General features: G+C 36.1%; 60 protein-coding genes (1 of these 60 running past the window's edge). 24 read left to right on the top strand and 36 right to left on the bottom strand.

Annotation, left to right across the window (positions count from 1 at the left end; translation table 11 throughout):
- The 11 genes from QZ657_RS10505 to QZ657_RS10455 all read right to left on the bottom strand — a co-directional run.
- Nucleotides 1-759: the 5' portion of a DUF3078 domain-containing protein gene (locus QZ657_RS10505; RefSeq protein ID WP_291966755.1), read on the bottom strand. It extends 162 nt beyond the left edge of the window; only the first 759 of its 921 coding nucleotides appear in the window; it begins with the start codon at nucleotides 757-759; its stop codon lies beyond the left edge, outside the window.
- A gap of 72 nt (nucleotides 760-831) precedes the next feature.
- Entirely contained in the window at nucleotides 832-1,338 is a 507-nt protein-coding gene (locus tag QZ657_RS10500; RefSeq protein WP_291963641.1) for a DUF2480 family protein, read from the bottom strand.
- A gap of 29 nt (nucleotides 1,339-1,367) precedes the next feature.
- Nucleotides 1,368-1,700: an SUF system Fe-S cluster assembly protein gene (locus QZ657_RS10495; protein ID WP_036151130.1), complete on the bottom strand. Its 333-nt coding sequence runs from the start codon at nucleotides 1,698-1,700 to the stop codon at nucleotides 1,368-1,370.
- Between the two features lie 5 nt (nucleotides 1,701-1,705).
- Nucleotides 1,706-2,131, bottom strand: coding sequence for a SufE family protein (locus tag QZ657_RS10490; protein ID WP_291963640.1), 426 nt, complete (start codon nucleotides 2,129-2,131; stop codon nucleotides 1,706-1,708).
- A gap of 243 nt (nucleotides 2,132-2,374) precedes the next feature.
- Nucleotides 2,375-3,442, bottom strand: coding sequence for a zinc metalloprotease (locus tag QZ657_RS10485; RefSeq protein ID WP_291963639.1), 1,068 nt, complete (start codon nucleotides 3,440-3,442; stop codon nucleotides 2,375-2,377).
- Between the two features lie 106 nt (nucleotides 3,443-3,548).
- The gene (locus QZ657_RS10480; RefSeq protein WP_291963638.1) at nucleotides 3,549-4,763 is read right to left on the bottom strand and encodes an aminotransferase class V-fold PLP-dependent enzyme; all 1,215 of its coding nucleotides are present in this window, start codon (nucleotides 4,761-4,763) and stop codon (nucleotides 3,549-3,551) included.
- 142 nt (nucleotides 4,764-4,905) lie between these two features.
- Complete coding sequence (gene sufD, locus QZ657_RS10475) at nucleotides 4,906-6,222, bottom strand: Fe-S cluster assembly protein SufD (RefSeq protein WP_276470454.1); 1,317 nt, start codon at nucleotides 6,220-6,222, stop codon at nucleotides 4,906-4,908.
- 78 nt (nucleotides 6,223-6,300) lie between these two features.
- Nucleotides 6,301-7,053 (bottom strand): Fe-S cluster assembly ATPase SufC, encoded by a 753-nt coding sequence (sufC, locus tag QZ657_RS10470; protein ID WP_276470455.1) that lies wholly within the window; start codon nucleotides 7,051-7,053, stop codon nucleotides 6,301-6,303.
- 60 nt (nucleotides 7,054-7,113) lie between these two features.
- Nucleotides 7,114-8,559 carry a Fe-S cluster assembly protein SufB gene (sufB, locus tag QZ657_RS10465; protein ID WP_291966751.1) on the bottom strand — a complete coding sequence of 482 codons (1,446 nt, stop codon included), beginning with the start codon at nucleotides 8,557-8,559 and terminating at the stop codon, nucleotides 7,114-7,116.
- Nucleotides 8,560-8,599: 40 nt separating this feature from the next.
- The gene (locus QZ657_RS10460) at nucleotides 8,600-8,965 is read right to left on the bottom strand and encodes a four helix bundle protein (RefSeq protein WP_291966749.1); all 366 of its coding nucleotides are present in this window, start codon (nucleotides 8,963-8,965) and stop codon (nucleotides 8,600-8,602) included.
- 42 nt (nucleotides 8,966-9,007) lie between these two features.
- Nucleotides 9,008-9,337: a HesB/IscA family protein gene (locus QZ657_RS10455; protein WP_058104477.1), complete on the bottom strand. Its 330-nt coding sequence runs from the start codon at nucleotides 9,335-9,337 to the stop codon at nucleotides 9,008-9,010.
- Between the two features lie 450 nt (nucleotides 9,338-9,787).
- Here QZ657_RS10455 and QZ657_RS10450 point away from each other — a divergent pair, with 450 nt between their 5' ends.
- Together QZ657_RS10450 and thiL are read left to right on the top strand one after the other, a co-directional pair.
- Nucleotides 9,788-11,245, top strand: a complete 1,458-nt coding sequence (locus tag QZ657_RS10450) for a Gfo/Idh/MocA family protein (protein ID WP_291966747.1) — start codon at nucleotides 9,788-9,790, stop codon at nucleotides 11,243-11,245.
- A 97-nt stretch (nucleotides 11,246-11,342) separates the two neighbouring features.
- Nucleotides 11,343-12,386, top strand: a complete 1,044-nt coding sequence (gene thiL, locus QZ657_RS10445; RefSeq protein ID WP_291966745.1) for a thiamine-phosphate kinase — start codon at nucleotides 11,343-11,345, stop codon at nucleotides 12,384-12,386.
- A gap of 10 nt (nucleotides 12,387-12,396) precedes the next feature.
- Here thiL and QZ657_RS10440 read toward each other — a convergent pair whose 3' ends face one another.
- On the bottom strand, nucleotides 12,397-12,621 hold the full coding sequence (locus QZ657_RS10440; protein WP_276470460.1) for a hypothetical protein: 225 nt from the start codon (nucleotides 12,619-12,621) through the stop codon (nucleotides 12,397-12,399).
- A gap of 252 nt (nucleotides 12,622-12,873) precedes the next feature.
- Between QZ657_RS10440 and QZ657_RS10435 the strand changes: the two genes are divergently transcribed.
- Entirely contained in the window at nucleotides 12,874-14,151 is a 1,278-nt protein-coding gene (locus QZ657_RS10435) for a branched-chain amino acid transport system II carrier protein (RefSeq protein ID WP_291966743.1), read from the top strand.
- A 9-nt stretch (nucleotides 14,152-14,160) separates the two neighbouring features.
- Here QZ657_RS10435 and QZ657_RS10430 read toward each other — a convergent pair whose 3' ends face one another.
- Together QZ657_RS10430 and QZ657_RS10425 are read right to left on the bottom strand one after the other, a co-directional pair.
- Nucleotides 14,161-14,931, bottom strand: a complete 771-nt coding sequence (locus QZ657_RS10430; RefSeq protein WP_291966741.1) for an exodeoxyribonuclease III — start codon at nucleotides 14,929-14,931, stop codon at nucleotides 14,161-14,163.
- Between the two features lie 9 nt (nucleotides 14,932-14,940).
- A complete protein-coding gene (locus QZ657_RS10425; protein WP_291966739.1) occupies nucleotides 14,941-16,233 on the bottom strand; it encodes an aminopeptidase P family protein in 1,293 nt (430 codons plus the stop codon).
- Nucleotides 16,234-16,380: 147 nt separating this feature from the next.
- On the opposite strand from QZ657_RS10425, the gene QZ657_RS10420 reads away from it, so the two are divergent.
- From QZ657_RS10420 to QZ657_RS10365, 12 genes are all read left to right on the top strand, one after another.
- Entirely contained in the window at nucleotides 16,381-17,832 is a 1,452-nt protein-coding gene (locus QZ657_RS10420; protein ID WP_291966738.1) for a M20/M25/M40 family metallo-hydrolase, read from the top strand.
- Nucleotides 17,820-19,580 carry a M28 family peptidase gene (locus QZ657_RS10415; RefSeq protein WP_291966736.1) on the top strand — a complete coding sequence of 587 codons (1,761 nt, stop codon included), beginning with the start codon at nucleotides 17,820-17,822 and terminating at the stop codon, nucleotides 19,578-19,580. The genes QZ657_RS10420 and QZ657_RS10415 overlap by 13 nt, the downstream gene beginning before the upstream one ends.
- A 37-nt stretch (nucleotides 19,581-19,617) precedes the next feature.
- Nucleotides 19,618-22,464 (top strand): WD40/YVTN/BNR-like repeat-containing protein, encoded by a 2,847-nt coding sequence (locus QZ657_RS10410; protein WP_291966734.1) that lies wholly within the window; start codon nucleotides 19,618-19,620, stop codon nucleotides 22,462-22,464.
- Nucleotides 22,465-22,468: 4 nt separating this feature from the next.
- Complete coding sequence (locus tag QZ657_RS10405; RefSeq protein WP_291966733.1) at nucleotides 22,469-22,807, top strand: cupin domain-containing protein; 339 nt, start codon at nucleotides 22,469-22,471, stop codon at nucleotides 22,805-22,807.
- Between the two features lie 12 nt (nucleotides 22,808-22,819).
- Nucleotides 22,820-23,209 (top strand): DUF2721 domain-containing protein, encoded by a 390-nt coding sequence (locus QZ657_RS10400; protein ID WP_276470468.1) that lies wholly within the window; start codon nucleotides 22,820-22,822, stop codon nucleotides 23,207-23,209.
- Between the two features lie 109 nt (nucleotides 23,210-23,318).
- A complete protein-coding gene (locus QZ657_RS10395; protein ID WP_291963620.1) occupies nucleotides 23,319-23,738 on the top strand; it encodes a hypothetical protein in 420 nt (139 codons plus the stop codon).
- A gap of 179 nt (nucleotides 23,739-23,917) precedes the next feature.
- Nucleotides 23,918-24,598 (top strand): succinate dehydrogenase cytochrome b subunit, encoded by a 681-nt coding sequence (locus QZ657_RS10390; protein WP_291966731.1) that lies wholly within the window; start codon nucleotides 23,918-23,920, stop codon nucleotides 24,596-24,598.
- A 12-nt stretch (nucleotides 24,599-24,610) separates the two neighbouring features.
- Nucleotides 24,611-26,611, top strand: a complete 2,001-nt coding sequence (locus QZ657_RS10385; protein ID WP_291966729.1) for a fumarate reductase/succinate dehydrogenase flavoprotein subunit — start codon at nucleotides 24,611-24,613, stop codon at nucleotides 26,609-26,611.
- Between the two features lie 10 nt (nucleotides 26,612-26,621).
- Nucleotides 26,622-27,368, top strand: coding sequence for a succinate dehydrogenase/fumarate reductase iron-sulfur subunit (locus QZ657_RS10380; protein ID WP_276470472.1), 747 nt, complete (start codon nucleotides 26,622-26,624; stop codon nucleotides 27,366-27,368).
- Between the two features lie 65 nt (nucleotides 27,369-27,433).
- A complete protein-coding gene (locus QZ657_RS10375; protein ID WP_291966727.1) occupies nucleotides 27,434-27,916 on the top strand; it encodes a very short patch repair endonuclease in 483 nt (160 codons plus the stop codon).
- A gap of 131 nt (nucleotides 27,917-28,047) precedes the next feature.
- Nucleotides 28,048-28,593: a type 1 glutamine amidotransferase domain-containing protein gene (locus QZ657_RS10370; RefSeq protein ID WP_291966726.1), complete on the top strand. Its 546-nt coding sequence runs from the start codon at nucleotides 28,048-28,050 to the stop codon at nucleotides 28,591-28,593.
- A gap of 51 nt (nucleotides 28,594-28,644) precedes the next feature.
- Nucleotides 28,645-29,835 carry a methionine aminotransferase gene (locus tag QZ657_RS10365; RefSeq protein ID WP_291966724.1) on the top strand — a complete coding sequence of 397 codons (1,191 nt, stop codon included), beginning with the start codon at nucleotides 28,645-28,647 and terminating at the stop codon, nucleotides 29,833-29,835.
- Between the two features lie 9 nt (nucleotides 29,836-29,844).
- On the opposite strand, the gene QZ657_RS10360 is transcribed toward QZ657_RS10365, so the two are convergent.
- From QZ657_RS10360 to QZ657_RS10320, 9 genes are all read right to left on the bottom strand, one after another.
- A complete protein-coding gene (locus QZ657_RS10360; RefSeq protein ID WP_291966722.1) occupies nucleotides 29,845-30,993 on the bottom strand; it encodes a serine hydrolase domain-containing protein in 1,149 nt (382 codons plus the stop codon).
- Between the two features lie 16 nt (nucleotides 30,994-31,009).
- Nucleotides 31,010-31,534 carry a GNAT family N-acetyltransferase gene (locus QZ657_RS10355; RefSeq protein ID WP_291966720.1) on the bottom strand — a complete coding sequence of 175 codons (525 nt, stop codon included), beginning with the start codon at nucleotides 31,532-31,534 and terminating at the stop codon, nucleotides 31,010-31,012.
- A 144-nt stretch (nucleotides 31,535-31,678) separates the two neighbouring features.
- Nucleotides 31,679-32,047, bottom strand: a complete 369-nt coding sequence (locus tag QZ657_RS10350; RefSeq protein ID WP_291960992.1) for a hypothetical protein — start codon at nucleotides 32,045-32,047, stop codon at nucleotides 31,679-31,681.
- A 493-nt stretch (nucleotides 32,048-32,540) separates the two neighbouring features.
- Nucleotides 32,541-33,194, bottom strand: coding sequence for a CoA transferase subunit B (locus QZ657_RS10345; protein ID WP_291960994.1), 654 nt, complete (start codon nucleotides 33,192-33,194; stop codon nucleotides 32,541-32,543).
- A gap of 4 nt (nucleotides 33,195-33,198) precedes the next feature.
- Complete coding sequence (locus QZ657_RS10340) at nucleotides 33,199-33,897, bottom strand: CoA transferase subunit A (RefSeq protein ID WP_291966718.1); 699 nt, start codon at nucleotides 33,895-33,897, stop codon at nucleotides 33,199-33,201.
- Between the two features lie 105 nt (nucleotides 33,898-34,002).
- Nucleotides 34,003-36,348, bottom strand: a complete 2,346-nt coding sequence (locus tag QZ657_RS10335) for a transglycosylase domain-containing protein (protein WP_291966716.1) — start codon at nucleotides 36,346-36,348, stop codon at nucleotides 34,003-34,005.
- A gap of 3 nt (nucleotides 36,349-36,351) precedes the next feature.
- Nucleotides 36,352-36,837: a gliding motility lipoprotein GldH gene (locus QZ657_RS10330; RefSeq protein ID WP_291966714.1), complete on the bottom strand. Its 486-nt coding sequence runs from the start codon at nucleotides 36,835-36,837 to the stop codon at nucleotides 36,352-36,354.
- Nucleotides 36,830-38,026: a stage 0 sporulation family protein gene (locus QZ657_RS10325; RefSeq protein ID WP_276470482.1), complete on the bottom strand. Its 1,197-nt coding sequence runs from the start codon at nucleotides 38,024-38,026 to the stop codon at nucleotides 36,830-36,832. The genes QZ657_RS10330 and QZ657_RS10325 overlap by 8 nt, the downstream gene beginning before the upstream one ends.
- 244 nt (nucleotides 38,027-38,270) lie before the next feature.
- Nucleotides 38,271-39,302, bottom strand: coding sequence for a rhodanese-related sulfurtransferase (locus QZ657_RS10320; protein ID WP_291966712.1), 1,032 nt, complete (start codon nucleotides 39,300-39,302; stop codon nucleotides 38,271-38,273).
- A gap of 373 nt (nucleotides 39,303-39,675) precedes the next feature.
- Here QZ657_RS10320 and recA point away from each other — a divergent pair, with 373 nt between their 5' ends.
- The 5 genes from recA to QZ657_RS10295 all read left to right on the top strand — a co-directional run bounded on the left by recA (nucleotide 39,676) and on the right by QZ657_RS10295 (nucleotide 43,886).
- Nucleotides 39,676-40,683 (top strand): recombinase RecA, encoded by a 1,008-nt coding sequence (gene recA / locus QZ657_RS10315; protein WP_036151063.1) that lies wholly within the window; start codon nucleotides 39,676-39,678, stop codon nucleotides 40,681-40,683.
- A gap of 78 nt (nucleotides 40,684-40,761) precedes the next feature.
- On the top strand, nucleotides 40,762-41,187 hold the full coding sequence (locus tag QZ657_RS10310) for a hypothetical protein (protein WP_291966710.1): 426 nt from the start codon (nucleotides 40,762-40,764) through the stop codon (nucleotides 41,185-41,187).
- A 15-nt stretch (nucleotides 41,188-41,202) separates the two neighbouring features.
- Nucleotides 41,203-41,769, top strand: coding sequence for an RNA polymerase sigma factor (locus QZ657_RS10305; protein ID WP_276470485.1), 567 nt, complete (start codon nucleotides 41,203-41,205; stop codon nucleotides 41,767-41,769).
- A gap of 32 nt (nucleotides 41,770-41,801) precedes the next feature.
- The gene (locus QZ657_RS10300) at nucleotides 41,802-43,322 is read left to right on the top strand and encodes a hypothetical protein (RefSeq protein ID WP_291966707.1); all 1,521 of its coding nucleotides are present in this window, start codon (nucleotides 41,802-41,804) and stop codon (nucleotides 43,320-43,322) included.
- Nucleotides 43,323-43,331: 9 nt separating this feature from the next.
- Nucleotides 43,332-43,886, top strand: a complete 555-nt coding sequence (locus QZ657_RS10295) for a DUF3575 domain-containing protein (protein WP_291961005.1) — start codon at nucleotides 43,332-43,334, stop codon at nucleotides 43,884-43,886.
- Here the strand turns inward: QZ657_RS10295 and QZ657_RS10290 are convergent.
- On the bottom strand, nucleotides 43,883-44,623 hold the full coding sequence (locus tag QZ657_RS10290; RefSeq protein ID WP_276470488.1) for a lysophospholipid acyltransferase family protein: 741 nt from the start codon (nucleotides 44,621-44,623) through the stop codon (nucleotides 43,883-43,885). The two genes, QZ657_RS10295 and QZ657_RS10290, sit on opposite strands and share 4 nt — an antisense overlap.
- A gap of 71 nt (nucleotides 44,624-44,694) precedes the next feature.
- On the opposite strand from QZ657_RS10290, the gene trpS reads away from it, so the two are divergent.
- Nucleotides 44,695-45,663, top strand: a complete 969-nt coding sequence (gene trpS / locus QZ657_RS10285) for a tryptophan--tRNA ligase (protein ID WP_291966705.1) — start codon at nucleotides 44,695-44,697, stop codon at nucleotides 45,661-45,663.
- A gap of 181 nt (nucleotides 45,664-45,844) precedes the next feature.
- Here trpS and dprA read toward each other — a convergent pair whose 3' ends face one another.
- Complete coding sequence (gene dprA / locus QZ657_RS10280; protein ID WP_291961007.1) at nucleotides 45,845-46,969, bottom strand: DNA-processing protein DprA; 1,125 nt, start codon at nucleotides 46,967-46,969, stop codon at nucleotides 45,845-45,847.
- A 92-nt stretch (nucleotides 46,970-47,061) separates the two neighbouring features.
- Between dprA and QZ657_RS10275 the strand changes: the two genes are divergently transcribed.
- The 3 genes from QZ657_RS10275 (at nucleotide 47,062) to QZ657_RS10265 (ending at nucleotide 48,917) form a co-directional block, all read left to right on the top strand.
- Nucleotides 47,062-48,033, top strand: a complete 972-nt coding sequence (locus QZ657_RS10275; RefSeq protein WP_291961009.1) for an SPOR domain-containing protein — start codon at nucleotides 47,062-47,064, stop codon at nucleotides 48,031-48,033.
- A 60-nt stretch (nucleotides 48,034-48,093) separates the two neighbouring features.
- Nucleotides 48,094-48,606, top strand: coding sequence for an acyl-CoA thioesterase (locus tag QZ657_RS10270; RefSeq protein WP_291961010.1), 513 nt, complete (start codon nucleotides 48,094-48,096; stop codon nucleotides 48,604-48,606).
- 122 nt (nucleotides 48,607-48,728) lie between these two features.
- A complete protein-coding gene (locus QZ657_RS10265; RefSeq protein WP_291961012.1) occupies nucleotides 48,729-48,917 on the top strand; it encodes a hypothetical protein in 189 nt (62 codons plus the stop codon).
- Between the two features lie 63 nt (nucleotides 48,918-48,980).
- Here QZ657_RS10265 and QZ657_RS10260 read toward each other — a convergent pair whose 3' ends face one another.
- From QZ657_RS10260 to QZ657_RS10210, 11 genes are all read right to left on the bottom strand, one after another.
- Nucleotides 48,981-49,292: a hypothetical protein gene (locus QZ657_RS10260; RefSeq protein WP_276470495.1), complete on the bottom strand. Its 312-nt coding sequence runs from the start codon at nucleotides 49,290-49,292 to the stop codon at nucleotides 48,981-48,983.
- 151 nt (nucleotides 49,293-49,443) lie between these two features.
- Nucleotides 49,444-50,289, bottom strand: a complete 846-nt coding sequence (locus tag QZ657_RS10255) for an aldo/keto reductase (RefSeq protein WP_291966703.1) — start codon at nucleotides 50,287-50,289, stop codon at nucleotides 49,444-49,446.
- An 11-nt stretch (nucleotides 50,290-50,300) separates the two neighbouring features.
- Nucleotides 50,301-51,524, bottom strand: coding sequence for a murein hydrolase activator EnvC family protein (locus tag QZ657_RS10250; protein WP_291966701.1), 1,224 nt, complete (start codon nucleotides 51,522-51,524; stop codon nucleotides 50,301-50,303).
- Nucleotides 51,525-51,528: 4 nt separating this feature from the next.
- Entirely contained in the window at nucleotides 51,529-52,293 is a 765-nt protein-coding gene (locus tag QZ657_RS10245) for a DUF4292 domain-containing protein (RefSeq protein ID WP_291966699.1), read from the bottom strand.
- A 30-nt stretch (nucleotides 52,294-52,323) separates the two neighbouring features.
- Nucleotides 52,324-53,256 carry a tetratricopeptide repeat protein gene (locus QZ657_RS10240; RefSeq protein ID WP_291966697.1) on the bottom strand — a complete coding sequence of 311 codons (933 nt, stop codon included), beginning with the start codon at nucleotides 53,254-53,256 and terminating at the stop codon, nucleotides 52,324-52,326.
- A gap of 15 nt (nucleotides 53,257-53,271) precedes the next feature.
- A complete protein-coding gene (dut, locus tag QZ657_RS10235) occupies nucleotides 53,272-53,706 on the bottom strand; it encodes a dUTP diphosphatase (protein ID WP_276470500.1) in 435 nt (144 codons plus the stop codon).
- Nucleotides 53,703-55,160, bottom strand: a complete 1,458-nt coding sequence (locus QZ657_RS10230) for a lipopolysaccharide biosynthesis protein (RefSeq protein ID WP_291966694.1) — start codon at nucleotides 55,158-55,160, stop codon at nucleotides 53,703-53,705. The genes dut and QZ657_RS10230 overlap by 4 nt, the downstream gene beginning before the upstream one ends.
- A 51-nt stretch (nucleotides 55,161-55,211) precedes the next feature.
- On the bottom strand, nucleotides 55,212-55,652 hold the full coding sequence (locus QZ657_RS10225; RefSeq protein ID WP_291966692.1) for a hypothetical protein: 441 nt from the start codon (nucleotides 55,650-55,652) through the stop codon (nucleotides 55,212-55,214).
- Between the two features lie 79 nt (nucleotides 55,653-55,731).
- Nucleotides 55,732-56,292 carry a hypothetical protein gene (locus QZ657_RS10220; protein WP_291966691.1) on the bottom strand — a complete coding sequence of 187 codons (561 nt, stop codon included), beginning with the start codon at nucleotides 56,290-56,292 and terminating at the stop codon, nucleotides 55,732-55,734.
- Entirely contained in the window at nucleotides 56,285-56,779 is a 495-nt protein-coding gene (locus QZ657_RS10215) for an RNA polymerase sigma factor (RefSeq protein ID WP_291966689.1), read from the bottom strand. Before QZ657_RS10215 ends, QZ657_RS10220 begins: the two co-directional genes overlap by 8 nt.
- The gene (locus QZ657_RS10210; RefSeq protein ID WP_291966687.1) at nucleotides 56,779-57,621 is read right to left on the bottom strand and encodes an alpha/beta fold hydrolase; all 843 of its coding nucleotides are present in this window, start codon (nucleotides 57,619-57,621) and stop codon (nucleotides 56,779-56,781) included. Before QZ657_RS10210 ends, QZ657_RS10215 begins: the two co-directional genes overlap by 1 nt.
- Nucleotides 57,622-57,671 lie beyond the last annotated feature (50 nt).

Raw genomic sequence — 57,671 nt, 5'->3', positions numbered from 1 at the left:
GTAACCAAATGAATTGATCCAAGTTAAGTTAGAAAGATCACCGCTCTTATAGCTTTGGAACATAGAAAGGTTAGACTTAAAGTTAACCGCACCTATTTGTTTTGTATAATCAGCAACTATTTTAGCACCTAAAGAAGACTCAAAAACTGCATCGTTATCACTAAATACAAAGTTGTAGTTTAATGGGTGTATTACAACTACTAAATCTGCAATAGGAGTCCAAGTAGCACCAACACCTAAGTCAAGGTATCCTGGATCGTTAAAGTTGTTCAATATTGTGGTTCTGTACTCGCCTAAACCAGAAATAGCCCATTTTTCACTAAGCTTTCTTCCGTAAAGAGAAGTAATATTGAATACATCTGTACCTTGTTTAAAGCTATCATCATCTGTAGGATCGTTCTTATCGTCAAACTTTACCCATCCTAAATTAATGTTACCAGAGTTTCTCCAGAAGAATTTCTCCTCGTTTAAATTAGCAAAAGCGTTTACGGTTACACCAATGTTACCAGAAGATAAATCTGGAGTACCTTGACCGTACCAGTTGTTAAAGCTACTTAAGTTGGCACCGATAGTACCGAATGCACCTTTTTTCCATCCTGGCAATGCATCTATAGCACCTTGAATAGCGTCAGCTCTTCCTTGAATAGCCGCGATAGAATCTTTTGCTGCACTTAATTGACCTTTTAGTTCCTCTTCTGTCTGAGAAAAACCAACAGTTGCAACAAATGCAAGGGCTAGAGTTAATACAATTTTCTTCATAATAATTAATGTTTATAATTTATAGTGGCGCAAAGGTAATAATACTTCGCAACTTCTTTTAACACGATTATGTTATTTTCTTTTATATAATGGCACAGAAGAACATGCCTCACCATACATAATGGACTTTGCAACTGGTTTTAAACGCTCTGCTAGAAACAAATAAGCGTTGGCAGGAACAGGTTTTTTACTGCAGCCTTTTATAATGATCAACTTATCTTGATAATCAGAAACATCTATATTTTCAATAACATTTTGGTATATACTTGTTTCTAAATCTACCAAACTACCTTGAATAGCTTTTTTGGCTATACCGCTAAGCTTTACACTTAGCAATAAGTATGCCCAGCCAGGTATTATAGCGTCTGTGGAACAATGCATGGCAACGTAAGCATCTTTATACCGAGACCAGTCATGGGCATCAACAAAGGCTCTAAATTCTTTTTCTTTGAGAATAAAGCCCTCATACAGCCAGTCTTTAATGTCCAAAACCATTCTTTCCCCTTTTGGGTAGTAATCCTCAAGGTTAAAGGTGATCAATTTGCTTTGGGCAACTTTATTTACAATTTCATCTTCCATAGAAGCAAGTTATCAATTGCTTTTTATGATTAAAGTAATCCTAATTCCAATTTCGCTTCTTCGCTCATTAAATCTTGGGTCCAAGGTGGATCAAAAGTAATTTCTACCTCTGCATCTTTGATGGCATCCAAAGATTTTACCTTTTCTTCAACCTCTGCAGGCAAGCTTTCCGCTACGGGGCAATTAGGAGAAGTAAGGGTCATTAAAATCTTTACTTCATTGTCCTCGTTTACCAAAACATCATAAATTAAACCTAATTCATAGATGTCTACAGGAATTTCCGGGTCATAAATGGTCTTTAAGATCTTAACGATTTTCTCCCCTAATTCTGCACTATCCTCTGCTATATTTTCGTCACTCATAATTTCTATTCTTCAATTTGTGTTTGATACGCCACTGCGTATAACTTCAATTGTTTGATCATACTTACCAAACCATTTGCCCGCGTAGGCGATAAATGCTCTTTTAATCCAATTTCATCAATAAACTCAGTGTCAGCATCTAATATATCCTGTGGCTTTTGATTACTGAACGCCCTTATTAAAATGGCAATAATACCTTTTGTAATAATAGCATCACTATCCGCGGTAAAAACCAACTTATTATCCATAAGCTCCGCATGTACCCAAACCTTGCTTTGACAACCTTTTATAATATTATCATCGGTCTTGAATTCTTCTTTGATCAATGGCAAAGATTTGCCCAACTCAATCATATACTCATACCGCTGCATCCAATCATCGAACATGGAAAATTCATCAATAATCTCTTCTTGTATCTCTTTAATTTCCATTGCTTTATTTTATGCAAAATTACAACAAGTAATTATGCCAATCAACAGTTTTGGCAATAGCTCTTATTTAATTAATTAAAGTAATTTTTTCTATTTAAAACCTTTTTTAAAGTACTATTTAAAATTAACAAATAGAGAAAATTACTTTTGACACGGACTTAAAATTTTACATTCTCAGAATTTTTAAATCAAAAAAGGACATCTTTTAAGATGTCCCTAAATATCAAATAGCTTTAACCGTATTTAATTTACAAAGCTTTCTTTTGGTCCGCCTGCAACAAATAATGCTCTCATACGATCATTTTGACCAGCAGTGAACATATACATACAATCATCTTGAACATAATCCATATAATTCATTGTCATATCCGCAGTTCTACAATTTACTGTAGGATATGATGGACAGTTATAGTTAGGAGCATCTGAAGAAGGTGTATCCGCAACGAAATCGTCTCTATTACATCTGCCATCACCCCAAATATGACGAAGATTCAGCCAATGTCCTACTTCGTGAGTTCCGGTTCGTCCTTTTCCATAAATACCTCCAGCATTGGTTTCTCCAAAGAAATTGGTACCGATTACAACACCATCAGTAGCTTCTGAGCCACCAGGAAATTGTGCATAACCAAGTATACCACCACCTATTTCACAAACCCATAAGTTCAAGTTACTAGATGGATCTGTTGGTGCTATACCACCTTGAGAAGGGATTTTCATAGCATCATTAGTTCCCCAAGATGCTTTGGTATTTACTACTCTATTGACACCTGCTAATACGAAAGCAACATCAACATCTGCAACAAGACCTGCAAATTCCGAAGGAACCCCAACCGTATTACTATTATTATTTTGAAAGTCCTCGTTTAGAACTCTTATCTGAGAGTTGATTTGGTTCTGGGTAACCTGTCCTGAAAACTGTTCTATAATATTAACAACTACAGGAATAGTAATTGACCCTTCAAATATTGTGGGTGTACTTCCTCCACCACCATTTCCTCCTCCGGGTTTACCTTTCCCTTGGTTTTTTAATGCAATAGCTTTACGAGTATTGTATTCAATATCATACATCTTTTTAGCCAGACCTTTATTTTTTGACAATCTGTATTCCAAGTTTTTCATAGAAACACATTTTTCAATACTATTGGCAGATTTACCTGCAATATCATCTTGATCGACATATAAGCTAAAGTCGCTCATATCTATCTGTACTTCCTGAAAATCTTCTACAGTATCATCAATGTTAGGGGAATCATTTTCGCAAGAGACTAGAAACAAGCCTAGTAAAGCTGCGCTTAGAATTACTTTTTTCATAAATAGTTAATGTATTATAATTAGTGTGACCTAATATACAAAATATTAACATTATGTTAAAGAAATGTTACGATAAGACCAATAATGATTAAATAATTAATAAGCTTTAAAGCAACATGCTTTTAGCTTTCAATACACCTTGTACCAACACATCTACTTCTTCCTTTGTGTTGTAAAAAGCAAAACTTGCCCGCACCGTACCTGGTATTTTAAAGAAATCCATTATAGGTTGTGCACAATGGTGCCCGGTACGTACCGCAATACCCAACTTATCTAAAATACTACCCATATCATATGGATGTACACCTTCTATATTAAAAGAAATAACAGAAGTCTTGTTTTTTGCCGTACCGTAAATTTTTAGTCCTTCTATCTTCAGTAACTCCTGTGTGGCATATTCTAACAACTCATGCTCATATTTGGCAATTTCTTCAAAGCCAATAGCGTTCATATAGTCTAGAGCGGCACCAAAAGCAATACCACCACAAATATTAGGCGTACCCGCTTCAAATTTATGCGGCAAATCTGCATAGGTCGTTTTTTCAAAAGTTACCTCGGCAATCATTTCACCACCGCCTTGGTACGGTGGTAATTTATTTAACCACTCTTCTTTACCGTATAGCATACCAACACCTGTTGGTCCACATATTTTATGAGCCGAGCAGGTATAAAAGTCAACATCTAATGCCTGTACATCAGCAACTAAATGCGGAGCAGCCTGTGCCCCATCAATTAATACGGCTGCACCTACTGCATGTGCTTTTTCAATAATCTCTTCAATAGGGTTAATAGTACCCAACGCGTTCGAAATATGATTACAGAAAACCAGCTTAGTCTTATCCGATAGTAAATCTTCATAAACATCCATTAGCAATTCTCCATCCAAATTCATAGGTATTACCTTTAAAACAGCCCCTGTACGTTCACATAACATTTGCCATGGCACAATATTAGAATGATGCTCCATTGCTGAAACTATAACCTCATCTCCTTTCTTTATGAGTGAGGAAAATCCGTTGGCAACAAGATTTATACTATGCGTTGTTCCGGACGTGAATATGATTTCATAAGATTTGGCGGCATTAAAATGCTTCTGAATTTTTAATCTAGCCTGCTCATACTTATCTGTAGCCTCTTGAGAAAGCGTATGTACCCCACGATGTATATTGGCATTGTAGTTCTGATAATAATCTACAATAGCATCAATAACCTGTTGTGGCGTTTGTGATGTAGCGGCATTGTCCAAATAAACTAATGGCTTACCATTTACCTGACGCTTAAGTATTGGAAAATCTTCCCTTATTTTTTTAATATCTAACATAGTCAATCTTCTTATATACAAAGATACCCGATAATGAAAACAATTATTATTGAAATATGATTTTGTTCATCATCGGATTAAAATAAAAAAGGATAGTTAACGAAATAACTATCCTTAAAATACATCTTACTATAGAAATATTTTACAAATCAAACCCAAGGTTTACCCCTAGTTTTTCTGCAATCAATTTATTAATTCTAATTTTTAATTCTGGTATACGAACAGAAGACAAAACGTTATTTGCAAACGCATACATCAATAATGCTCTTGCTTCTTTCTGTGGAATACCTCTAGATTGTAGGTAGAACAATGCATCTTCATCTAATTGACCAATAGTACAACCGTGAGAACATTTTACGTCGTCTGCAAAAATCTCTAATTGAGGCTTTGTATTGATGCTAGCTTTATCACTAATTAGAATGTTATTATTCTGTTGAAAAGCATTGGTCTTTTGAGCTATTTTATCAACGATGATTTTACCGTTAAAAACACCTGTAGAAGCATCACCATAGATTCCTTTATAATCTTGATGACTTTCACAATTTGGCTCTATATGATGTACTAAAGTGTGATGATCTACATGCTGCTTTTCTCCTAATATAGTAACACCTTTCATGGTAGAGTCTATATACTCCCCGTTTTGATAGAAGTTGAGGTTATTACGTGTCAATTTACCTCCAAAAGAGAACGTATGTACTTTTACAAGACTTTTGTCTTTCTGATCAATATAGGTATTGTCAATTAATGATGCAGATTCAACATCGTTCTGAATCTTATAAAAATCTACGATAGCACTTTTAGCGGCAAAAATTTCCGTAACCGCATTGGTAAGTACCTCGTTAGAGGTTAAACTCTGGTGACGTTCGATTATTTGAACCTCAGCATTTTCTTCTACTACAATTAAATTTCTTGGTTGTAATAATAAAGATGCCTCATTACCCGTAGAGAAATGCAAAATCTCAATTGGTTTTTTAGGCATTTTATTTTTAGGTATGTAAATATAAGCTCCTTCTCTACTAAATGCCGTATTCAATGAAGTCAACGACTCGTCTTTAGATGCTACTTTATTGAAATACACATCTATAACCGGTTTATACATCGGTTTGGTCAGTGCGGCACTCATTAAACAAATATCTACACCGTCATGCGTAGTTTCAGAAAGGTAAGAACTGTAAATACCGTCCACAAAAACAATCTTATAGGTATCTATTTCGTGGATAAAATAGCGTTTTACATCCTTATACTCCAACGCATTTTCTTTTTTTGGAAATATGCTGAAATCTATTTTTTGAATACTATTCAACGAAGTATATTTCCAAGCCTCTTCCTTTTTAGAAGGAAACCCTTTTTCCTCAAAGTTTTTTATGGCCGCCATACGAACATCATGTACCGGATGCTCTACATCCACGTTGTTCTCAAACGCCATAAAAGAGGAAATCAATTTATCTTTTAAATCCATATTTTTTCAGTTGCCAGTTTGCAGTAGCAGTTGGCAGTTATAATCTCTGATTACTGCCACTGAATACTGTATACTTAATTACACCGCTGTTTCTTGCTTTAACCAGTCGTATCCTTTTTCTTCTAACTCTAGTGCAAGCTCTTTACCACCAGATTTCACAATTTTACCATTGTGCAAAACATGTACATAATCTGGCACGATATATTCTAACAAACGTTGGTAGTGTGTAATTAAGATTACGGCATTATCCTTACTCTTTAACTTATTTACACCACTAGCAACAATTCTTAAGGCATCAATATCCAAACCAGAATCGGTTTCATCCAATATGGCAACTTTAGGCTCTAACATTGCCATTTGAAAAATTTCGTTTCTCTTTTTCTCACCACCAGAGAATCCCTCGTTCAAAGATCTAGATAAGAACTTACGGTCAATTTCAAGTAACTCAGATTTCTCACGAATTAATTTCAACATATCCTTTGCAGGCATGTCCTCTAAACCTTTTGCCTTACGAGATTCGTTGATAGCCGTTTTCATAAAGTTGGTTACGGAAACACCAGGAATTTCAACCGGATATTGGAAAGAAAGAAAAACACCTTTATGCGCTCTTTCTTCTGGAGAAACATCTTCTAAATCTTCACCACTAAGTTCAATAGAGCCTTTGGTAACCTCAAAATTTTCGTTTCCGGCAATTACAGAAGCCAGTGTGCTCTTACCTGAACCATTTGGTCCCATTATGGCATGTACCTCACCTGCCTTTACCTCTAAGTTAATTCCTTTTAATATTTCCTTATCCTCTACATTAGCATGCAGATCTTTAATTTTCAACATAATATGTTACTTTAAATATTGTGGCGCCTATGGCGTTTTACTAAAAATCTTAATTATTATTTATCCTACAGAACCTTCTAAACTAATTTCCAATAATTTTTGGGCCTCTACAGCAAATTCCATTGGTAGCTTATTTAGTACTTCTTTACTAAAACCGTTTACAATTAATGCAATCGCCTTCTCTGTATCAATACCTCTCTGGTTGCAATAGAATATTTGGTCTTCACCAATTTTACTGGTAGTAGCCTCATGCTCTATCATAGCGCTCTTATTCTTTGCTTCTATGTATGGAAAAGTATGTGCACCACATTCATTACCCATCAACAAAGAATCGCATTGAGAAAAGTTTCGTGCACCTTCTGCACGGCTGTTCACCTGCACCAGTCCACGGTAACTATTTTGAGATTTACCTGCAGAAATACCTTTAGAAATAATGGTACTCTTGGTGTTTTTACCAATATGGATCATTTTAGTTCCTGTATCTGCTTGTTGGTAATTGTTTGTTACTGCAATAGAATAAAATTCACCAATCGAATTATCCCCTTTTAAGATACAAGAAGGATATTTCCAGGTAACTGCAGAACCTGTTTCAACCTGTGTCCAAGATACCTTTGCATTTTTTTCACACAAAGCTCTTTTGGTTACAAAGTTGTACACACCACCTTTACCTTCTTTATTACCAGGAAACCAGTTCTGTACCGTTGAATATTTAATCTCGGCGCCATCTAAAGCAATAAGTTCTACAACCGCAGCGTGCAGTTGGTTTTCATCTCTAGAAGGTGCTGTACAACCTTCAAGGTAACTTACATAACTATCTTCATCTGCAATAACCAAGGTACGCTCAAACTGACCTGTACCTGCTTGGTTAATTCTGAAGTATGTCGATAATTCCATTGGACAACGAACACCTTTAGGAATATAACAGAAACTACCATCTGAAAAAACAGCGGAATTTAAAGCGGCATAGAAGTTATCTCTCTGGGGAACAACAGAACCAATATATTTCTTTACCAATTCAGGATGCTCTTTTATAGCCTCTGAAATAGAACAGAAAATAATACCTTTTTCCGCCAAAGTCTTCTTAAATGTTGTTGCTACGGATACGGAATCCATTACAATATCTACCGCAACGTTTTGAAGTTTCTTTTGCTCGTCCACAGATATTCCCAACTTTTTGTACATCTCCAACAACTCTGGATCAACATCATCTAAAGTTTTATTCGGATCTGCTTTCTTTGGGGCAGAGTAGTAAGATATCACTTGAAAATCAGGCTTTTCATAATGAACATTTGCCCATTCAGGTTCCACCATTTCTTTCCAGTACTTAAAAGCCTCCAATCTCCAAAGCGTCATCCATTCCGGCTCTCCTTTTTTCTTAGAAATAGCAATAACAATCTCTTCGTTTAAACCATTGGGAAACGTTTCGGACTCAATATCTGTATAGAAACCGTATTCATATTCTTTGGTTTCCAGTTCTTTCTTTAATTCTTCTTCTGTATATGCCATATATTTATAGTTAATAAGTTGAAAGTTAATGAGTTAAAAATTAACTACATCTCCTCTTAACATATTTAATATAGTTTGCTAGCTGCTTTGAAATTACCACAATTTGCGCTCTATACTCTATTAATTCCCTTTTATCAAAATATCCTACTTTCTCCATTACATTGAAAAGATTTCTCACTTCTCCTGAAGATCCTTTCGCAAAATATAGGAACCTAATCAATTCCTTATCCGTTTCTCGTTCAAAACCTTCGGAAATATTATTTGAAATTGAAATTGTTGCTCTTCTTAATTGATCAACCATTGCAAAATCATTTTTCAGAGGTTGCCTTTCTAGCAAACTATAGATATTCCCTGTAAACGTTATAGATAATTTGTATACTTCTAAATCTTCAAAAGAACTATACATAATAACCTTTACTTATTTCCTTTTTTCTCTTTTTGCTTTATTTTATAATGAAAAACTTTCGCCACAACCACAGGTTCTTTGTGCGTTAGGGTTGTTAAAAACAAATCCTTTTCCGTTTAGACCACCTGAGTATTCCAACACAGTTCCTACTAAATATAAAAAGCTCTTTTTATCTACGATAATTCGTACGTTATTGTCTTCGAACACTTTATCAGCTTCATCTTTCTTATTATCGAAGTTTAACTCGTAAGATAATCCACTACACCCGCCACTCTTAACACCAACACGCACAAAATCTTTAGAAGCATCAAAACCCTCTTCTGTCATAAGGCTGATGACTTTCTGTTTAGCCGTTTCTGATACTTGAATCATAATATCCCGATTTAATCTAAAATAGTTTACAAATATACGTTATAAGTAGGTTTTTACCATAGAACCTAACATTATTATAAAGTATATTCTAATAGAGAAATACTATAGTTTCAAACAGAAGCATTATTATCTTTTTATGCTATCTTTTTTTATAAATCTACTACTCAAAATTCACTTTAGTAAAAACATGATGTGCCTGTATATACCTAAGAAATTTAATACTTACCCACTGTAAAACACCTTATAATCATAGACCGTCAACAATTAACATGATGCGCCTTTAAAACAATTTTGTTATCAAATGTAAAACTCAATCAAACATCTTAATCAACTAACAATCAACAACTAGTACCTAAATAATTCCTACTTTATCTATCAAATCATTTTACAATCAACATAAATCTAACAGATTTCTATTACCTTCAATACCAAATCAAACAACAACAACGTATGCCAAACAAAGAAATTAACGACAAAGACAACACCCGGCGAACATTCATAAAAAATACCGGTATGGCAGCAGCAGGTTTTATGATCGTACCCAGACACGTTTTAGGGGGAAACGGATATGTTGCCCCGAGCGATAAACTAAACATAGCAAGTATAGGTGTGGGCGGAAAAGGACAAAGCGACATTACATCTTTTGCCGAAAGCCCCAATGTAAATATTGTTTCGCTTTGCGATGTAGATGATAGACAAGCGGTTACATCAAGAACAAATTTTCCAAAAGCATCCTATTACAATGATTACAGGGAAATGTTAGATAAGGAAGACAAAAGCATAGATGCCGTTTCTGTCTCTACCCCTGATCATAACCATGCCGTTGCCACTTATAAAGCAATGTCCATGGGGAAGCATGTTTATGTTCAAAAACCATTGACCCATGATATTTGGGAAGCAAGAATGTTAACAGAAGCAGCTAAAAAATTCAAAGTTGTTACTCAAATGGGCAACCAAGGCGGTTCTGGTGATGGTGTGCGTACCATGAAAGAAATTTACGATACTGGAATCATAGGTGAGGTACATACCGTTAAATGTTGGACCAACAGAGCCATTTGGCCACAGGCATTACAAACACCGACTAAAAAAGATCGTATTCCCAAAGGTCTAAACTGGGATCTTTGGTTAAATACAGCTGCAATGCGAGATTACAATGACGTCTACCTTCCGTTTGATTGGAGAGGCTGGTCAGATTTTGGAACGGGTGCATTAGGTGACATGGCATGCCATATTATGGATCCGGTATACAGAATATTACCCATTTTATATCCGGATACCGTAGAATGTAGTGTATCTGACTCCTTCAGCGGAAATTTTCAATATAAAGACTACCCTAAAAGTTTCCCTAATTCTAGTAAAATACATTTAAGCTACCCAAGAACGGATGGCAAAGGAAAGATTAAAGTTACTTGGATGGATGGCGGACTATTACCTGAAAGACCAGAGGAACTAGGTGATGATGAAGCTTTAGGAAACTGGGACGGAGGCGTATTGTTCATAGGTACCAAAGGAAAGTTAATGGCAGATTGTTATGGTGCAAATCCGCGTTTACTTCCACTGAGCCTAAATGAACAGTTTGAAGTTGAAGAAACAATAGCCCGCGTACCAGAAGGCCATTACGTGCAATGGGTAAATGCATGTATGGCCGGTTACGGAAATGCAGAGACCAGTTCATCATTTGATTACGCCGGACCATTTACCGAAAGTATCTTAATTGGTAACTTGGCGTTAAAATCTTATTTTGAAATAGATCCCACCGTTGAAAATCCAAGCTTTTGGGGCGGTGGAAAACAGTACCATGGTAGAAAACGTTTACAATGGGATGCAGAAAATATGAAAATTACCAATTTTGAACCTGCGAACAAATATGTAAAACGCAATTATAGAGATGGGTATTCGTTAGGTTAGACTACAATACCATTCTAAAATTCAACAGTAAATCCGATGCTTTATAGCTTCGGATTTTTTATGCGGTACATCTTGTTTTACTTCTTATTTTTGCAACATGCTAGAAGATAAAGAACAAGAAAGAACATCATTAGAGAAATTAGGTGAATTCGGGCTTATAGAACACCTCACCAAAGATTTTGAACTTACTCAAAAATCTACCGTAAAAGGAATTGGCGATGATGCCGCCGTGCTAGATTATGAAAAAACAAAGACAGTATTAAGTACCGATCTATTAATAGAGGGCGTGCACTTTGATCTTGCCTACATGCCGTTAAAACATTTAGGTTATAAATCTATCATGGTAAATCTTTCTGACATCTATGCCATGAACGCAACAGCTACACAAGTAACAGTTTCCTTAGCGGTATCAAATAGATTTCCGCTAGAGGCACTTGAGGAATTTTATGCAGGTGTGGCAACGGCATGCAAAACATACAATGTGGATTTGGTGGGCGGTGATACAACCTCATCAAAAACAGGATTAATGATCAGCGTTACCGCAATTGGAATTGCAAAAGAAAAAGACATTGCTTACCGTTCTGGTGCAAAACCAAATGATCTTTTGGTAGTATCCGGTGATTTAGGTGCAGCATATATGGGCTTACAGGTATTGGAGCGAGAAAAAGAAGTATTTAAAGTGAACCCTAATAGTCAGCCAGACCTAGAACCATATTCTTACATTGTGGAGCGACAGTTAAAGCCTGAAGCCAGAAAAGATATTCCTGAGTTATTGAAACAATTGGAAGTTCACCCAACATCTATGATCGATATTAGTGACGGACTTTCTTCAGAAATTCTTCATTTGAGTAAAAGCAGCGGATTGGGAATTGACTTGTACGAAGACAAAATTCCGTTAGACCCTACCGTAATATCTGCATGTGAAGAATTCAAGATAGACAGCACCCTTGTAGCGTTAAGCGGTGGCGAGGACTATGAACTATTGTTTACAATAGACCAAAAAGAATTCCCAAAAATAAAGGGCAATCCACACTTGACCGTCATAGGGCATACCACGGGAAAAGACGAAGGGGCTTACTTAATTTCCAGGAACAATACTAAGATTCCGTTAACCGCACAGGGTTGGAATTCATTTAACTAAAAGCGGACAATTAGGCTACTTGCTGTTGTGCAGCGGTAGTATGTCTTCTTTGGTATATATGTTCTAAAGTTCTATTGATATCTTGTAATTCAGGTGTCAAAGCAGAAAGTTTACCACTTACATCAGTAGTTACTTCTTTTTGACAATGTATACATTTATACTCTTTAATATGAGATGTTACTTTTTTGGATATTGAATAGTGATGGCCAAAAATGCTGCAGAATATTTTTTTCATGCTGTAGGATGTTTTTGCAAAAATTTCGATTTGGGTGATCGAGAAAATGCTATTAATATTTTAAATTGAAACTAACGGAAAATTGCATAAGCTTTATTTCCTTTGGTTAAAGTACTGTATATTAAAGGTCTGCACCACTATTTGTTGTGAGTTTGATCTAACATGTTGTCAATGCACTTTTTTTTGCGGTTATAAAAATTGAAAAAACCTCTACCTCCTGTTATTTAATAATCTTTCACTTACTTTGCATTCATGTTCAAGAAGAAGGAAACCCTAATTACAGCTTTTGCCCTATTCTCTCTTTTTTTTGGAGCAGGCAACCTTATTTTACCTCCTTTACTAGGCTTCAATTCTGGTGACCAATGGTTGGTAGTTACTATCGGTTTTGGACTCTCTGCGGTTGCCATTCCCATTTTTGGTATTTTGGCCCATGCAAAATTACAAGGTTCCCTTATAGACTTTGGCAATAAGGTATCACCTACTTTCAGCTTAATATATGCATTTTTCATATACGCCATTGCCATAGCACTTCCCAGCCCTAGAACAGCATCTGTAACGCATGAAATGGCCATTCAGCCATTTTGGGATATATCTTCCTGGTACACCAGTAGTATCTATTTTGCTTTGGTGTTATTGTTTGCACTTAACCGTTCTAAAATATTGAATATACTGGGCAAAATATTGACGCCGGCAATAATCCTAATTCTACTTTTGGTAATAGGAATAACGATTTTCTCTTTCCCCTTTGATTTTGGAAGCACTACGATTGCCAGTCCGTTTGCCAACGGAATACTGGAAGGCTACCAAACATTCGATGCCATTGGCGCTGTAGTTGTTGGTGGGGTAATCATCATATCCATCAACCTAAAATATGTTGATGCAACCTATGACGAAAAGAAAACATTAATTAGAAATGCTGCTTGGTTTGCCGGTTTGGCCTTGTTTTTAATTTATATGGGGCTTATTCTTTCTGGATCCTTAGTCCATTCTGTATTCGATGTCGATACCACGAGAACAGAAATATTATCCGGTTTAGCAAAACAGAGTTTAGGTAACATCGGTAATTTGTTCTTAAGTATACTGGTAGGTTTAGCATGTTTTACCACCGCAGTAGGTATCGTAACCGGTACGGCAGATTTTGTAGCATCAAGATTTAATGAGTCAAAATCGGCATATACCATTATGGCTATTATTGGTAGTGTATTAGGTGTTCTTGTTGGTCAGTTCAATGTAGCTTATATTATTGCCGTAGCCATACCCTCTTTAATGTTCATTTACCCCATTACCATTATACTCATTGTTTTGAATGTAGTGCCAGATAAATATGCATCGTCATTGGTATTTAGAGCGGTAACCATAGCCACCATACTATTTAGTATTCCTGATTTCTTGGGAAGTATTGAAGCAGTAACACCTGAAGCAAATACGTTTTCGTGGATTCCGCTTCAGCAGTATAGTTTAGGCTGGGTCTTTCCGGCACTTTTAGCATTTGTTCTGACCAATCTTTTAGCCAGAACAAATACAGATTAAAGCGAATTTCTAAAATTCAATTTCTAAACTGATCGGGCAATGGTCACTGCCCATAACCTGATCATGAATTTCGGCGGACTTTACTTTGTCCCAAATAGATTCACTTACCAAAAAGTAGTCTAAACGCCAGCCCACGTTTCTAGCCCTTGCACCACCACGTGCACTCCAAAAGGTATATTTATTGAACGTAGTTGGGTGTAGTTTTCTAAAACTATCAACTAAATTGACCTCTTTCAACATATGGTCAAATCCATCTATTTCCACTTGGGTAAATCCTGATGTCTTATTGTAATTACTTTTGGGGTTGGCTAAATCGTTCTCAGTATGTGCCACGTTAAAATCACCTGTAATGATCAACGGTTTTGATTTTGAAAGCTCTTTTAGGTAATTGGTAAAATCTTTATCCCATCCGGCACGGTAATCCAATCTTTTTAATCCACTACCACTATTTGGAATATAGACGTTCACCAAATGAAAGTGTTCAAATTCAGAATGTGTAATCCTTCCTTCTAAATCATGCGCTTCAATTCCCATGTCCTTATCAAACTTCACAGGCGCTTGTTTAGATAAAATCACGGTACCAGAATACCCTTTTCTTTCGGCACTATTACTAAACAGTTCATAGTCTGTAATATCTTTCAATGCTTCGGCAACCTGATCATCTTGCGCTTTGGTTTCTTGAACACAAAACACATCGGCATCAAATTCCTTTACAATATCCTCAAATCCCTTTTTAACCGAAGCCCTAATTCCATTTACGTTCCACGATACTAATTTCATGCTTGTTATTTAGTTGTTCATTAATTCCTCTATCTCATCTGCCTTAATCGGAATATTCGCCATTAAGTTAAAAGGTTCTCCCTTTTCTTGAATAACCACATCATCTTCTAAACGAATACCCATATTTTCTGCAGGTATATAAATACCCGGCTCTACGGTAAACACCATATTCGCTTTCATTGGTGTTTTCAAAGCCCCGTAATCATGTGTATTTAAACCAATATGGTGACTTGTACCGTGCATGAAGTATTTCTTGTATGCAGGCCATTCGGGATTTTCATTTTGTACATCGGCTTTATCTAACAAACCAAGACCTAAAAGTTCTGAGGTCATTATTTTACCACATTCCTTGTGATATTCTGCCCAAAGCGTACCAGGCACCAACATTTTGGTAGCATCGTCTTTTACACGCAAAACAGCATTGTATACCTCTTTTTGGCGCTTTGTAAATGTACCGTTTACAGGAATAGTCCTTGTTAAGTCACTTGAGTAATTTGCATACTCTGCTGCAACATCCATCAAAATTAAATCGCCATCATTACAAGGCTTATTATTCTCTAAGTAGTGCAATACATTCGCATTATTACCAGAAGCAATAATTGGCTGGTAAGCAAAACCTTTAGATCTATTTCGTACGAATTCATGTAAAAGTTCTGCTTCAATCTCATATTCCATTACGCCCGGTTTCACAAAACCAAGCAGTCTGCGAAATCCTTTTTCAGTGATATTACATGCGGTTTGCATAATATCAATTTCCTCAGGCTCTTTTACACCTCTAATTTCCTGCAAAATAGGATTACTTTTTGCTACGCGATGAGCAGGGTATTCGCGCTTACATTTTTCAATAAACCGATCTTCTCTAGTCTGTGTTTCTACCGCCTGCCTGTAATGTTCGTTTGTATTAAAATAAATAGTCTCGGCTTCGGTCATTAGATCGAAGAAGATTTTATCAAAATCTTGCAACCAACAAATGGTTTTTATCCCAGACACTTCCGTAGCCTTTTCTTTGGTTAATTTTTCACCTTCCCAAATGGCAATATGCTCATTGGTTTCACGAACAAACAAAACTTCGCGATGTTTTTTATTTACAGCATCGGGAAACAACACCAGTATCGTTTCTTCTTGATCAGCACCAGATAGGTAAAATATATCTCTATGTTGCTCAAAAGGCAAAACACTATCGGCTCCTATCGGGTAAATATCGTTAGAGTTAAAAACTGCAATACTTTTAGGTTGCATGCGGTCCATAAATTTCTTACGGTTCTTTATAAATAGGGAGTTAGGTATTTGATCGTATTTCATGAATTTATATTTTGATATAAAATTACGCATTATGTGTTGTTTCCTTAAAAAATAGGGCATGGAATTATAAAATTTACAAGAATGTTAGCACAACTTCTTAGCTACAAAATGGCTAACTTGTTAACCTAAACCAAACAAAGACAACTCATGAGAAAAATTGCTTACCTCATCTTAGGTGCACTATGCCTACAGGCATGTTCAGAAATGCCGAAAGAAGAAACACAATCCGATCTTTTTGCCCGTATTGATACCGAAATAAAACAAAATTCCAAAGGCTATAGCACGTTAAAGGAAGCTACCGAAACTATAGGTCATAGGTTAACAGGATCAACCAACGGTGCACAGGCAGAAGAATACACCTATAACAAATTCAAGGAATATGGTTTTGAAGATGTTGTTTACCAAACTTTTGAAGTTGAAGCATGGGCAAGAGGCGAAGTTGCTTTAACCATCAACGAGGATGATGTTAAGGTAGTGACCTTAGGTCATGCACCTGTAGAAGCACACGTTACCGGTGAAATTGTAGACATGGGCAATGGACTAGATGCAGACTACGCTGCCAACCCAGATGCCGTAAAAGGAAAAATAGCTTTGGTATATATTAATATTCTACCAGGCAGCGAAGAAGGGTTAAGCAATTTACACCGTAGCGAGAAAACGGCTTTAGCCATAAAATATGGTGCTATTGGTATTATTATAATTAATCAAGTGGATAATGGCGTTTTACTTACAGGTACAGCTTCCGTTACCGGAGAGTTGATTCCAATACCTGCCGTATGTATTGGCAAGGAAGATGGCATGGCATTAAAAGAAACGTTGAAGACCAAAAAAGCTACCGCCAAAATTGATATGACCAATACAAGCGATATGATTAAGGCAAGAAACGTAGTTGCAACATTACCTGGTACGGAAATACCTCAAGAAGAAATTGTCATTGGTGGTCATTTAGATTCTTGGGATCTGGCTACCGGTGCCATAGATAACGGTATTGGTTCTTTTGCTGTTTTAGATATTGCAAGAGCTTTTAAAGCAAATAACCTTCATCCAAAACGTACGGTAAAATTCGTAATGTTCATGGGAGAAGAACAAGGGCTACTTGGTTCTAAATTTTTAGTTGAGCAGGCTATTGAGAACAAGACTATTGAGAATATTAAATACATGATGAACTTAGATATGTCCGGTAACCCAATAGGTATGAATGCGGGCGGTAAATTAGATAATGAACAGTTCTTTAAAGATTTAGGTGCTGCCATTCAAAAACAGGACACTATTTATCAAAACAAATTCTCCAACAAATCTGGGCTACATAGCGATCACCAACCTTTTATGCTTGAGGGAGTGCCCATTTTATCGGTACATAGTAATTTAGACCGCTCTATCTACGGATGCTACCATTCTGATTGTGACGATTTTCATTTGGTGAATGAAGACCATATGAAAAATACGGCACGTTTTGGCACAATGATGTTGTATGCTCTGGCAAATGCCGATACTTTACCAGCAACAAAAATGGATAGTGAAACCACTAAAGAATTCATGATCAAAAATGATTTAAAAGAGAAATTGATCATTGGCAACGAATGGAAATGGGAAGAGTAATCTCCATCAAAAGAATATTATTAAGGCAGGGCATTGTACCCGCATTACTCTGCCTTTCTTTTTTAGCAGGATGCTCTCAGCAGCCTGAAGAAAAACCAGTAGATTATTTTGAGCTTGTTCGCCCAGAATTCACGGGTCAGCTTGCCTATGAAACTACAGATTTTGTAGAAGATTATTGGCGTGTTGTGGGCAACACAGGTTTCAACAAAACAATTCACCTTATTGCAGATAGTCTAAAAGCTGCAGGTTATGTATTAGAAGAGGATGCAAAAATTGGTGACCGGTTTACCTACCGTATTGAAAAGCGAGCAATGAACCGCCAAACCTGGGAACCTGTTTCGGCATCACTGCAAATTGTAGGTCAAGAAATACCCTTGCTACTTTCACAAACCAATAGGAACATGACCTATTTAAATTCTGCTTCTACCCCAAAAGAGGGTATTAAGGCAGATGTTCTATGGGTAAAATCTGTTGAAGATATGGAGTCCGCCTCCATGAAAGGAAAAGTAGTTTTTGCAGAAATGAGTGCTAGAAAGTTGTACAAAACCGCAATGAAAAACGGGGCAATAGGAATTCTCACCTATGACAACCCAGGGTATTTACAACCAGAGAAAAATACCACTTCAATTCAATTTAGAAGTCTTCCTTCACAATATGATAGTGATTTCTGGGGCATTGCCCTGTCATATGAAGCAAAAGAAAAATTAGTGGCGCAACTCAAAACAGGTACTACTGAAGTTCAAGTAAAGATAGACATTAAAAGATATCCATCCGAAGAACTGACCATTGTTGCAGATATTAAAGGAAGTGAATTGCCCAATGAACGTTTGGTGTACAGCGCACATGTTCAAGAACCCGGTGCCAATGACAATGCAACGGGTGTTGGCACGCAATTAGAAATGGCTAAAACCGCAGCCAAATTATTCGGCGAAAATAAAATAGCATTTAAAAGAACCATGACTTTTTTATGGGGCGATGAAATTGTTTCTACCAACCGGTATATTCAAGAAAATCCAGAGCGTGCAAAAGGAATTAAATGGGGAATTAGTCTTGATATGGTAGGCGAAAATACTGCAGTAACGGGCGGCACTTTCTTGATTGAAAAAATGCCAGACCCCAGTGCTATTTGGACTCGTGGCAATGATAAACACAGTGAATGGGGCGGTGATGTTTTAAAGTTAGAAGACATGAAACCACACTATTTAAATGATTTTATAACATCGACCTTTAAAAAACAGGGCAATTTTGCGAATTGGGCGGTAGAAACCAACCCGTTTGAAGGTGGAAGTGATCACACTCCTTTTTTACGAGCTGATATTCCCGGACTTTTACTTTGGCATTTTACAGACCAATTTTACCATACCGATAATGACCGTATTGACAAGGTTTCAAAAGAAACCATGAAAAATGTGGGTACTGCGGCACTAGTGAGCGGACTCACCCTAGTAAATTCATCTACGGCATTTGCCTTAGAACAAATATCCTTATTGGAACAAAAAGCCATAGATCGTTTACAAATTGAATTTCAGTTAAGCGTAAACGCTATTAAAAATGGCAACGCCATTGAGAATGAAAAGGCTATTCTAGAAGCTTGGGAAGATTGGTACGTTAAAGCCATCTCAACCACCAACGATGTAGTTTCAAAATCAAACGGCAATATTAAAGACGCCATAAAAGAATCACAATCAAGGGTAACATTAAAATCACAAGAATTGATCAAGAACTTGAATTCCAGCTCTAAAAACTAATCAGTAACTTACCATCTGCAGCATCAAAAACATTATAATGAAACAATTATACTTTCTACTACTAACCGGTATTTCAATAGTATCGGCACAGGTTCAACCAACTACATCTAAAAAAATAGAGGAATCATTGATTGCCAAACAGGCTATGGATGCCAATTCACTGGTCAAAAATATTCCATTAAAAAATGTAGGTCCGTCTGTAATGAGTGGTCGTGTAGTAGATTTAGCCGTCAACGACAACAACCCAACAGAATATTACGTAGCATACGCTTCTGGTGGATTATGGTACACCAACAATAACGGCAACACCTTTACTCCGGTAATGGATGAAACCCAAACCCAAAACCTTGGTGACATTGCGGTTCATTGGCAAAGCGGAACCATTTGGGCAGGTACGGGAGAAAATAACTCATCGCGTTCCTCATACCCCGGTATCGGGATATTAAAGTCTACCGATAAGGGTAAAACCTGGCAACATATGGGCTTATCAGATTCGCACCATATTGGGCGCATTATAATAAATCCTGATAATGCAAATGAAGTAACCGTAGGCGTAACTGGTCATTTATATTCTCCTAACAAAGAACGCGGCATTTACAAAACCACAGATGGTGGTAAAACTTGGAAAAAAACTTTGTTCATTGATGACAATACAGGCATCATCGATGTTGCGGTTTCCCCTAATAATTATCTAATTCAATACGCGGCAGCATGGCAAAAAGATAGAAAAGCATGGAATTTTAACGGTAGCGGAGAAGGTTCTGGCATTTACAAAAGTACAGATGCCGGCACCACATGGACAAAAATTTCAACACCCTCAAGCGGATTTCCTACGGGAGAAGGAGTTGGTAGAATTGGCTTGGCCGTTTTTGATGACAACATTGTTTATGCAGTTCATGACAATCAATTTAGAAGAGAAAAATCCAAAGAAAAAAAGGAGAAACAGTCGGGCTTAACAAAAGATGATTTTAAATCGCTCTCCAAAGAACAGTTCTTGGCCGTGAACGACAAAGAGCTGAACGAATTTCTAAAAACCAATAATTTTCACGAAAAATATAGAGCTGCCAATGTCAAGCAAATGGTTCGTAGTAATACAGTACAACCGGCAGACTTAGCGTTATATTTAGAAGATGCCAACAGTATGCTGTTCGATACGCCGGTTATTGGTGCAGAAGTCTACCGAAGTAATGATGGCGGTAAAACTTGGTCAAAACAAAACGAAGACTATATAGACGACCTTTTTTATAGCTACGGGTATTATTTTGCCCAGGTTACTGTTGATCCTAATAATGTTGATGCCATTTACTTAGCCGGTGTACCCATTATAGCATCTAAAGATGGTGGTAAAACATATATGTCAATAAATGGTGACAACGTTCATTCAGATCACCATGCGTTATGGATCAATCCAAAATTACCCGGTCATCTTATTAATGGAAATGATGGCGGAGTTAACACGAGCTATGATGACGGTAAAAATTGGTTTAAGAACAACTCTCCCACAGTTGGTCAGTTTTATGCCATTGCCGTAGATAATGAAAAACCATATAACATATATGGCGGATTACAAGATAACGGAGTTTGGATGGGACCGCACAATGCAGAGGAAAACAGTGAATGGCAGCAAACAGGGCAATACCCTTGGAAATCTATTTTAGGTGGAGATGGTATGCAAGTAGAGATTGACGATCGCAACGCTAATATCGTTTACACGGGATATCAATTCGGAAATTATTTTAGAATCGATTTAGAAAAAGACCAAAGAAATTATATTCAACCAAAACATGAGCTAGGCGAGGCTCCTTACCGTTTCAACTGGCAAACTCCAATTTTACTTTCTCCCCATAACCAAGATATTTTATATATTGGCAGTAATAAAATGCATCGTTCCTTAAATAAAGGAGATACATGGGAAACTGTTTCAGCTGACCTGACCCAAGGAGGAAAACAAGGTAATGTAGCTTATGGCACCTTGACCACAATTTCTGAATCTACCTATAAATTCGGACTGTTATATACCGGTAGTGACGATGGTCTAATTCAACGAACTGATAATGGTGGTGGTAGTTGGATAACCGTATCTAATAACCTACCTCAAAATTTATGGGTAAGCAGGGTCATTGCTTCAAAACATAACGAAAATAGAGTATATGCTACATTAAACGGTTACCGTTCAGACGACTTTACTCCCTATGTTTTTGTAAGTGATGACAAAGGGTCTACTTGGAAAAACATTTCTAATAACATACCTACATCTGCCGTGAATGTTATAGTAGAAGACCCGGAAAATGAAAACCTTTTATTTGTTGGTACGGATAATGGCTTATACGTTTCATTGGATAGGGGAACAACATGGCAGTCTTTCCAAAATGGAATGCCCTATGTTGCCGTTCATGATTTGGTCATACAAGAAGATGCTAAACATTTAGTGGTGGGTACGCATGGTAGAAGTATTTATACCGCAAATATCGCTGCGCTTCAAAATTTGACTTCAGAAGTTCAGAACAAAGCACTGCACGTATATGCGCTAGAAAATAGTAAACATTCTTCACGTTGGGGTAATTCTTGGAGCTCTTGGTCAAAACCTAGAACACCAGGATTAGACATCACCTTCTACTCTGATAGTGATGATGTGTATGAAGCCAAAATACTATCTTCAGATGATATCGTAGTCAGTGAAACTGAAATTATTGCAGACAAAGGTTTAAATGTTTTATCATATGATGTTGCTTTCTCTAAAATTGGCAAGATGAATCACCTTAAAAAGCACAAAACTGTTTTAAAACAAGCTGATAATGGAAGTACCTATTTACCAAAGGGAACCTATACCGTAGAAATTAAAGGAAACGGAACTGTTGAAAAAGCAACTTTTGATATAGAATAGCACAATGAAAATAGTAGATTGGAACGAGTTACCGGAACTAGGTGTTAGCCATGACCCAAGTATTAAGAAAAAGACATTGATAAATCGTGGTGAAATACCACAATTAATGATGTACGGTACCGCTATTTTTAAACCTGGTCAAAAAGTTGAGCTTCATAAACATGATACTATGTTTGAAGTCTTTCATATACAGACCGGTAAAGCCGTATTTACTATTTCAGGAAAGGATTATGAGGTTGGTCCTGGAAAATGCATCACCATAGCCCCTGGTGAATTACATGGCCAACATAACCCATTTGACCAAAATGTAACTTGGACCTATTTTGGAATAGCTACAGATTAAGAATTATTATTTATGGAACTCACTTTAGGCATACCGGCACTACTTTTCCCTGCCATTTCATTAACAATGCTGGCATACAATGCAAGATACTTGGCCATTGCCGCATTAATACGCCAATTACATCAAAAATATCAAGAAACGGCATCGCAATCCGTTGGGCTACAAGTTCAAAAATTACGTAAACGACTCACCATTATCAAAAACATGCAAGCCACTGCCATTTTCAGTTTTTTATTGGCAGTAATTACAATGACCTTAATTTACGTAGAACTTGCATTTTGGGCTAATTTGATATTTAGTATTAGTTTATTCGCATTGATGGTATCGTTGGTCTTGTCATTGATAGAGGTTCAATTATCGACCAAAGCATTAGAAATTCAGTTGAAGGATATGGAGAAATAATTGATACATATCTAGAAAAGGCTCCTAACTAATAACCATACCGTTCGTCGATGTTTTTACAAGCTATTGGCTTAATAACCAGTATCTTTGACATCTGACAATAATAGGCATGAAAAGAGTTCGAGAACTCGAATTGATTAATCAAATTAAGGAGATTAGAGAATTTGAATTTGGTGTATTCTATTTCTTCAAAGGAGGTATTGTCATCTCTGAAATGAATGAGGGAGCACATTTTAAATGGCAAAATGCAAAAAAAACAGTGTACGCCGCCCAGGAAATATATGATAATGACATTCCACTAATCTATATTGCCAACAGGGTAAACAAATATCGTGTAGCTCCTTTTGAATGGTTCAAGTATCATAAAAATCGTTTTGACATGCAGTATATAGCTTCGGTAGGGCCATTGAAAAACAATTTATTAAGCTCCATAATAAAGAAATTAATTTTCCCAAAAAGGATCAAATCATTCACAGATTTGGATGAAGCTGTTGTTTGGGCTCTGGAGATTTCAAAAAAATCAAAATAAAATTCAGAGATGCCATTTTTTTTGTTGAATGTTTATCAAAATAGAAGCATATATTTTCAAAATTTATTAAACATCTACAAAATTGATTTTAAAATCAATCTAAATTGATATACTAAAACTGCTTAATTCTTGTTAATAACTAGCTTGTGATGTAACTTCGCATATAAAATTAACGACTAATGAGCGGATTTTTTAAATCTTCGATTGGTAGAAAGTACGCAATGGCACTTTCTGCTTTCTTTTTAATGTTTTTTCTACTTCAGCATTTTGCAATAAACATCTTATCGGTTTTTAGCCCCGATGCGTTTAATGAAGCATCGCATTTTATGGGGACCTTTTGGGCCGTACAATATGTTTTGCAACCAATTTTAATTTTTGGTGTTATCTATCATTTTGTGATGGGTTTCATTTTAGAAGCCAGAAATAGAAGTGCAAGAGTGAAAAAATATGCTAAGAACAATGGGGCTGCCAATTCATCTTGGATGAGCCGAAACATGATTTACAGTGGTTTATGCATTTTGGCATTCCTTGTACTGCATTTCATAGATTTCTGGTTTCCAGAAATAAACACCAAATACATTCAGGGTGATATGTCCGGATTATTGGGTAACGGTGAAGGTTTTCGTTATTATCAGGAACTTGCCCATAAATTCGAAAGCCCATTACGTGTTGGCGCTTATGTAATAGCCTTCGTATTCTTATCGCTTCATCTAATGCACGGTTTTAGTTCTGCATTTCAATCTGCAGGTGCATCTAGTATGAGAAAAGAAAAATTACAATTGTTTGGTAAAGCGTATGCTATAATAATTCCTTTAGGATTTATTTTCATTGCTCTTTTTCATCATTTTAATCATCATTAATACCTATTACTTATGTCTGTATTAGACTCAAAAGTACCTAAAGGTCCGTTGGAAACGAAGTGGACCGATTATAAGAATCATATAGATTTGGTTAACCCTGCCAACAAACGTAATATTGACATTATAGTTGTTGGAACAGGATTGGCAGGGGGTTCCGCTGCCGCAACTTTAGCGGAATTAGGCTATAATGTAAAAACATTTTGCTATCAAGATTCTCCAAGAAGAGCGCACTCTATTGCTGCACAAGGTGGTATTAACGCTGCAAAGAACTATCAAGGAGATGGTGATTCTACCTACCGTTTATTTTACGATACCGTAAAAGGTGGTGATTACCGTTCAAGAGAAGCAAACGTATATAGATTGGCAGAAGTTTCTGCGAATATTATTGACCAATGTGTAGCACAAGGGGTTCCTTTTGCACGTGATTATGGCGGACTACTAGACAACCGTTCGTTTGGTGGTGTATTGGTTTCAAGAACTTTTTACGCAAAAGGACAGACAGGACAACAATTATTATTAGGTGCCTATTCTGCCATGAACAGACAAATTGCACGAGGTAAAATTACTCCGTTCAACCGTCATGAAATGTTAGATGTTGTTAAGATAGACGGCAAGGCACGTGGTATTATTGCCCGTAATTTAGTTACCGGTGAAATAGAACGTCATTCCGCACATGCAGTGGTTATAGCATCAGGTGGTTATGGAAATGTATATTTCCTATCTACAAATGCAATGGGATCTAACGTTACCGCATCTTGGAAAATACATAAAAAGGGAGCTTTTTTTGCCAACCCATGTTATACTCAAATCCACCCAACGTGTATTCCACGTTCAGGAGACTACCAGTCTAAACTTACGTTAATGTCAGAGTCTTTGCGTAATGATGGACGTATTTGGGTTCCTAAAAATCTTGAAGATGTTAAGGCAATACGTGAAGGCAAGAAAAAACCGACCGATCTATCTGAAGACGAAAGAGATTACTACTTAGAAAGAAGGTACCCTGCATTTGGTAACCTTGTACCACGTGATGTTGCATCTAGAGCAGCAAAAGAACGTTGTGATGCCGGTTACGGAGTAAATGCAACAGGTGAAGCTGTTTATTTGGATTTTGCAGCCGCTATTGAAAGATACGGAAAGGAGCAAGCAAAGATACACGGTATCAACAATGCATCTGCAGACAAAATTTATGAACTAGGTGCCGCTATCGTAAAAGCAAAATATGGTAACCTTTTTCAAATGTATGAGAAAATCGTTGATCAAGACCCATATAAGACACCTATGATGATCTATCCAGCTGTTCATTATACCATGGGAGGTGTTTGGGTAGATTACAATTTAATGACTACAATACCTGGGTGTTATGCTATTGGTGAAGCCAACTTCTCTGATCATGGTGCAAACCGATTAGGTGCTTCTGCACTTATGCAAGGTTTGGCAGATGGTTATTTTGTTTTACCATATACTATTGGCGATTATTTATCTAATGACATTATAACAGGTAAAATACCTACCGACACACCAGAATTCGATGCCGCGGAAAAAGAAGTAACCGATAGAATAAACTTTTTTATCAATAATAAAGGAGAACATTCTGTAGATTATTACCATAAGAAATTAGGTAAGATCATGTGGGATAAATGTGGTATGTCACGTAATGCAGAAGGATTGAAAAGTGCAATCGATGAAATATCGGCCCTTAGAAAAGATTTCTGGAAAAACGTAAATGTTCCGGGAACAACAACCGAATACAACGAGCAATTAGCAAAAGCAGGAAGAGTTGCAGATTTCTTGGAGTTAGGAGAATTATTCGCTAAAGATGCACTTGTTAGGGAAGAGTCTGCAGGTGGCCACTTTAGAGAAGAACATCAAACAGAAGAAGGTGAAGCAAAAAGACTATCAGAGTTTCAATTTGTTTCTGCTTGGGAGTATAAAGGAGAACCAAAAGATGCTGTATTGCATAAAGAAGAACTCGTTTATGAAAATATAGAAGTTAAAGAAAGAAGTTATAAATAAAGAAGGTAACATGAACTTAACACTTAAAATTTGGCGTCAATCAGACGCGAACGACAAGGGTAAAATGGTCGACTATAAAGTGACAGAAATATCTGAACACATGTCCTTTTTAGAAATGATGGATGTTCTTAACGAACAATTAATAAATAAAGGCGAAGAGCCTGTAGCTTTTGATCATGATTGTAGGGAAGGTATTTGTGGTATGTGCTCTATGTTCATTAATGGTGAGGCTCATGGACCGGATAGAGGAGTAACCACTTGTCAATTGCACATGAGAATGTTCAAAGACGGTGATACCATAACTATAGAGCCTTTTAGGGCAAAAGCCTTTCCGGTTATAAAAGATTTGGTTGTTGACAGAAGTGCTTTTGATCGTATACAACACGCCGGAGGTTATATCTCTGTAAATACATCAGGTAATACGCAAGATGCAAACGCAACGCTTATTTCCAAACATGCAGCTGATGAGGCTATGGATGCAGCAACCTGTATTGGCTGCGGTGCTTGTGTAGCAAGCTGTAAAAATGCTTCGGCTATGTTATTTGTAGGTGCAAAAGTGTCACAATATGCTTTATTGCCACAAGGTCAGGTAGAAGCTGTTGACCGTGTTAAGAATATGGTTGCCCAAATGGATCTAGAAGGTTTTGGGAATTGCACGAATACAGGTGCCTGTGAAGTTGAATGTCCTAAAGGAATTTCTTTGGAAAACATTGCAAGAATGAACAGAGAATTTTTAAGCGCTAATGTAAAAAGTTAAGCTTAGAATCATAAAGTTTTAAAAAATCTCGACCGTAAAGGTTCGAGATTTTTTATTTTTAAGAGATGTCCAAAGACTATTCCAAAGAACGAATAAAAGTACCCAGGTTCAACGAAGCGTCCGGTTTCTATACTACGCCACAACGCTCTAAAATAATGAGCAAAATAAAAGGCAAGAACACAAAACCGGAACTTGCTTTTAGAAAAGCCCTTTATGCCGCTGGATATAGATATCGTATCGATTATAAAAAGTTAATAGGCAAACCTGACATAGCACTACCCAAATATAAAACGGTCATATTTATAGATGGCGAATATTGGCATGGTAAAAACTGGGAAGAACGTAAACCTAAAGTAAAAACTAACAGAGAATTTTGGATAGCCAAAATAGAACGCAATATGCAGCGAGACGCTGAAGTAAACGAAAAACTAATCGCTATGGGTTATACCGTATTTAGATTTTGGGAAACGGATATCAAAAAAAACTTAGAACAATGTTTAGAAAAGACCTTGCGACACTTAAATAGAGTGCAAATGAGCACATACTGAATTTTATCAAGTTCATTTAATAAATGTTTAACCCTTGCCAGCCCTTTATTAATAGACCTTTAACGGACATTGCCTTCTATGATATGTAACTTAGTATCAAAGAAATTATTAATCGTTAAAAACTATATATTATGAAGAGGATAGCAATATTAGCTACAAATGGATTTGAGGAAAGTGAATTAAAATCTCCAAAAGAAGCCATGGAAAAAGAAGGCTTTAATGTTGAAATAGTAAGTTTAGAAAAAGGAGAAATAAAAGGTTGGGCAGATGGAAACTGGACTAACAGCTACACTGTAGATAAAACCTTGAACGAAGTTAGAGCAGAGGACTACAACGCATTGGTGTTACCAGGCGGGGTAATAAACCCTGATTTACTAAGAAGGGAAGAGACGGCATTAGATTTTGTAAGAGACTTTTTTAAATTGAAAAAACCTGTAGCAGCTATTTGCCATGCACCATGGACATTGATAAGTGCAGGTGTTGTAAAAGGGAGAAAAATGACTTCATTTAATTCAATTAAGGATGATTTGATCAATGCCGGAGCCAATTGGGTGGACCAAGAGGTCGTAGTTGATGAAGGATTTGTAACCAGTAGAAATCCTGATGATTTACCTGCTTTTAATTCTAAATTAATTGAGGAAATTAAAGAAGGAAAGCATGAAATGCAACATGCCTAATTAAATTGATTAAAACAAAAAAAAGCTCAACCAGTTGGTTGAGCTTTTTTTATGTCCGTAATTAAAATTATTACTTTTACCACTATGGATTATAATCAGTACAAACGGGCATCAAAACTACCAGATGTAAAAACTACCATATTTACTACAGTAGGCAACCTTGCGAGAAAGCATGCTGCACTTGATCTCTCACAAGGTTTCCCCAATTTTAAGGCAGATGAGAAATTAATATCATTGGTTAACGATGCATTAATTAATGGTCATAACCAATATGCACCCATGCAAGGATATTTTAGCCTAAGAGAGATTATTTCAGAGAAAATCGCATCGTTACATCAACGTACTTATTCTCCCGCTGATGAAGTAACAATAACTGTAGGAGCCACTCAAGCTATTTTTACCGCCATTACAGCCTTTATCAACAAAGGTGATGAGGTAATTATTATAAAACCAGCCTACGATTGTTATGAGCCTGCAATTACGTTAAATGGAGGAATACCTGTTTATGTCCAATTAGATGCCCCAGATTATAAAATAGATTGGTCAGCCTTTGAAAATAAGATTACCGATAAAACCAAAATGGTAATTTTAAATACACCCCACAACCCCACTGGTACCGTTCTAACAAAATCCGATATGGAAGAGTTAGAAAGGATATTAAAACCCACCAATATCATCCTTTTGAGCGACGAGGTTTATGAGCATATCACTTTTGATGGACAAGTTCATGAAAGTGCTTCAAAATTTCCTGATTTAGCCAGTAGAAGTTTTGTCTGTGCTTCTTTTGGGAAAACGTTTCATGTAACGGGGTGGAAAATTGGCTATTGCGTAGCTCCTGCTGAATTGATGGCCGAATTTAGAAAAGTACATCAATTTGCGGTTTTCTGTGTAGATCATCCGGTACAACGTGCAATGGCTGATTATTTAAAGCACCCATCACATTATTTAGATTTGAACAATTTTTACCAAGAAAAACGAGATTTCTTCCTAAATGGATTAAAATCGTCCAAGTTTAAGTTCAAACCTTCTCTAGGAACCTATTTTCAATTATTAGATTATACCAACATTTCCAAGGAAGAAGATGAAGATATTAGCAGACGTATAATTATAGAAAATGGATTGGCCTCTATTCCTATTTCATCATTTAATGTTGATAACAGAAATGATTTTATGCTAAGGTTCTGCTTTGCCAAAAAGAAAGAAACCTTAGAGAAAGCAGTAGAGATTTTATGCAAGCTCTAAAGGGTATTGTTAAAAAGCAGCATTTACCTTGGTCATAAACTCTCCAACTTTACTAGGCTCTAACCAGCGTGTAACCACAACAACATCATTTTCTTTATCTACGATAATGAAATTACCCCCAAAACCGGCAGCGTAAAAAATATTTTCAGATAGTCCTTCCCAATGTCTAGCCCCTTTCTTATTTAACCACCACATATACCCATAATTAGCATTAGGTATTGACGGTGTAGTTGCCTTTTTTATCCAACCTTCAGAAATCAATCTTTCATTCTTCCACTTACCATTATTTAAGAAAAGCATACCAAAACGGGCCATATCTTGTGTACTAATGAATATTCCAGCACCAGAATGCCCGCCACCGGTAACAGATTTCATTTGTAGCCCGTCAATTTCTGTCCAAGCATTATCATAGCCAAACCAGCGCCATGTAGATGAAGCACCAATTTTGTCCATAATTTTTTCTTTCAGGACTAACGGCATTGGTTTGCGCCATACATGTGTTAACGAATATGCCAATACGTTTACCCGCACATCGTTATACTCCATAACCGTACCCGGTTCTTTAGGTATAGCTAACTTCCAATCATCAATATCTCCATTACTTGGTGGTCTATCCGCCCAATCTTTACCTCCCCACAGTTCACCAGACCAAGCGGAATTTTGCTGCAACAGATGCTCCCAAGTAATCTTGGAATTATGCGCTCCGTCAAAAGTACCATCCCAAATATACTCACCAACCAAATTTTTGGTGTTAGTAATAATTCCTTCGTCTTCTGCAAGACCTGCCATAGTACTTAAAAAACTCTTGGTGACACTAAAAGTCATATCTACTCTTTTAGTATTTCCCCATTGTGCAACTACATACCCTTTTTTGAGAATCATACCTGCAGGACCACCTCTCTTTTTTGTCGGACCTAGTATTTTATGAAACGGTTCTTTTTCAAATCCTTTTACAATTGCAATTCGTAAATCTCTAGAACCAGAGTATTCATTTGCTTCTGCAAAATTTACTGCTTCTTTAAGATTTGCACTATTTATTTTAAAATTTTCAGGAGATTTTACTTCCCAATCAACATTGCGTTCTGGAAAATAGTATTCTTGTGCTTGTAGGTTAAGAATGCCAAAAAGCACAAGTAAAGTAATAAGATGTAATTTCATGAGAATTAGTTTGTTGTTACAAGGTACTTAAATTGAAACGCATTAACCAATCTGTTTGCTTATCTGAGCCTATGAAATAAGGGTGAGTATCAAACTTATAAAAACCGTGACGTTCATAAAACCGTATAGCTCGTTTGTTCTTTTGCCACACACCTAACCATAAAATATCTTTACTACTGTTCTTAGCTATATACTTTATGTGCTGAAGAAACTGTTCTCCATAACCCATACCTTGAAACCTTTCTAACACATAAATACGCTCTAATTCAATGCTGTATTCATGTTTTAGTTCTGATTGTGCTTCACCTACATTTAATTTGAAATAACCGACTACCTCATCATTTTTATATGCAAAGTAAAATTCACTTTCAGAATTTAAAAGTTCATTCTTGATTTTTACGGATGCAAAAGCTTGTTCAATATATTTTTTGAAATCTATAGGATCATTATCTTTCTCAAAAGCCGTTACAAAGGTTTGTTCAGAAATAAGTCTTAATTGATGAAGATTACTAAGTGTACACAATTTAAATTTTAGTTCCATAGTCCTAAAATAAAAAAAGGAGCAAATTACTTTGCTCCTAATCGGGGGAAATATTATAAAAAGGTTGATTTGATAACTTATCTGTTCTTCATACTATTATCTATTACAAATAGTAATACTCATGGGCATTTTTCATTTACGCGTTTATTTTTGTTTTTCCGCAAAGACTTCACCTTCTGTTCTTAATAGAATAGTGCCTTCTTCAGTTTCTTGCATTTTCACTAAATCATCGGGGAAATCTGTTCCTGGGTAGCTAACTATATAAATATCACCGTTAACGGTCCAGTTAAAATCTGTTAAATAAACAACCTGTCCATCTTTATAGCCATGGAATCTACCTAAGTATACATCATTAAAAATCCACTCTTCATTATCAACAACCATCTTATTAGTATTGGTAGCCGTTTTAACCGTATGGTTCCAAATACCGATTATTGGATCATTATTCTCTTCAATTTTTGAACATGAGGTAATAAATACCATCAAGATTAGGCAACTAAATACGTACTTCATTTTAGGCTAAGTTTTAAAAGCGATTTGGGATTCACTTTTTATTACATTACAAATATATGTAGTCTTTTTCTTACAATAAATTATTTGTGGTAAAACTTATTAAAAATGTGGTGAACTTAGGGAAGTTAGTTTATTAAAGTAATGCATTATATGAATGGAAAGTTGCATTAAAAACAACATGCAAAAAAAAAAGAGCGACTTAAAAAGTCGCTCTTTTATAATTTTTTAAAGTAATCTACAACATAAATAACTTTTTGGTAAGTCTTAGAAATCCGCTAAAGAAATCATTTCTATACACTTGTACTTTATATTCGTTTGCAGCGTGGTTTATTTGAGAATTCATGACGGTTAAGTAATTAATAGGTTATGGGTTTGTTTGAGTGACAAAAATACATTAGTTCTTTAGAATTTATATCATAATTGTTGTGTACCGAACCCAAGCTGTTGTGAAAAAAATAAAATCCCAATTTTACCGATGAATTACCTAACCCAATTACACCTTCATCTCCATAACTTCTCCTTTTACAATTAACTTCCCTTCAGTAGCTGCTTTTATTTCTTCTACAGTTACACCAGGGGCGCGCTCCAATAACAAGAAGCCGTCTTCAGTGACTTCAAGTACCGCCAAATTGGTTACAATCTTCTTAACACAGCCTACACCTGTCAATGGCAAACTACAGCGTTTCAACAATTTGGATTCCCCCGCTCTATTCGTATGCATCATGGCCACGATAATATTTTCTGCAGATGCCACAAGATCCATTGCACCACCCATACCTTTAACCATTTTACCAGGAATTTTCCAGTTGGCAATATCGCCGTTCTCAGCGACTTCCATTGCCCCTAATATGGTAAGGTCTACATGTTTGCCTCTAATCATGGCAAAGCTAGTAGCAGAATCAAAATAGGATGCCCCGGGCAATGCAGTAATGGTTTGCTTACCGGCATTGATCAAATCTGCATCTTCTTCCCCATCAACAGGAAAAGGTCCCATACCTAAAATACCGTTTTCACTTTGAAATTCAACACTAATATCATTACGCACATAATTTGCGACCAAGGTAGGGATACCAATACCTAGATTAACATAATAACCGTCTTCTACTTCTTGTGCAATTCTTTTTGCAATTCCGTTTTTATCTAACATGAGCTTATTTTTGACGTACAGTTCTTTGTTCTATTCTCTTCTCATAATCCTTTCCTTGAAATATGCGTTGCACAAATATTCCTGGAATGTGTATTTGGTTAGGATCCAGTTCACCTTCTGGCACCAATTCCTCAACCTCAGCAACGGTAATAGTAGCCGCACCACACATACAAGGGTTAAAATTACGCGCCGTTCCCTTAAAAATTAGATTACCGGCAGCATCGCCTTTCCAAGCTTTAACAAAAGAAAAATCTGCCTTAAATGCTTCTTCTAGAATATACATTTTACCATTAAACTCTCTTACTTCCTTTCCTTCTGCCACTTCCGTACCATAACCTGCTGGAGTATAAAATGCAGGGAAACCTGCTTGTGCGGCCCTACACTTTTCCGCTAGCGTACCCTGGGGAGTAAGTTCTACCTCTAGTTCTCCGCTTAGCATTTGTCTTTCAAATTCATCATTCTCCCCAACGTAGGAAGACACCATTTTTTTAATTTGATGTTTATGCAACAATAATCCCAAGCCAAAATCGTCTACTCCCGCGTTATTAGAAATGCAGGTTATATCCTTTACTCCTAATCTTACTAATTCGCTAATGGCATTTTCAGGAATACCACAAAGTCCAAATCCACCCAACATAAAGGTCATTCCGTTTTGTACACCCGCTAAAGCTTCAGTTACATTTGCTACTGTTCTACGTATCATTTTGTCATTAATTATCTTGTTACTAAAATACCGAATATAAACGGTATAAAATAAAAAAGGTCTCAGCATTCGCCAAGACCTTCTTTATATGATTCTATAAAACCTTTAGAAATCTAAATCTTCTAGATCATCTTCAATATCATTGTTTTCTTCAACACCTTCGGTAAATTTATCGCAATCTATTTCTATTGACATATTACTAGGTCTTTCAAAATCCTCTTTTGAAATACCCAACTCTTCGTCTGCATAATTCTTGGTCATATACAAGCCCCAAATTGGTAGTGCCATAGATGCTCCTTGACCGTATGTAATACTTTTAAAGTGTACGGCTCTTTCTTCACCTCCTACCCAAACACCGGTAACTAGATTAGGAACCATACCCATAAACCACCCATCACTATTATTTTGCGTAGTACCCGTCTTACCTGCAATAGGATTCGTTAGCTTATAAGGATACCCTGTAATAATTTCATCATATTCCGGTCTCCACTTATTAAAGCCCGTGGTACGTAACCGCGTACCGGAACCACCTTGGGTAACCCCTTTCATTAAATCTAGTATGGCATATGAAACATCTTTACTCAACACATCTTTAGTTTCAGGAACATACTCATATAAAACGGTACCATCTTTATTTTCTATACGGGTTACCATTACCGGTTTCACGTACACCCCTTGGTTGGCAAAGGCACCATAGGCACCTACCATTTCATAGACATTAACATCTACGGTACCCAACGCAATTGAAGGTACTTCCAAGATATCTCCGCTTAGTCCTAAGTTACGTACCATACTGACCACTGATTTTGGCCCAACCTCATCTATTAATTGGGCAGTAACCGTATTTACAGAGTTTGCTAATGCCTTTTTTAAGGTATAGCTATTACCAGAATATTTAAGGTTAGAATTTCTTGGGCACCATGGTTCAACATTACCGTGCTTACCGGCCTCGATACAGTATTGCGTATCTGGGCGAGTTTCGCAAGGTGATAGTCGTAATTGATCTATTGCCGCAGCATAGACAAAAGGTTTAAACGTAGAACCTGCCTGTCTTGCACCTTGTATAACATTATCATATTGAAAATGCTTGTAATTGATACCACCTACCCATGCCTTAACATGACCCGTTTGTGGTTCCATAGACATCATCGCCGTTCTTAAAAAAGCTTTGTAATAACGAATGGAATCTCTTGGAGTAAGAACAGTATCTTTTTCTTTAGTAGGGCTTTTCCAATCAAAAACCGTCATTTCGGTCTTTTTATCAAAAGATTCACGAATCTCTTTTTCAGATTTTCCTGCGGCCTTCATAATCTTCCAACGCTCAGAATTCTTCATGGCACGTTCCATTATACTCTTGGTTTCCTCTGGGTTAATATCTAGGAAAGGTGCTGTTTTATTCCTGTCTGGTGTATTTTGATGAAAAAACTCGGCTTGCAGTTTTGTCATATGCTCATTGACCGCCTCTTCTGCATTAGCTTGCATTTTAGAGTCAATAGTCGTGTAGATTTTTAGTCCGTCTAAATACAGATTATACTTATCTGGTTCATCACCTATTGCTGGTTTTGGATTTTTATCTATCCAATCTTTCATAAAGCGCTGTAGATACATTCTAAAATAAGTAGCCAAACCTACACTATGCGTTTCTGGATTATAGTTAATATCCATCTTCAATGCCTGTAGCGAATCTTTCTCTGTTTCGGTGATGTAGTCATATTTTGCCATTTGGGCGAGTACTACATCTCTACGGTCCTTAACCATTTCTTCCCTACGCATAGGGTTGAATAGAGATGAATTTTTGAACATACCAACTAGCATGGCAGATTCTTCAATCTTAAGGTCTTTAGGTTCTTTACCAAAATAAATACGGGCAGCAGAACGAATACCATCGGCATTATTACCAAAATCATAAATATTAAAATACATACTAATGATTTCTTCTTTGGTATAACTGCGCTCTAAGCGTATCGCTAACACCCACTCTTTAATCTTTTGTTTTACAGCATCGAATTTACTTCTTGAGCGTACACCCACAAAAAGTTGACGTGCCAATTGCTGAGAAATGGTACTTGCCCCACCTTTACTACCTAAGTAAGCAAATGCCCTTAAAGTTCCTCTAGCATCAATACCGGAGTGATCTTGAAAACGTGCATCTTCAGTCGCAATCAAGGCATTTACCAAGTTATCTGGCAACTCATCAAACTTTACATCTGTACGGTTATCATCTAAATAGAACTTACCCAACAAATTACCATCAGAAGAGATAATTTGTGAAGCCAAGTTTGTCTGCGGATTTTCTAAATACTCATAAGGCGGTAATTCACCGAACAATCCCCATGAGGCCGATAAAAATATCAAAGCCACAATAGCAATACCCGATGCAAACAAAATCCAAAACCATAATATAAATTTCGAAAAATTATTCGTTGTTTTTTTCTTTACCTGCTTTGCCATTGTTTACGGGGTGCTTTTTGTTACTTCTATACCTACATCTGTAATGCCCTCTAGACCAATAATTCCAGAAACATTACCATTTTTACGCATCGCCTGGGATACCTCAATAGTATATACGCCAGAAGATGAAAAAACGATGTTTTCTTTATACCATAATTTATTTTCCTTGATACTGCCACTGCCCTTACCAAGCCAAGTACCATCTGGCAAAGACATTGCATATTCTAAGGTGTCCGTAGTTACTTCACCTTCAGGTGTGGTCAAAGCTGCAATAATGAATAAATTGCTATACGGAAAAGAATTATCGTTACGTACATTGATAAAGATATCATGAGGTGCAACGGTATCCATTTTAGACAATGAGAATTTAAGAACATTGTCTTTGTTCCAAACCCCATCTTCTAAGGTTTGGTATTCTGTTTTAATAATATTGCTGTCACAAGAAGCAAAGAGCACAAGTGCTAAAAAACAACAAAATATACTACGCATTCTTCTTTTGATTTCTATTACGATTTCTGTTCTTGTTCTTATTGCGGTTTCTATTCTTGTTCTTGTTTCTGTTTTTATTTCTGTTACCTCCGCCTTTAGGCTTGTCAAAACGGGTAAGGCTATCTTGACCAACTACATTTTCAAAAACAACTTTTTCTTCTACGACAACTTCCATTGCGTACATCTCCAAGCTAGAAACTTTTTCTTTTTTCTTGTTCTTCGCTAAAATTTCAATTACCTGATCTTTAGAAAGAACATGCCAGTTACCTGGATCCTCTTTATATGAAAACCAGAGCATTTCTTTAAAAATATCTGTTTTCTGACAAAAAGCGAGTCCTTTCTCGGTAAACAATTTTGTGTCTTGGGAAGGAAAATCTTTAAGTGCATCTAAATACACATCCAGCTCATAATTTAAACAACACTTTAACTTACCGCATTGACCAGCAAGTTTCTGTGGATTTAATGACAGTTGTTGGTAACGTGCCGCCGAAGTACTTACCGATCTAAAATCCGTAAGCCAGGTAGAGCAACACAATTCCCTACCACAAGAACCAATACCACCAAGTCGTTGAGCTTCTTGACGATACCCAATTTGACGCATTTCAATACGAATACCGAAAGCTTTTGCCATGTCTTTTATCAACTGACGAAAATCTACACGTTCATCTGCCGTATAATAGAACGTAGCTTTAGAGCCATCTCCTTGAAATTCCACATCAGAAATTTTCATCTGAAGCTTCAAGATAATAGCAATTTCACGGGCTCTTTTCTTAATTTCTTCTTCCCTGTCCCTACATTTCTGCCAAATATCAATGTCTTTCTGGCTAGCTTTTCGGTAAACCTTAGGCGCTTCTTCATCTGTGAAAGAAACTTTTTTTCTTTTCATTTGAACACGAACAAGTTCACCGGTCAAGGTAACCATACCAATGTCATGACCAGATTGTGCCTGTGTAGCAACTATATCGCCTATGGAAAGTGAGAGATTCTCTGTATTTCTAAAAAACTCTTTTCTACTATTTTTAAATCTTACTTCAACAAAATCGAATGGTCGTTCCCCGTTGGGGAGCGACATATTTGAAAGCCAGTCAAAAACTGTCAGTTTATTGCAACCATCTGTACCGCAAGTACCGTTATTCTTGCATCCCTTTGGTTGTCCATCCTTACCGGTAGAACAACTACTACAACTCATATTTTATATATTGGTTTGGTCGAATTATATAAAATTCACCAAAAAAGGTTCATAAAAAACTTATAGGTAAAGATACAGTTTTTTTAATGTGAAATAAAAGTGAAATTGGCGGTGATGGTTTTAAATAGAGACATCAGCAAAAACCAAGGACCATTTCTATTACATAAAAAAACGGCATAAATAGCCGTTTTTTTTATAATTAATTGTTCTGTTTAAGCTCTTAAATCTAATTATACCAAGTGGTTTATTTTTTAAATTTCAATACTTCTGATCGTCCTTTTTTAAATATTTTATTACTGACCACTTTTCCCCTTCTCAAAGCTTTTTGCTCTTCATAGGGCAGCTCATGTACTTCTTTACAGTCATCTGAACAGCAGTTGTTCATTTTTTCCGCACAAGATTTACATTGAATAAATAATAGGTGACAAGCTTCGTTAGCACAATTTACATGATCATCGCACGGCTGGCCACATTGATGACAATTGGCAATTATATCATCACTAATACGTTCTCCCCTTCTATGGTCAAACACAAAGTTTTTACCCCTAAATTTATTTTCAAGATTATTTTTTTCTACCTGTCTTGTATATTCAATTATCCCACCTTCTAACTGATATACCTGCTCAAAACCTTTATGCTTATAATATGCACTGGCTTTTTCACATCGAATACCACCGGTACAGTACATCACAAGTTTCTTATCTTTCTTATGATCGGCCAAATCACGTTCAATAATATCAAGAGAATCTCTAAACGTATCAACATCGGGAGTTATGGCATTCTTAAAGTGTCCTATTTCACTTTCGTAATGGTTACGCATATCTACCAAAACAGTATCCGGATCTTCTATAAGCTCATTGAACTTCTCTGCACCAACATGAATACCTTTATTGGTTACATCAAATGAATTATCCTCAAGACCGTCTGCCACAATTTTATTTCTAACTTTCACTTTCAACTTCAAGAAAGAAAGATTGTCTTGTTCTATGGCAATATTGAGTCTCACATTCTTTAAAAAAGAAATACTATCTAAATGCTCTTTAAAAACATTGAAATTTTCGGCAGGAACGGAAAGCTGGGCATTTATGCCCTCATGAGCCACGTAAATTCGCCCAAGAACATCCATCTCGTTCCAATTAATAAAAAGGTGATTTCTGAATATATTGGTATTACCAATGTGTGCATAGGTATAAAAAGAGATTGTAAGGCGCTCCTTGCCCGCTTCTTCAATTAAAGCCGCTCTTTCTATTGCACTTAACGTATTGTACAGTTGCATGCTATACTAATAATTTAAGCTGCCGTTAGGCAGAAGATTTATAGAAAATTTTTGAATGGCAAAAATAGGTATAATAATGAAAAAAGCACCTTTTTTCATTAAGCTTAACCATCTTTAAATTAAAAAAAGAGCCTTGTATGTAAACAAGACTCTTTATTGGTTATTCCATTCTTCTCTTTTTCATAGCTTTCTTGAAAAACATACATGAAGGAGATAACCACCTATAATCACTTACTCTAAAAAGTGATTGATAACCAATTAAGTAACTTATATTTAATAAAAGATGATGTTTATTAAAATTGGTTGCGTAATCATTTCAATATTGTTCAATTCAAAAAAGATTTGGTAATTTAGCTTTCCAAAAAAATAGAGAATGAGTTCTGAAAAAGAAGCAAAATTAAAAGCGTTAAAGTTGACCCTTGACAAGATGGATAAAACCTACGGTAAGGGCGCTGTAATGAAATTAGGAGATAGTGTTGTTGCAGATGTGGAAGTAATACCTTCTGGTTCTTTAGGTTTAGATATAGCATTAGGCGTAGGTGGTTACCCAAGGGGTCGTGTAATAGAAATTTACGGTCCGGAATCTTCAGGTAAAACTACCCTTACCTTACACGCAATTGCCGAAGCACAAAAAAATGGAGGGATTGCAGCGTTTATAGATGCGGAACATGCCTTTGATCGTTTTTACGCTCAAAAACTAGGTGTAGATATTGACAACTTGATTATTTCTCAGCCAGATAATGGGGAGCAAGCTTTAGAAATTGCAGATAACCTAATTAGATCTGGAGCTATAGACATCGTTGTAGTCGATTCTGTTGCCGCTTTAACGCCAAAGAGTGAGATTGAAGGCGAGATGGGAGATTCTAAAATGGGCCTTCATGCTCGTTTAATGTCACAGGCACTTAGAAAACTTACCGGTTCTATCAGTAAAACAAACTGTACCGTAATATTCATAAACCAGTTACGTGAAAAAATTGGCGTTATGTTCGGTAACCCAGAAACAACTACCGGTGGTAATGCACTTAAATTTTACGCATCTGTTCGTTTAGACATTAGAAGGTCAACACAAATAAAAGATACCGATGGAAATGTTCAAGGTAACAAGACCAGGGTTAAGGTCGTAAAAAATAAAGTAGCCCCTCCTTTCCGTACAACCGAGTTCGACATAATGTATGGTGAAGGTATTTCAAAAGTTGGCGAAGTGATTGACTTAGGTGTTGAATACGAAATAGTTAAAAAGAGTGGTTCATGGTTTAGCTATGGAGATACAAAATTAGGGCAAGGGCGTGATGCGGTTAAAAATCTACTTTTAGACAATCCAGAATTGTTCGAGGAATTAGATGGTAAGATCAGAGAAGCCATTGCAGCTTTAAATGCTTAATTTAATTTGAATTAAGCAAACATAATTTAGTTTACGCAACCATTGCGTCTAATTTTCATCTTACTACAAAATAGTTGTATGATGAAAATTAAGTTGATGTTATTGACATTGGTCTTAGCATTTTTATGCAATGGTTGTTCTATTGATGATGATGATGCCAATTTCCATTTCACGGCATTGGAGATTGTTGATGCAGAAGTACCGGAATCTTTTGACCTTAACGAGGTTTATACGATTTCTGTAAATTATTTAAAACCCGATAGTTGTACGTACTATGAAGGTTTTGACGTTGTTAAAGATTCCCTGACCGTTAGAAGTGTTGTTGCCATTGGGGCAGTAAGAACTGATTTTGATGATTGTATGGAAGAAATAATTCAAGAAACAGCGTCTTTCAACTTCCAAGTAATTTATAAAGAACCTTATACATTTAAATTTTATAAAGGCGATAATAGTGACGGAGAGGCAGAATATATGGAAATTGTAGTTCCAGTAAACAACCCTTAAAACAACCAACCATTTGTGAGTCTAGAAGAACTCATACATAATTGCAAAAAAGGTGACCGTAAAGCACAGGAACTATTATATAGAGCCTATGCCACTACGCTATTTGGTATATGCCTTAAATACTCCAAATCCAAATCTCAGGCAGAAGATACCCTACATGACAGCTTTATGACCATTTATGATAAAATTGGCCAATTTAAAAATAAAGGGTCTTTTGAAGGGTGGATGAAAAGAATTACGGTAAACACGGCGCTACAAAAATATAGAAAACAAGAATATTTAAACGTAGTTACGGACAATACGGAAGAAGAGGTAACAGTAGATAATGATTTTTGCGACATTAGCTTACAAACACTTTTAAGCTACATACAGGAATTACCCGATAAATATCGGGCTACATTCAACCTTTATGTTATGGACGGGTACACACACAAAGAAATTAGCGAAATGATGGGAACAACAGTTGGCACATCTAAATCTAATCTTGCCAGGGCCCGTGCATTGTTAAAAGAAAAAATAGAAACTAAGATTACAAAATCTATTGTAAGTATCTTAATTATAATATCAACACACTTTTTATAGTTCAATTTAACTATAAATAGAAACAGTACTAGATGCAGAAGAAAAATATAGACGAACTTTTCCGAGATAAGTTATCGGATTTCAAGCAAACCCCTGACAATAAAGTTTGGCGTGCGATTGATGCGTCACTGGACAAACGTAAAAAGAAAAGAATTATACCCTTATGGTGGTCATTTGGTGGTATAGCTGCCGCTTTAGTGATCGGTCTATTAGTATTTAATTCTTTTACAGAAGAACACACTACCAATGAAATTTTGGTAGATACAGATAATAAATCTAAAATAATAGAAGACATTCAACCCACTACAGAAGCTAATGCTCATGTTGATACTATAAACACAAACACTGACCAAATAGTTGAACAGACTACCAGGGTCAATGAAAAACAGTCTTTAGGTAAAGAGAATTTTTTGTCTAACACTGAAAACGAATCTAACAATGCTGCGTTAACCATTAAAAAAACTGACACGCATAAGAACTCAGGTATTGCAAATGCTGTAGCCGAACAGAAGAAAAACAGTCCGGAAAACAATGTTTTGGTCCAAGAAGATTTGATTGCTAAAAATACTTTGAGCACTGCAATGAACGAGAGTGATAGCAAAAATTCATTATCCAATATTCAAAATATAAATGAAACAGTAGCTATCAACAAGGCGGATGCTGTTATTCAGTCAGACCCAAATATTATCGGTAAAGAAAACGATATTGCCGCAAATACTTCTACTGAAGATGCTGCCAAAAAACTTGAACCTGAAAAGAAATCTATTTTTGAAGAAATAGAGGACCAAAAAGAATTGAAAAAGGAAAAAGTTACCAGTAACAGATGGTCTGCAGGACCTAATGTTGCACCGGTATATTTTAATGCACTTGGCGAAGGTTCACCGGTAAACTCTATTTTTAGTCCCAATGCAAAATCAGGTAATGTAAATATGAGCTACGGTGTATCGGTAGCTTATGCAGTAACTAAAAAACTGACGATACGTTCAGGTATCAATAAAGTTGATTACGGTTATGACACCGAAGATGTAGCTTTTTCATCTACGGCCGGTCTAGATTCTAATGAAGGCCAACTGGCAACAATTAATTATGCAGAAACATCTAGCACCTTAAAAATTTCTAGTAATAGGGTTGCTTCAGATAAATTCAACACTATGAATTCTGCCCAAGATATAACCGCAAAAAGCCCTACAAGAGAAGGTTATATGTCCCAACAATTCGGTTATGTTGAACTACCTGTAGAATTAAATTATGCCTTAATCGATAAAAAGTTAGGTGTAAATCTTATTGGTGGTGTAAGCTCGCTATTTTTAATTGATAATACGGTATCCTTGACCTCTGGAGATTTAACTACAGAAATTGGAGAGGCAAATAATATAAACGACCTAAACTTTAGTGCCAATATGGGCCTAGGACTTAACTATAGTTTCTCACAGAAAATTAGGTTAAATATAGAACCAATATTTAAATATCAATTAAACACCTTTTCTGATGTAAACGGAACGTTTAGACCATATTCGGTTGGGGTTTACAGCGGACTCACCTTTCAATTTTAAAAAATACATATGAAAAAGTATATTTTAAGCTGTCTTTGTCTTTTTAGTGTTTTTGCCTACTCTCAAGACCAAGATAATGAGTACGCCACATCACAAGAACGTCACGAATTAAAAGTAAACGGCCTTTTTTTAATCTTGGGCGCCATTGAAGTAGATTATCAATATTTGCTTAATGAAGAGTCTGCCATAGGCCTAGATGTTTTATTTGCTTTTGATGACGAAACTATTGATGTCAACTACTATGTTTCCCCTTACTACCGTCAATATTTTGGTAAGAAGTATGCAACAGGATTTTTTGTGGAAGCCTTTGGAATGCTTAATTCCGTAGATGATTACACCTACGACTCCTATTATGACGAACTAACTGACACCTATTATTCAAATTCCGGTTATGATGACAACGTTGTAGATTTTGCCCTGGGTATTGGCACAGGTGTAAAATTAATTACCAAGAGAGGTTTTATTGTAGAAATAGATTTGGGCATAGGCCGTAACCTATTTAAAAACGATAGGGACTTTACTATCATTGGAAAAGGTGGAATAAATTTAGGTTATAGATTTTAGCCATTAGCCGTTAAATCTTTAAGTATTGTTTCCCTAACGTTATTTCTAAGCTCTGCCGTATCTTCTGGGCGTATAGAGTGCGTCTCAACAAAGGAATGTACCCTTGCCCTACATTTACCCGGACCACCGCTAAAAAATGTAAATGAAAACCTTTGCTTATTATCATAAAAGGTCATGGGTACTACGGGTATTTTATGGGCAATAGCCATTTTAAAGGCTCCATCTTTAAACTTATCTAACAGCACATGCTCCTCGGGCACACCACCTTCAGGAAAAATACAGATACTTAAACCCTGTTGTAATCTTTTTTGAGCACGTCTATAAACCGCGGTTCTACTTTGGGTATTATCACGATCTACCATAATACATACACGTTTATAGAAAAAGCCGAATAAAGGTATTTTAACCAATTCCTTTTTTCCAACGAAAACAAAGGGGTTTCTACTTACTATTAACATCAGCATAATATCAAGCATACTGGTATGATTGGCAACTAGCATATAGCTCTTATTTTTAATCAACTTCTGCTCATAGGTTACCTTTGGAAAGCAAAACATACCATATAGTATAAATCTGGCCCATAGATTTCTGGCCATCCAAAAAAATTGTGGATACCACGCTTCTCTTGAAGCGAATATGACAAGAAATGGAAAAAAGATCAGGATAGGAATGGCCACAAGAATATAAAACCAAATTCGATATATTGTTTGACCGGCGTGTTTTACCAATTTAAGCATAAATCAAAAGTAGGTATTTACGATAGTTTTTTTGTATTTGTTTTTACCTTTGCTTTTTTAGAATAAAGAAAATGGCAAGAATTTTAACAGGCATACAAAGTACAGGAACTCCGCATTTAGGTAACATTCTTGGGGCGATCAAACCGGCAATTGAAATGGCAAATGATCCTTCTAACGAATCTTTTCTATTTATAGCGGATATGCATTCATTGACCCAGATCAAAAATGGCGCGGAATTACGCCATAACACCTATGCCGTTGCCGCAACGTGGCTAGCTTTTGGGTTAGATATAGAAAATACTGTCTTCTATAGACAGAGCGATGTGCCACAGACTACCGAGTTATCTTGGTACCTAAGCTGTTTTTTTCCATACCAACGTTTAACACTTGCCCATTCTTTTAAAGACAAGGCAGATAGATTGGACGACGTAAATGCCGGACTATTTACCTACCCAATGTTAATGGCTGCAGATATATTGTTGTATGATGCAAATATTGTACCTGTAGGCAAAGATCAAATGCAACACATAGAAATGACCAGGGATGTTGCTTCTCGTTTTCATGCTCAATTGGGAGAAACATTTGTTTTACCGGAAGGCAAGGTACAAGAAGAAACCATGTATATACCTGGTACGGATGGTGCCAAAATGAGTAAGAGCAAGGGTAATTTGATCAGTCTGTTTCAATCGGATAAAAAACTACGCAAACAGATTATGGGCATACAAACGGATAGTACCCCAATGGAAGATCCAAAAGACCCAACTAACGATAATGTATTCGCCCTTTATCAAATTTTGGCCAGTCAACCTCAAATAGAAGAAATGAGCGCCAATTACTTAGCAGGAAACTATGGGTATGGGCATGCAAAACAAGCACTTTACGAAGTCATCGTCAATAAATTTGAAGAACCTCGCGAGAAGTTTGAGTACTATATGAATCACTTAGAAGAACTGGACGATGCTTTAGCTTTAGGCGCGGAAAAAGCCAGAAAAGTAGCGGACGGAGTACTAGAAAGGGTTCGTGAAAAGTTAGGTTATTAAAAAATACTTCAAAAAACATCATATTGAAAAAACCGACCTAGTGGTCGGTTTTTTGTTTCAATGAAACTTGAGTGTTCTTCTAGTTTTCTGATATAAAATAGCATTTTATCGATAAAGTGCTGAATTAGTTCCTGTTGTTCTTTTAAAATTCAAAAAACAAACTGAGTGGTTTGTAAAATTTTTAAATAGCCTCGAACAATTTACCAGGCAGTGGCCGTATTACCCCTTTCATTTCCATGGTCAACAAGGTAGAAGATGTTCTAAAAATTGGCAGCTTACAATCTAGGGCGATACTGTCTAAAATTTGCTTGCCGTTATTCTGTAAGTAAGTATAAATATTCTGTTCTATATCATCCAATTCAATGAACAATTGTTTTTGAATGCTCTTGCTCTTATTCTGTTTCTCCTCAATATCCCAATCCAACAAATAAATTAAATCTGCAGCCGATGTCATTACATGAGCTTTTTGCTGCTTGATCAGGTTATTACAGCCCAGACTATATTTATCCGTTGTTCTGCCTGGTACGGCAAAAACATCTCTATTATAACTGTTGGCAATATCGGCAGTAACCAAGCTTCCGCCTTTTTCAGCAGATTCCACTACCACGGTAGCTTCGCTTATCCCGGCAATTATTCGGTTACGCTTTAAAAAATTTTCACGTTCAGGATTACTTGTACTCCAAAATTCGGTATAAAAACCGCCGTTCCTTAAAACATCTGCCTGATATTTGGCATGTACCTTTGGGTAGATTTGATTTAAGCCGTGGGCTAGACAACCTACGGTTTGCAGACCATGCTTTACGGCCTCTCTCTGAATGCAAATATCTACACCGTATGCAAAACCACTAATGATTACAGGATTCAATGGCGCCACCTCCTCAATAAACTTTTCGCAAAAAGACGTTCCGTAACTGGTAATCTTACGTGTGCCTACTACGCTTATAAGTTTACGGTTCTGTAAATCAATATTTCCTTTTTTGAATAACAAAATAGGACCGTCTATACAATGCTTTAAATACTTAGGATAGTCATCATCTAAAAAATACGTGCAACTTATATCGTTCTTTAAAATATAATTGTATTCAGACTCCGCGGCCTCTACATGCTCCACATCAAATAAATGCTTGATCGTATGTGTACCTATACCATCAATTTTAAGTAGATTTTGCTTTTTATCTTCGAAAATTGCGGATGGACTACCGCAATGCGAAATTAATTTCTTTGCAAGTACATCTCCAATATTTGGCACATGTTGCAAACGAAGAATTGCAACAAGTTCATCAGCAGTATGTTGTGTAGTTTTCATTTCTTGTTCACAAATAAGCGAAAAAAATATGTTAATAAAAAGTTACCAAAGGGGTTTTTATACCTCTTTATTTTTTTCATATTTGTGATCCTATGGTTTTAGAACACTATATAAGCGATTTACTTTATAGGTACAACTGTGTTGTTGTTCCTGGTTTTGGAGCATTCCTTACCCAAAAAAATTCAGCCCAATTAAATGTAGTTACAAACACGTTTAGCGCGCCGAATAAATCTATTGTTTTTAATAGACAACTCATCTCTAATGATGGGCTTTTGGTTTCTTATGTGTCAAATGCAGAGAAGGTTTCTTATGAAACTGCATTGGTTGAAATTGAAAAACAGGTAAAATCTTGGCAAGAGGTTTTAATTAAAGAAACTTCTTTACACCTAAAGAATATTGGTTCTCTAACCAGAAATGAAGAAGATAAAATATTGTTTCAACCTACTAACGAAACAAACTATTTAACATCATCATTTGGTCTTTCTAACTTTAATTCTATTCCTGTAACTAGAGAAGTTTTAAAGGTTGAAGTAGAAGAAATTGAAGAAAAAATACCGTTCGTTATCAGTCCTGAGCGCAGAGAAACAAAAGGTTTTAGACCTTATCTAAAATATGCCGCTATTTTAATGTTGGCATTTTCTACTGGCATAACCGGTTACCGTGCTTACCAACAGCAGCATACAAACGAACAAGTAGCAAGACAGGATGCTGAAGAGTTTGTAAATAAACAAATTCAAGAAGCAACCTTTTTTGATTTATCTCCTTTAGAATTGCCAACGGTTACTGTTGATGCTACAACAACTTCAGCAACAAGACCTGCTACAAACAAAGGTGAAGCAACACATTTTATAGTTGCAGGTGCATTTAGGGTTAAGGGCAATGCAGATAGAAAAATAGAACAACTTAAAGCAAATGGATTTAATGCCGGTTATTATGGCACTAATGCATATGGTCTTCATATGGTAACTTTTGATAGTTATACCAATGCAAACGATGCTTTAAATGCCTTGCGTGAAATTAAACGTACGCAGTCTAAAGATGCTTGGTTATTAACCGAAAAATAAACACGTACACATTTTATAAGTAGTATTGATGCCCGTATCTTTGCGAAAAATTTCAGATTAATGGAAGCAAAGACTCCTGCAGCATCACGTACAACAATGACCGATTTGGTTCTCCCAAGTGAAACCAATGCACTTCAAAATTTATTTGGTGGAGAATTATTAGCGCGAATGGATCGTGCCGCCAGTATTGCCGCCGGAAGACATAGCCGTAGAATTACAGTGACCGCATCCGTAAACCATGTAGCTTTTAATTTAGCCATTCCACTTGGTAGTGTCGTTACCGTAGAAGCAGCCGTTTCTAGAGCATATAACACCTCTATGGAGGTATATATTGATGTTTGGATAGAAGACCGATACAGTGGCAAGAGCACAAAGGCAAATGAAGCTATCTATACTTTTGTTGCCGTTGATGAAACAGGAAAACCAACTGAAGTACCTGAACTGAAACCAGAAACCCCTCTAGAGATTACCCGCTTTGAAGGTGCACTACGTAGAAAGCAATTAAGTTTAGTATTAGCCGGTAAAATGAAACCGGATAATGCTACCGAACTTAAAGCTTTGTTTACGAAGTAAATAGCGCTCTGTATTATTTTTATAATTTCGGTTCTAAGTACAATCTAAGCAATAATACTTGATCGGGAAAGCTAATTAGGCTATATACCGATGTATATACCCTTTGGTGGAAAAAGAACAGAATGGCAGATTATGACCAATTGAACAGTTATTACATCAAAAGCCTTTCTAAAGACTTAGAAGAAGCAGGGTTTAACCCAATAGAATACATCCCAACACAGAATAAGGGGTATCGAGCTAACGGAGAAAGGCATCCGCATAGTTGGTCTATAATTGATAAACATGAGTTGATGAACTGGATAAACGACTGAGACTATAACCGAACTTAGTTCGGTAAAATCAAACTACATAATCCAATCTTCAACCATTACAGACTAAATAGCCTCTCTGTACAAATCTTTTTCCAATTCTGACTGCTCTAAATCAACCTTAAAGGAAAGGTCCATTTCCATTTTTGTTGCATTGTCCCAGATATAAAGTGCAGCCAAACCTATGCTCCCTATTATGAAAAAGGCAATAGAAAAAGCAACTAGTCCGCCAAAAGCCAAAGTTAAACATGTAGCTAAGAAAACAACATAAACTACTATTGGTCTAAGCGACCAGCTTAAATTAAAACTAGGTGATTTCGTATTTTTATCTAATTGATTTTGAGTAGACTCTGAATTTAAAGTGATTGTGTTGCCCATGATAGTTCCGTTTTACTGATTAATACTGTAAAATTCGGAAAAATTAATCAACCCACAACTACATAATCCAATGAAAATCAATATGATAACACTAATTTAAAGAATTGATATTATTCAAATACCAAAAAAATAATACTGATAAAATTACCTACTAAAAATTGAAGTTATCGGGATCCGGACCGGTACGTTCGCCAGTCTCCAATCCATCTAAAAAGGCAATATCTTCATTAGAAAGCTCAAAATCAAAAATATCTGCGTTAGAAGCAATACGTTTTGCATGTACAGATTTGGGAATAGCAACAACACCTTTTTGTAGATTGTAGCGTAAAATAATCTGTGCTACGCTCTTATTATATTTTTCGGCTAAATCTGAAAAAATATCCAATTTAAAGACCTTGCCCTGCATAAAAGGAGACCAAGATTCGTATTGAATTCCGTTATCGACACAAAAATCTATTAGCTCTTGTTGTACTAAATGCGGATGAAACTCCATTTGGTTCACCATAGGCACTACCTTACAATCACTCATGACATCCTCTAAATGATGTTTTAGAAAATTACTGACACCAATAGCCTTAATTTTTTTTTGCGCGTACAAATGCTCTAAAGCTCTCCAAGTATCTTTGTATTTACCTTTAACCGGCCAGTGAATTAAATAAAGATCCAAGTAATCTACACACAAACGTTCTAAACTAGCATCAAAAGCCTTTAGTGTTTCTTCATATCCCTGATCATCGTTCCAGACTTTGGATACCAGGAAAATATCATTTCTATCTACTCCGCTTTCACGTATGCCTTTACCTACGCCCTCTTCATTCTTATAAGCTGCGGCGGTATCTATATGACGATAGCCTAACTGAAGTGCACTTTTAACGGCATCTACAACCTCTTGATCATTATCTGATAGGTAAGTGCCTAAGCCTAAATATGGCATCTTTACCCCATTACGTAATTCAAAGCTTCCTTTAATATCTGTGATAATAGGTTCGTTTTTCATAAGAGTAAATTTTAAAGGCGATACACCCACTCTTCTGGGTTAAGGCGAGCTGTATCTTGATATAGATAGAATTTTAATCTGGTCTGACCATTGTTCTTATTGGTATAAACGACACCAAGTTCTTCTTTACTGGCTACTTTATCTCCCTTTTTAACATATAGCTCAGAAAGATTGTAATATGTACTAATGAAATTACCATGTTTGATCTGAACACCCTTATTACCACCTGGTACGGCCAAAATAGCAATGACTTCTCCTTCAAAAATAGCGCGAGCTTTAGAACCCTCATCGGTAGCAATGATAACTCCGTTACTTTGGTGCTTAATTCCCGGATAGACCGGATCGGCATATACTCCAAAACCTTGACTTTTTACACCTTTCTCAACCGGCCAGATCAATTTACCCTTGTTGGCAGAAAAATTATTTGCAATTACGGTAGCTTCAGGAGTTAATACGAACTTACTAGAATTTTTGGTAGAACTACCCGACTTTTTGTTTGATGCGGCAATGGCGCTTCTAATCAACTTTTCTATCTGTTGATCGATCTTTCTAGCTTCCTTCTTTTTCTTATCAATGGCACTTGTATACTTGCTCTCATTCTTGCGTATAGTACCTAACAATGCTTTCTGGGTCTGAATTTCAGCAAATAATTGGTTTTTTGCCTTTTTGTTTTGCGCCAACAAAACCTCTTTCACTTTTCGCTCTTCGTTCAAATCTGCATTTAAACGCGAAAGTTCCTCGGTTTTAGCCAATATTTGAGCTCCTTGCTCTTTTCTATAATCTGTATACTGCTTCATATACTGAAGCCTTTTAAATGCCTGAAAAAAGCTTTCTGAAGATAACAAGAACATTAATCTATTCTGTTTGGATTTGTTCTGATATGATTTCTGAATCATTTTAGCGTACTCGTCCTTTACTTCTTGCAGTTCTGTTTTTAACTTGCCAATGTTTCTGATATTGGTATTTATCTGCCTGTTCAACAAATTAGATTGTTGATTGGTAACCCGAATTAGTTGTTGGCGTACGGTAATTTTTTTATCCAATGCCTCCATTTGATCCAAGACATTTCCTTTTTCCTTTTTCTCGGCAAAAAGCAACCGGTTAATATCACGTATTTCTGATTGAAGTTGCGCTCGTTTTTCCTCCAAAGCTTTTTGCTCACTGGTCTGCGCAAAAACAGATACCGTAGTGAACAGGACCAATAGAAAAGAAACAAACTTTATTTTGAACAACATTCTCTTACAACTCTATTTCATTAAACCCTTTTGGAATTGAATATGGAAAGTTAACTTTTCCGTTCAATTCTAAATTCTTAAACTCAAGGTCTATCGTATTTTCCTTATCCTTACTTATGGCCTTTACCATAATCTCATTAGGCAAAACTTCTTTATCTATACTTTGATAATTTTTATAGGCTATTTCCAACAACCGCTTATCGGCGGGTTGAGAAAGCTGTTGCAATGCCATTTTAAAATTTTTAGGCTCTATTTGAAACAAGGTTTTGTACAAAGTACCTTGCTGCTTTGGGGTAAGCTTGTAGGCATCTTCAGAAATACCAATATTATATTTTTCTTCTCTTAAATCTACTATTGCCTGTCCGGTCAATAGATTTTGTAAAATAGAAAAATCGACATCTGTTCCTAACAAATCACTTAAATAAGAAAAATCACCATCAAAATATTCGTTTTCCAATTTGTTGTAAAACGATACCCTATCTGGAGTAATATATGCCTTAACAATACCTAAGGGTGCGCTCATCCAAATAGCTTTATCCTTTTCCATTCGTAAACTGACGGAAACACCTTGCGAACTTTCGCCATCGGAATAATTTATTTTTACCCTCCCTGCCAATGTCTTAAAACCAGCTTCATTTTGGTAATGCGCTTTTATAACCGATTTAGACGACAATTTAGCATCTACTGTACCACCGGAAATTACCTTTGTACTTTTACAAGATGCGGTAAAAACAATAACTACCAGCAGTAAAACATATTTTATCTTCATTGTATCCAAAAACTTCGTTATCTAAAATGCCTATTTAATTTTACTAAGGTACATATTTGCTTTAGAGGTATTATTGGTTGAGGTATATGCATTTGCCAATTCTTTATAAATAGCATTTTCTAACGGCGTATCATCAATTAGATAATCTAAAGCTGTTTCTAAAATTTCTATAGCGTCATTATGCTTTAAGTTTTTATTTAATGCCGTACCGTTTGCATAATAAAAATAAGGCTGAGAGGGAAAACGTTCCATAGCCTCTTCAGTTGTAGCAAGCAATTTAGCATTGTCACTGGCTGATGCCAACAGACTTTCAATTTTAGCTGTATAGCCCTCTACATTATTTAATTCTTTTGAAGCAATAACATTGTTGGGCTTTATACCGGGAACCAACTTCTTTTGTTGATGCGCAATGGAGTCATTTATTTTACGCTCAAGGTATTCCTGTTTTTTGGAAGTTTTAATTCCCTTCAACATTGCCTTAGCGGTAAGGTAATCTTCATTTAGATAATAGATTTCCGCCAAATTTCCTCTAAGTGCAACATTACTCCACGGTAAATTTCCCTTTACCTCTTCAATGGCAGATTTGTTGGCATCTACTACATCAACCAAAGTTTCTGCATACCAATAATTCTCTGGCTCACCATTAAGCGCTTCCAATGCATACTCTTGAGCAAGTATCAGTTGCTTGTCATATAAATGAAATTTGGCAAGTTCAAAAGAGACCACGGTATTTTGAGGCTGCAGACGTTTGCATTCTAAAAAATAGGTGATGGCACGGTCATAATTTCTAATGCCCATTTGCTTTAAGCCCTCAAAAAAATTTTCTTGAAAAGCATCTGAGTATTCTTCTAAAAAAACCTCTGAGCTTTGCTCCACTGCCAATTCTTGATTTTCTTGCGCATGTATGAATTTCGGTGTAACTAAAACACCGAAAAGAAAGCCCAAAAAAGTCAATTTATTCATCTTTTGACTATAAAACTACTTGACACCCGTACTACCAAAACCGCCTTCGCCCCTGGCAGTTTCAGACAAACTATCAACTGGGTTCCACTCCGCACGCTCATGTTTTGCAATAACTAATTGCGCTATACGTTCACCGTTTTCCACTATAAAATCTTCACTACCCAAGTTGATCAAAATTACACCCACTTCACCTCTATAATCAGCATCAACAGTACCGGGAGCATTAAGTACGGTTACTCCTTTTTTTGCGGCCAGACCGCTTCTTGGTCTTACTTGAGCTTCAACACCTACGGGTAATTCAATGAAAAGACCGGTTGGTATTATTGCTCTGCCCATAGGCTGAAGAACTATAGGTTCCGTAAGGTTTGCCCTCAAATCCATACCAGCAGATGCATTTGTTTCGTAATGCGGCAAATCATGGGCTGATTTATTAATAATTTTTATGTTCATCTGTTTACAAATAGTTTTTTAAGATTCTCAAACTCCAGTTTATAGACCAAGCCCAAGAACAAAATTAATAACGGTATACCAACAAATAGGTTTCTATCAAAAATGTAAAATGAAAGGATAGAAAACAAGATGGAAATTCCTAAATAAAAGATAATTTTTCTAAAGTTATATGGAATAGGATAATACATACGCCCGAAATAAAACGAAAGCAACATCATGGTTCCGTAAGCCATTAACGTAGCTACTGCCGATGCCATATACCCAAAATACGGAATGAAAATTAAATTGACAATGATGGTCAAAACGGCACCGATCATTGATATATAGGCTCCAAATTTGGTGCGATCCGTAACTTTATACCAAACGGATAGGTTATGGTAAATTCCTAAGAAGAAAGCGGCCAACAAAATTAACGGTACTACTGGCATGGCCTCCCAATAAGCTTCATCACGCACAAAGAGCACTTTTAAGACATCAGAAAAAACAATTACCGCTAGTAAAATAATACTCCCCAGTACCACAAAATAATTCGTTATTTGGGCATATGCCTTTTGAGGGTACTTGGTATCCGAGTGGCTAAAAAAGAAAGGTTCAATACCCATTCTAAACGCAGTAATAAACAATGTCATGAACACTGCCAACTTTACGCAAGCACCATATTTACCCACTTCTTCACTAGCTATTTCAACTGGTAAAATTTTCTCGAGCAAGATTTTATCCAATACTTCATTAACGGTAAATGCAATACCTGCCACCATTACCGGCATGGCGTATTTTAACATTCTTTTCCAAATATCCGTATCAAAAACATAAGGTCTTCTTAGATATACCCGTAACATTAGCATAAGAGTAACGGCACTTGATACAAGATTTGAAATTAGAATATACAAAATCTCATAATCCGGTTTATATATTGAAGCTAGAACACCATCACTGTCCATTGCCATTTTTGGCAGTAATAGTAAGAAAAAGGAGTTGAGCCCTAAGTTCAAAACTACATTGATCAATTTAATTATGGCAAAGCGCATAGGTCTTTCATTGGCCCTTAACCATGCAAAAGGTATGATGACCAAGGCATCTAAAGCTAAAATCCAAAAGACATAACCAATATATTCTATTGATATTTCCAGAAAATTTGATAGTGGAGACTTAAACAAAAATCCAACAATCATAAATATTAATGTAGAGCCTAAAATGGACAATAAAGAAGTGGAAACAACCCTTTTCTTATTTTCAGAATCCTTGTAAAATCTAAAAAAAGCAGTTTCCATACCATATGCCAAAAAAATATTGAATATGGCAAAATATGCATAAATCACCACCACCTGCCCATAAGAACTTGGCAACATAACACCCGTATAAATGGGCACTAGTATGACATTAAGCATCCTAGGCAAGACAGTTGCCAAGCCATAGATCGCAGTTTGTTTAAAAAGTTTTTTGAGTGGATTCAAGCACTATACATTCAAGTGATAAAAGTACCTATTAAAAGCCTAGTTACAAAGTTAGTTTTTTAGTGCTCCCTTATAAATTAATGGTTGCTTTTGTTTTATACCCTCTACCTTGGTATATTTTGTTTCACCATTTTCAAGATAACTAACAATTGCTTCATCGATTTTTAATGAAAAACTCTTTGTTTCTGACGATTCTGGACTATTATCAGGCATTCTAACAACAATCACCTTGTTATCTTCAATAGTATCCATAAGAGCTTTTACTTGTTTACCCCTAAAATAAACTTCACCTACCTTAATCTCAGAATTATCCATTAAGGATACGGGAATTCTTAATTCAATACCGGAACCACTTTCCTCTCTTCCACCAACATACTGTTGGCAAGTAGCTTTCCCTATTTCAAAAGGAATTTCTGTCTGTAAATTTTTCTGAGAAGTACAGCTCGTTAGACAAAGGCAAAAAAGTAAAAAACAACTATTTAAATATTTCATTGAAACCATATTATTCTTATAAAGATATGAAGTAATATGGGTATAATTGGTCATTTAACATTGCTATCATAAATAACCATTAATCCTGTATTTGTAATTGTTTCAATTTTCCAAGTTCGTTTTTAATTTGTTTATACATAAAAACACAAAAAATTATTAGTAACACAATTGCCGAGAACAATATATAAAGATAAAACCCATGAGATAACGTAGCTTTAAATTGCGGTAATAAAATTACAAATCCAATAACGTAGGTTACCAATGCTATAGGTGTAATTAAATAATGGGTATATTTTCTGAAACTATAATAGTTGGCTAAATCACTTTTAAAAGTACTGGAATCCTTACTAAAATTTATTCTACTCAATTTCTTTAAACTAAATAATTCAACAGCAATTCTTATTACTAAACTACCAATCATTAAGCCGATACCAAGCATGAATGTAGCGCTCTTATATCCTGATACGTATATTAAGTAAGAAACCAATATTATAATAGTAAGCGTTAAAACTATATTACCGGTTTTTTGCTTGTTCTCTATAGATTTTACATTTTTTAAAAGCGTTTGAAACCCATCTTCGGTTGCAGATACCTTTGTTTGGTTCTGCCATTTATTTTGCAATTCCTTAAAATTATCCATTGTTTACACATTTTGTAAGTTGTTGTTTTATTCTATGTACCCTAGTCCTGATAGCTTCATGCTTAATCCCGATTATTTCCGAAATTTCCAGTTGAGGCAATCCTTCCAGTTCCAATAAAATAATTGCCTTATTAGTACTATTCAAGCTATTGATACATGAATACAATTGCATTAACATCTCTTCTTTCTCAACAGAAATATCATCACTATTACTAACCTGAAGACTTTCAATTTGAAGCTCCCTGTCCTTTTTACGTTCCCGCTTTATTTCGGCTAAGCAAGTATTTACACAAATACGGTAAATCCAAGTACCTATTACGCTTTCATTTCTAAATTGGTCTAAATTTTGCCAAATTTTTATAAAAGTTTCCTGAACCAAATCTTTAGCTAGAGACTCGTTACCCCCAGTATACCCCATGCATAATCGCATTACTTTAGGGTAATTTTCATCATATATCTTCTGATATGTGTTTTCTTTGTTACCCATTAGTCGTTCAACGCAGTTTTAACATTCTCAATAAACCATTGTGGTTGGTCATACATGATAAAGTGAGATGCCCCATTAGCAAATTCAATGCTATATTCATTAAGCGCTTTATATTGTAGTTCATAAGTAGATTTGGCCATTTCTAAACCATAAGGTTCCGTAGCGGCAAGTATTGTAACCGGCGTATTAATCTCAGCCAAATCTTCTCTTAAATCTAACTTTAACAAATCTGTATAACCATAAACATAAGTTTCTCGGTCAGCTATTGTCATCCAATCTTTAATTTTTTCTTGATATACCTTTTCTTTGGTCATACCGTTAGCCATTTGAGTTGCCATAGCTTCAAAATCGTTTGCATTCATTGCCAGTACTTGTTTGTTATAAGGTGAATCATATACCATATAATCACTTTTAAAGTTAGGCATCATTAAAGCACCGGTGGACGGTAATGCATCTACAATAATCAACTTATTATAAAATTCACTTTCAGTAGCCATCCAAAGTGCTAATGCGCCACCTAGACTATGACCTATTAAAATAGCGTTCTCTAATTTATTTTCTGATATATATTTCACAACTCCTTTTTTTATTTTGGGAAGCCAAGGTTTTTCAATAGCAGGTACATCTCCAAAGCCGGCAAATGTAAATACATGACATTCGTAATCTTTTGCTAGCTCTGCAACTGTAGCGTCCCAAACATCACCTGTACATGCAAAGCCTGGAAATAAAAGTATCGGTTCGCCTTTACCAATTACTACAACTTTAAAAGGATAGTCTTGTGCAGTTGTTGAAAGAGAGGAAATAATAAATAATGAGTATACTAAAAGTTTAATTGTATTCATCGAAAGAGTTTTTTGTTTGTTCACCCTTTAGATTCAAATTTTAAAAAATG

Source organism: Maribacter sp. (assembly GCA_020629415.1).
GTDB lineage: Bacteria > Bacteroidota > Bacteroidia > Flavobacteriales > Flavobacteriaceae > Maribacter > Maribacter huludaoensis.
The sequence above is the reverse complement of the archived record's forward strand: the minus strand, read 5'-3'. Positions and strand labels throughout refer to the sequence as shown.

Bases quoted from the DNA above. Each gene is read 5' to 3' on its own strand.
- sufD (WP_276470454.1), bottom strand. From the start codon at position 6,222: ATGGATTTAAAAGATAAATTGATTTCCTCTTTTATGGCGTTTGAGAAC.
- sufC (WP_276470455.1), bottom strand. From the start codon at position 7,053: ATGTTGAAAATTAAAGATCTGCATGCTAATGTAGAGGATAAGGAAATA.
- QZ657_RS10300 (WP_291966707.1), top strand. From the start codon at position 41,802: ATGCAGAAGAAAAATATAGACGAACTTTTCCGAGATAAGTTATCGGAT.
- trpS (WP_291966705.1), top strand. From the start codon at position 44,695: ATGGCAAGAATTTTAACAGGCATACAAAGTACAGGAACTCCGCATTTA.
- QZ657_RS10430 (WP_291966741.1), bottom strand. From the start codon at position 14,931: ATGAAATTAGTATCGTGGAACGTAAATGGAATTAGGGCTTCGGTTAAA.
- QZ657_RS10325 (WP_276470482.1), bottom strand. From the start codon at position 38,026: ATGAGTTGTAGTAGTTGTTCTACCGGTAAGGATGGACAACCAAAGGGA.
- QZ657_RS10490 (WP_291963640.1), bottom strand. From the start codon at position 2,131: ATGGAAATTAAAGAGATACAAGAAGAGATTATTGATGAATTTTCCATG.
- QZ657_RS10380 (WP_276470472.1), top strand. From the start codon at position 26,622: ATGAACTTAACACTTAAAATTTGGCGTCAATCAGACGCGAACGACAAG.
- QZ657_RS10340 (WP_291966718.1), bottom strand. From the start codon at position 33,897: ATGATACGTAGAACAGTAGCAAATGTAACTGAAGCTTTAGCGGGTGTA.
- QZ657_RS10335 (WP_291966716.1), bottom strand. From the start codon at position 36,348: ATGGCAAAGCAGGTAAAGAAAAAAACAACGAATAATTTTTCGAAATTT.
- QZ657_RS10440 (WP_276470460.1), bottom strand. From the start codon at position 12,621: ATGAAAAAAATATTCTGCAGCATTTTTGGCCATCACTATTCAATATCC.
- QZ657_RS10255 (WP_291966703.1), bottom strand. From the start codon at position 50,289: ATGAAAAACGAACCTATTATCACAGATATTAAAGGAAGCTTTGAATTA.
- QZ657_RS10245 (WP_291966699.1), bottom strand. From the start codon at position 52,293: ATGAAGATAAAATATGTTTTACTGCTGGTAGTTATTGTTTTTACCGCA.
- QZ657_RS10250 (WP_291966701.1), bottom strand. From the start codon at position 51,524: ATGTTGTTCAAAATAAAGTTTGTTTCTTTTCTATTGGTCCTGTTCACT.
- QZ657_RS10375 (WP_291966727.1), top strand. From the start codon at position 27,434: ATGTCCAAAGACTATTCCAAAGAACGAATAAAAGTACCCAGGTTCAAC.
- QZ657_RS10220 (WP_291966691.1), bottom strand. From the start codon at position 56,292: ATGGATAATTTTAAGGAATTGCAAAATAAATGGCAGAACCAAACAAAG.
- QZ657_RS10320 (WP_291966712.1), bottom strand. From the start codon at position 39,302: ATGCAACTGTACAATACGTTAAGTGCAATAGAAAGAGCGGCTTTAATT.
- QZ657_RS10360 (WP_291966722.1), bottom strand. From the start codon at position 30,993: ATGAAATTACATCTTATTACTTTACTTGTGCTTTTTGGCATTCTTAAC.
- QZ657_RS10225 (WP_291966692.1), bottom strand. From the start codon at position 55,652: ATGAAATATTTAAATAGTTGTTTTTTACTTTTTTGCCTTTGTCTAACG.
- QZ657_RS10455 (WP_058104477.1), bottom strand. From the start codon at position 9,337: ATGATTCAAGTATCAGAAACGGCTAAACAGAAAGTCATCAGCCTTATG.
- QZ657_RS10275 (WP_291961009.1), top strand. From the start codon at position 47,062: ATGGTTTTAGAACACTATATAAGCGATTTACTTTATAGGTACAACTGT.
- QZ657_RS10400 (WP_276470468.1), top strand. From the start codon at position 22,820: ATGGAACTCACTTTAGGCATACCGGCACTACTTTTCCCTGCCATTTCA.
- QZ657_RS10355 (WP_291966720.1), bottom strand. From the start codon at position 31,534: ATGGAACTAAAATTTAAATTGTGTACACTTAGTAATCTTCATCAATTA.
- QZ657_RS10480 (WP_291963638.1), bottom strand. From the start codon at position 4,763: ATGTTAGATATTAAAAAAATAAGGGAAGATTTTCCAATACTTAAGCGT.
- QZ657_RS10385 (WP_291966729.1), top strand. From the start codon at position 24,611: ATGTCTGTATTAGACTCAAAAGTACCTAAAGGTCCGTTGGAAACGAAG.
- QZ657_RS10265 (WP_291961012.1), top strand. From the start codon at position 48,729: ATGGCAGATTATGACCAATTGAACAGTTATTACATCAAAAGCCTTTCT.
- QZ657_RS10390 (WP_291966731.1), top strand. From the start codon at position 23,918: ATGAGCGGATTTTTTAAATCTTCGATTGGTAGAAAGTACGCAATGGCA.
- QZ657_RS10370 (WP_291966726.1), top strand. From the start codon at position 28,048: ATGAAGAGGATAGCAATATTAGCTACAAATGGATTTGAGGAAAGTGAA.
- dprA (WP_291961007.1), bottom strand. From the start codon at position 46,969: ATGAAAACTACACAACATACTGCTGATGAACTTGTTGCAATTCTTCGT.
- QZ657_RS10420 (WP_291966738.1), top strand. From the start codon at position 16,381: ATGAGAAAAATTGCTTACCTCATCTTAGGTGCACTATGCCTACAGGCA.
- QZ657_RS10215 (WP_291966689.1), bottom strand. From the start codon at position 56,779: ATGGGTAACAAAGAAAACACATATCAGAAGATATATGATGAAAATTAC.
- QZ657_RS10460 (WP_291966749.1), bottom strand. From the start codon at position 8,965: ATGTATAGTTCTTTTGAAGATTTAGAAGTATACAAATTATCTATAACG.
- sufB (WP_291966751.1), bottom strand. From the start codon at position 8,559: ATGGCATATACAGAAGAAGAATTAAAGAAAGAACTGGAAACCAAAGAA.
- QZ657_RS10290 (WP_276470488.1), bottom strand. From the start codon at position 44,623: ATGCTTAAATTGGTAAAACACGCCGGTCAAACAATATATCGAATTTGG.
- QZ657_RS10450 (WP_291966747.1), top strand. From the start codon at position 9,788: ATGCCAAACAAAGAAATTAACGACAAAGACAACACCCGGCGAACATTC.
- QZ657_RS10330 (WP_291966714.1), bottom strand. From the start codon at position 36,837: ATGCGTAGTATATTTTGTTGTTTTTTAGCACTTGTGCTCTTTGCTTCT.
- QZ657_RS10210 (WP_291966687.1), bottom strand. From the start codon at position 57,621: ATGAATACAATTAAACTTTTAGTATACTCATTATTTATTATTTCCTCT.
- QZ657_RS10425 (WP_291966739.1), bottom strand. From the start codon at position 16,233: ATGAAATACGATCAAATACCTAACTCCCTATTTATAAAGAACCGTAAG.
- QZ657_RS10500 (WP_291963641.1), bottom strand. From the start codon at position 1,338: ATGGAAGATGAAATTGTAAATAAAGTTGCCCAAAGCAAATTGATCACC.
- QZ657_RS10345 (WP_291960994.1), bottom strand. From the start codon at position 33,194: ATGTTAGATAAAAACGGAATTGCAAAAAGAATTGCACAAGAAGTAGAA.
- QZ657_RS10260 (WP_276470495.1), bottom strand. From the start codon at position 49,292: ATGGGCAACACAATCACTTTAAATTCAGAGTCTACTCAAAATCAATTA.
- QZ657_RS10310 (WP_291966710.1), top strand. From the start codon at position 40,762: ATGATGAAAATTAAGTTGATGTTATTGACATTGGTCTTAGCATTTTTA.
- QZ657_RS10435 (WP_291966743.1), top strand. From the start codon at position 12,874: ATGTTCAAGAAGAAGGAAACCCTAATTACAGCTTTTGCCCTATTCTCT.
- QZ657_RS10410 (WP_291966734.1), top strand. From the start codon at position 19,618: ATGAAACAATTATACTTTCTACTACTAACCGGTATTTCAATAGTATCG.
- QZ657_RS10415 (WP_291966736.1), top strand. From the start codon at position 17,820: ATGGGAAGAGTAATCTCCATCAAAAGAATATTATTAAGGCAGGGCATT.
- QZ657_RS10295 (WP_291961005.1), top strand. From the start codon at position 43,332: ATGAAAAAGTATATTTTAAGCTGTCTTTGTCTTTTTAGTGTTTTTGCC.
- QZ657_RS10485 (WP_291963639.1), bottom strand. From the start codon at position 3,442: ATGAAAAAAGTAATTCTAAGCGCAGCTTTACTAGGCTTGTTTCTAGTC.
- QZ657_RS10350 (WP_291960992.1), bottom strand. From the start codon at position 32,047: ATGAAGTACGTATTTAGTTGCCTAATCTTGATGGTATTTATTACCTCA.
- QZ657_RS10495 (WP_036151130.1), bottom strand. From the start codon at position 1,700: ATGAGTGACGAAAATATAGCAGAGGATAGTGCAGAATTAGGGGAGAAA.
- QZ657_RS10405 (WP_291966733.1), top strand. From the start codon at position 22,469: ATGAAAATAGTAGATTGGAACGAGTTACCGGAACTAGGTGTTAGCCAT.
- thiL (WP_291966745.1), top strand. From the start codon at position 11,343: ATGCTAGAAGATAAAGAACAAGAAAGAACATCATTAGAGAAATTAGGT.
- QZ657_RS10365 (WP_291966724.1), top strand. From the start codon at position 28,645: ATGTCCGTAATTAAAATTATTACTTTTACCACTATGGATTATAATCAG.
- QZ657_RS10240 (WP_291966697.1), bottom strand. From the start codon at position 53,256: ATGAATAAATTGACTTTTTTGGGCTTTCTTTTCGGTGTTTTAGTTACA.
- dut (WP_276470500.1), bottom strand. From the start codon at position 53,706: ATGAACATAAAAATTATTAATAAATCAGCCCATGATTTGCCGCATTAC.
- QZ657_RS10395 (WP_291963620.1), top strand. From the start codon at position 23,319: ATGAAAAGAGTTCGAGAACTCGAATTGATTAATCAAATTAAGGAGATT.
- recA (WP_036151063.1), top strand. From the start codon at position 39,676: ATGAGTTCTGAAAAAGAAGCAAAATTAAAAGCGTTAAAGTTGACCCTT.
- QZ657_RS10270 (WP_291961010.1), top strand. From the start codon at position 48,094: ATGGAAGCAAAGACTCCTGCAGCATCACGTACAACAATGACCGATTTG.